Source organism: Neobacillus sp. NPDC093182, assembly GCF_044754045.1.
Map to the genome: position 1 here is coordinate 1 of NZ_JBIVOI010000014.1, position 57,245 is coordinate 57,245.

Here is a 57,245-nt window from a genome sequence, read left to right on the forward strand (position 1 = left end):
CTTGCGGTACTAAATCATCAATAAAAACAAATTCAGCTTCGTTTTGAATTTCTCTATTTGGCTTGTACATTCTATACACCGTCCTGTTATTTATAAGAATATTATAACATATTAACGCGGTGAATCATTAAAGTTATTGTGAAAAATAATAGCTGTCGAGATTTTCTCGACAGCCTGACCGCTCATTTGAGCGGTTTTATTTACTCATCAGAAGATAATCGTAAATAATTTTCTATTTTCAAATGATGATCGATCCACACTTCAAACGGTAACTTGTTATATTCCTACATTAACTGCTTTAAACCCAAATCTGTGTGAGTTAAGGTGGGCTTTTAGTGGATGATACCTTAGGAAACGAAAAAAAGCGAGACGACTAAAGGATCAGATTAGAAGAAAGTATATTTTGTATAAATAGGGGATAACTAAATTAACATAGTCGTGAAGGTAGGACAAATGATGGGGTTGTTTGGAAACACACAACAAAATAACGAAGGTAAAACCAATTTAAATCTTTCTGCCGAAAATATGGATAAAAATATTGGAAAAAATATTCTAGAAAATGTGGAAACGTTTAAAAAGATATTTAATCGTAGTTCGGATATTATGTTTCGCGAAATTAAAATTCAAGGCAAAACGAAGCTTTTCTTGATTTATGTTGACGGGATGGTAAATACAGATATTGTTATTTCTAACATTTTAGAACCGTTGATGTACGCTGGCCTGCCGCAAGGTCTAGGGGCGGTTGATAGTGTTTCTGAGATGTTAGAGCAGGATAGATTCACTGTGTTACAAACGAAAAAGGTTTCGAGCGTAAATGATATATCTGAATCTATTTTAAAAGGGAATCTTGCTTTATTTATCGACGGGGAAAGTATTGCTTTACTAGCTGATGTTAAAAAAATTGAGGCCCGAAGTATACAAGAGTCTGCCTTAGAGCCAGCACTTCGCGGATCAAGAGAAAGTTTTACCGAGAATCTGCGAACGAATACGACGTTGATCCGCCGGATTATTGCATCCCCTAACCTGAAAGTTGAAGAATTAAAAATCGGAAAATTAACGAGAACCGATGTAGCTGTTGTCTATATTGAGGGAGTTGCTTCAATATCAGTCCTCGATAAAGTCCTTAATCGAATTAAAAAAATTCAAATGGATGGGGTACTTGAATCAGGAATTATCGAGGAATCCATTGAAGAAAACCATTTTTCTCCCTTTCCCCAAATCATGAACAGTGAGCGTCCAGACGTTGTCGCTGCTGGATTGCTTGAGGGTAGAGTGGCAATATTAACCAACGGAACCCCAGTGGCACTTATCGCTCCTATGACGTTTTGGGCTGGAGTTCAGGCACCAGACGATTACCATCAACGATTCTTGTTTGTAACGATGATTCGATGGGTTCGCTATATCTTTACCATCTTATCGGTTCTTTTTCCATCCTTGTATATTGCATTAACCAACTTTCATCCTGAAATGGTTCCGCCCAATCTAATGTTGAATATTGCTGCACTGCGGGAAAGAGCACCGTTTCCGACAGTGATTGAACTCTTATTAATGGAGTTCATGTTTGAAGGCTTACAGGAAGCCGGAATTCGTTTGCCAAAACAAATAGGTCCGCTTGTAAGCATAGTTGGGGCATTGGTCATAGGGGAAGCAGCTGTCAGTGCCGGAATCATTTCCGCACCTATTGTCATTGTCGTATCGGGAGCCGGAATTGCATCGTTTATTATTCCTCGATATAGCTTCGGTTTCCCCTTGCGTATGTTAAGATTCCCTTTACTCATCCTTTCTGGAATTTTTGGCCTTTTTGGAACAGCGGTTGGGATTTGTACGATTTTCATTCACCTGCTCCATCTTCATTCATTTGGAACTCCTTACCTTTCCCCGGTGGCTCCGCTTAACAAGCGTGGGCTTAAGGATGTGTTAATACGATGGCCACGAAGGCTTGCAAAAAATGAGAGGTATCAACCATGATGCGTGCTGCTAAACTTTGTTTACTATTTCTCTTACTTCTTTGCATCACAACCGGCTGCTGGAACCTTAAGGAACCGGATCAACTCTCATTTGTCTCTGGAAATGGGCTAGATTTGACAGAAGACGGGAAATTGGAAGCGAGTACACTTGTAGTTGTACCAACGGGGATTGCGGGTGGCGGACAAATCAGTGGGGGAGAAAAGAAAGAAAGCTTTCAAGTGATAAGTGCTACTGGTACTAACGTTTCAGAGGCGATTGTGAACATTCAGGCAAAACTATCGCGAGTTGTTTTCCAAGGGCAACGAGAAATCGTCCTTGTCGGACAAAGATTGGCAGAACAGGGAATGGGTGAAACATTCGATCCGTTCCTTCGAAATGCCCAATCACATATAGCGTCATTAATATTTGTGGTAAAAAATGGGAGCCCAAAAGACGTTTTTTCAAATGAGCCAATGTTTGAGCCATACATTTCAATAGCACTTGAGAAGGAGCAAAAAGCATTAGGTTTCAAACCGTATCTATCTCGTGAGTTTGTTGCGGATGTAATGAGTGATGGAATACAGCCTCTATTACCGACAGTTAGTTTAACTTCCACAAAACACTTTAGCTATTCTGGGTCTGCCATTCTAAACAAAGACAATGGTGTTAAATTGGTGGGATTCTTGAATAGAAAAGATACATATTATGCAAGTTGGATGACTGACAGACTAACAAGTCTCACACTCACTTCATTTATTCCCAAAGGGGATGGAAACCTTAGTTTAAGGTTAGAAAAATTGGGCCGGCGGATTCGGGTGAAAAAAGTCGATGAGCGAATTCAAATTGACGTCCATCTCATAGGAGAAGGAACCATTATCGAAAACAATACAAACCTAGACCCATCTAAACGAAAGGATCTTTTGCTCATACAAGATGAACTTAGTCATAAGACACAGAAATCTGTACAACTACTTGTCAAAAAAGTTCAAAAGAAATACAAAATGGACATCTTCGGGTTTGGTGAAAGTGTACATCAACAATATCCTCAAAAGTGGAAAACGTTAAAGAAAAATTGGACCAAGATATTTCCTACTGTTGATGTTTCGGTCAAAGTAGACCTTCAAATCAATGATCCGGGTATAACCAATTCGTCTTTGAATAGGCCATAAATTTCCATCAGGCTGCTAGTTGTTGATTTTCTAAAAGGAGTGGGCAAAAAATCTATGAAGCTTTCAGGAACGCAACTGGTTTGGATCATGGTGACGACTGAAATCGCGGTAATGCTCGGAGTAAGAATTACACCAGCAATCCAAGTAGCGAAACAGGATGCATGGCTTTCTATGATAGTTGGGGGCATTATAGGTGTAGCTTTAACCTTTTTGGTTGTTCATCTATGTATTCTCCACCCCAACCAAACATTGTTTCAATTTAGCCAAGCACTGTTAGGTAAATGGTTAGGAAGATTAATTGTCCTTCCGTATTTGGTTTCCTGGTATATTCTAACTGCTATGTTACTGCGTGCCTTTGCAGATTTTATCCATCTTATCCTTCTTAACAAAACTCCACTGTGGATAATCATACTGCTTTTAATAGGTTTAGTGACTTATTTGTCCTATTCCTCAGGCATAACGGGAATTGGGCGATTTTGTGAACTGGTAGGGCCCATAATTATTTTAACGATGATTGTTAGTTTCATTTTAATTGTACAAAACTTAGAATTACATTATCTATTACCTTTCTATGCTGATTCCGAATGGATGAACATATTAAAGGGATCGATTGCTCCTGCTTATTGGTTCTCAGGTCCGTTCGTCTTATTGGTTATCGTTTCTTTTGTACAAAACACCAAAAAAGTGCTTTCAAAATCTATCTTAGGCGTAGGAATTACCATTTTCATGATCTTAATTGCCACCCTTATTGTCCTGTTGGTCTTCGGGCCGAATTTTTCAGCTAAATTAAGATTTCCTTATTTTTCAGCTGTTAGAACGATTGATATTTTAAATTTTATTCAAAATGCAGATATCATTTTGATGGTTGTTTTGGTCTTTGGAGTAATTGCCCAAGCTTCCCTTTATTTTTTTATTGCAAGCTATGAAATGGCAAATTGGATTAATGTGAAAGATTGGCGAAAAATTATATGGTTCGGTGCGCCGGTGATCGCTATTATCACTATTTTGATTCCTGGTGTATCAGCATTTACTTTATTCGACGAATTTTGGACAGCTGTGGTATTCCCTGTTTGTGGTATTGGTATCCCTCTTTTCTTATGGACGGTTTCAACGGTCAAAAGGAAAGCATACGAAAGGAAGGTTTGAAGAAGCTTATTTCATTGAGCTTCTTTTTGGTTTTGTATGTAAAAATAACTATCTAATTCTCATTGACTGCTTGTCACAGAATGGGACACTTATTCGTTATATATTTGAAGGCAAATGAAGGTGAAGATGACAGCGGATAAGGTACTTTTCATTCGGGAATAATCTTTACTGTTTGATCTTCTAGTTGTGTATTTACAATTACATGTTTATACATTGATTACAATTAATAAGGAAAAGAGAGGTATACGAATTATGACTGAACGTATTAATTATATGAAAGAATCACCAGAATTTTTTAAAAAGTTGATGGAACTTAGCATGCAAGAGAAGGAAAGTTCAATTGAAGAATCAACCCGTCATTTAGTTCACATCAGAGCTTCACAAATGAATGGATGTGGCTTTTGCTTAGATATGCACGTTAAAGAAGCTAAAATCCATGGTGAGAGAGAGCTTCGTCTCTACCACATCCCAATTTGGCGTGAATCAACACTTTTTAGTCCACGTGAGCGTGCGGCACTAGCATGGACAGAGATTTTGACAAAGATGCCTGAGCATGGTGTACCCGATGACATTTATGACCGTGTTCGTGGTCAGTTTTCAGAAAAAGAGCTATCAGATCTTACCTTCTCAGTTATGACAATTAATGCTTGGAACCGTATTAATGTTGCTTTCCAAACGGTACCAGGATCAGCTGACAAAGCGTATGGATTAACCAAAGCTGGCCTAAGCTAAGAGTTATAGGATCATTGTGATATGGACCATGAGGTAGTGGCATCACCGACTTCTCTAGGTGTCAACTCGATTTTCTGATGAGGGGTTAAACTAAGAGATTTTCATAAATCAATAAAACAGGAAAACCGCTATCTTTAGGAATATCGGTTTTTCTGTTTTCTAATATTTGCTCCGGATTTTGGGAGTATAGCCGCTTCCTTAAGGTTGGAAACTCGGACCTATTAGTCCCAAAGAAAGGTTTCCCCCTTTCCGGCATAACCGGAAACTAAGCTGTATAAACTAAGGTTGTCAATGTGCAGAATTTCAATCCGACCATTCCCCGCTATGTAACAACCAGTGCTTAATAATCCGCAAGCTGAGATCCGCATAGTAATCAGGGCGTACGATGACGGTGTGCTTGTTCATCCTTAGCTTCGGGTTATCCGAGTTGACTGGCTTCAAGAATTGGAAGCTTATAGTTTGTCTAATGATTTCATTTCAAATTTAGAATTCACTTCGTTTTATCTTCTTAGAAAATTGGTCAATATACTTCAGTAAAGAGAGGTACAGTTATGACACAACGTGTAAATTTCGCTCAACAATCACCAGAACTATTCAAAAAGTTCTTGGCTTTCACCAACGCCTTAAGTGAAAGCTCAATTGAAGAGAAAACAATCGATCTGGTATCAATCAGGGCTTCACAAATGAATGGGTGCGGATTTTGCGTAGATATGCACGTCAAGCAGGCCAAGATCCATGGCGAGAGCGAGCTTCGCATCTCTCACATCTCAACTTGGCGGGAATCGACTCTGTTTACTCCTCGGGAAAGGGCCGCTCTGACATGGACCGAAATCCTGACCAATCTATCTAATCAAGGCGTGCCTGACGACGTTTATGACAGTGTTTGTGCTCAGTTATCTGAAAAAGAAATCTCGGACCTTAGTTTCTTGGTCGTTTCAGTCAATGGATGGGACCGCATAAACATCGGCTTCAAGACTGAAACGGGACGTCAGAAGCGGCATTTGAATTAAAGAATATTAGTTTTTGTTATTCAACTATAGGGAATGGTTAGTGGAAGAAGGCTTAGATAACGAGCCTTCTTTAGTTCTCCTATTAGTTATTAATGGCACCATTAACATTAATTATTTAATCAGCATTCTTATATTCGACTTTCTTGAACAGTCTTCTATTTACCTAGGAAGTGGAGGATGAAATATTATCCATAACAAAATTATATTTAAAATAGATGAAAGCCATGCTACCCATGGTTTCCATTTATGAACGGCTAATACTGAAAAGGTAACTAAGTTGAAAATAAAAGACCAGGCAAGTGTCCATCCGTGATGATAAATTATACTTTTATTTAGATAAGCTATTACTTCAATACCTTGGAAAATCAAAGCCCATAAAACAATCCAACATATTTTATTAAAACTTGATTCAGGGAATCTTCCTAAGAAAACAACAATGACAGATGGATAAACTAAAAATGCTATTGAAGTAGCAATTATCGTATGGGTAGGAAGAATAAAGTGGTCAATCCAAGCAGGATGAAATTCCCATACCCTAAAATCGTGAAGTATCGAAGCGTAAAGCAGGTCACCTATAATCCAAAATAATAAAGTTGAGTAAAATTCATTTAAGCGTCTCCAAACACCAAAGAATAAACCAATTATGATAAAAAAAACAGCAAACATTGTATGCATAGAATCCTCTAAATAAATGTATTTTGTTAATTATTATTTCCTTTTTACTAATAAAAATTATACATACTTCTTATTAAGCTCATATGAACGAAACTGTTAGCCCACCATACCCAATTGTTTTTATCCTCATATGGAGGGTTTCCAGATTGCAGCTTAAATTTCTCTTGATTGAAATTATTTAGTAGGTTAATTGTTTTAAACCTATAAGTTGTTGCTCCCTATAATGGGAATCGTAATAGTGAATATTAACTAAGAATGTAGTAGGAATGTTGGTTCAAATTTTAAGGTGTTAATTTGTCACAAAATTGCTCTTCAACCCGTTTTATTTGTTGACCCTCTTCGAGTTAACCTCTTAGAGAAGAATGGGAGTGGAAAAATTGCAAGACTAGACAAACAATATAAAGGAACAAGATGGAGGATTTTCTCTTCAGGTTGAAAAGTATCTTTAGCCATTTTCCATTAAAAAGGAGTGTTAGAAATGAGTAAAAAAACAATGGGTATTCACCATATTACGGCGATTGTTGGACAGCCGCAAGAGAACGTAGATTTTTACGCAGGAGTTTTAGGTTTACGTTTAGTCAAGCAAACTGTCAATTTTGATGATCCAAATACTTATCACCTATATTTTGGTAATGAAGGTGGTAAACCAGGAACCATAATTACTTTCTTTCCATGGGCAGGAGCTCGCCCGGGACTCATTGGTGATGGTCAGGTAGGAGTAACATCTTATGTTGTGCCAAAAGGTGCTATGGAATTTTGGAAAAAAAGACTAGAAAAGTTCAATGTGCCATTTACAATCATGGAACGATTTGGAGAGCAGTATTTGGAATTTGATGATTCTCACGGTCTTCACTTAGAAATTGTTGAAAGAGAAGATGGGGCAATCAATACTTGGACCTTCGGTGAGGTAACACCTGAAGTGGCTATCAAAGGTTTTGGCGGAGCTACTCTATTATCGGCCCAGCCAGACAAAACGGCTGAGCTGTTAAAAAAAGTAATGGGGCTTGAATTAGTTGGTAAAGAAGGAGATTTCGCTCGTTATCGTTCCAGTGCAGAAATCGGAAATATTATCGACCTTAAATTAGCTCCTATTGGACGAGGGCAAATGGGTGTTGGCACTGTTCACCACATTGCATGGCGGGCAATAGACGACGAAGATCAATTGGATTGGCAAAAATACGTGGCATCCAAAGGATATGGAGTTACTCCTGTTCAAGATAGGAACTACTTTAATGCCATTTACTTCAGAGAACATGGAGAGATACTGTTTGAAATTGCAACTGATCCACCAGGGTTCGCACATGATGAATCATATGAGACAATGGGTGAAAAATTGATGTTGCCATCACAGTATGAACCTCATAGAGAACAAATTGAACGTGCGTTATTACCGTTTGAAGTAAGAGAACTAGACTGATTTCACGAGAAGGGAAGATTTCGTTGCTTTCAATTGATCCAGCATCATTGTCTGAGAGAGAAAATTATAAATTTCTAATAGGTAGTATCATACCTAGACCGATTGCTTTTGTCACAACGAATTCAAAAGACGGCGTTTTAAATGGGGCTCCATTTAGCTATTTTAATATTGTTTCATCTAATCCCCCGATGATTTCATTATCTATCCAACGTCGATCGGGGAGACAAAAGGATACAGCGAGAAACATCATCGAGTCCAAAGAATTTGTGGTTCATATTGTCGATGAACAAAATGTTGAAAAGATAAATAAAACTGCTGCAAACCTTTCACCTGAAGAAAGTGAGATAGAGTTAGCTAGATTAACTCCAACAGTAAGTGTGAAAATTTCAGTTCCAGGTGTTAAGGAAGCGAAGATTCGAATGGAATGTTCATTAGAGCATTCCATTGAATTGGGAGGCACGGAGACTGGAGGATGTGATTTTATTATAGGAAAAGTGGTACAATTTCATATCGCAGAAGACATTTATGAGAATAGAAGAATTAATCCTAAAGGTTTAGCTGCTGTAAGTCGGTTAGCAGGTAATTATTACGCGAAAATCGGTGAGATTTTTGAAATCGACAGACCTCAATAATTCGTTATTAAATCTTATTGTTGAAATGGAGAGGAAGAAGTGCAAAAAACAGCAGGTATCCATCATATCACAGCCATGGTTAACGGTGCTCAAAGAAATATAGATTTTTATGCCGGTGTCCTTGGGCTAAGACTTGTAAAAAAAACCATAAATTTTGACCGACCAGAGGTGTACCATCTTTATTTTGGGAATGAAACGGGGCAGCCAGGTACTGTCATTACTTTTTTTCCTTGGGCAAAACAGTTAAAAGGGCGAATTGGGCTAGGCCAAGTTGGTGTGACCAGCTATATTATTCCGAAGGGTTCAGCTCCATTTTGGGAGAATCGATTTCGGAAATTTGGGGTTGAGTTTACTTCAACCATACGCTTTGGTGAAAAATACTTAATATTTAACGATCCTGACGGACTCCAACTTGAACTGACAGAGCGCGATGAAGGAATAACAAATACTTGGAACTTCGGTGGAGTTCATGCAGAAAACGCGATTAAAGGATTTGGCGGAGCTGTTTTGTATTCTGCACAACCACATAAAACCACTGACGTTCTAGAAAATATATTAGGGTTAGATTGCATTGGTCAAGAAAATGAATTCCTAAGATTTAAATCTGAATCAAATATTGGAAACACTATTGATATTCACTTAAATCCTTCCGTTCGAGGGCTGATGGGAGCAGGAACGGTTCACCATATAGCATGGAGAGCTAAGGATGAAGAAGCTCTTCTCAAATGGCGTTCACTTCTCCAAGATCAGGGCTATTATCCAACTGAAGTTCGTGATCGTAACTACTTTAAAGCCGTGTATTTTCATGAAGAAGGGGGTATCCTCTTCGAAATAGCGACAGACCCACCAGGGTTTTCAGTGGATGAACCTGTCGATGAACTAGGAAAAAAACTCATGCTGCCATCTTGGTTAGAGTCACAACGAGAAGAATTAGAAGAAACCTTACCTCCTGTGGTGGTGCGTGTTCTGGAGGGAGATAAAGAATGAAACATATATTCAATAAAGGACAAGATCAAGATTAACCTTGTGTAGTATAGGGGTAGGAATTTCATATAGGCCAAATTAGGTTTAATGGGGAAAGTTTTATTCTGATGAATGCCGAAGCATTAGGAACTGGAAGGGGCAACACATTGAAAAAGTTGATTATGAAAATGATCTTCATTTTGATTACATTATTACTAATTAATGGTTGTTCAAATAATAATACGGATAAACAAAAAGAGATGAATAACAACCAAACTGAAGATACCCCAAAGAACACTAAACCACCTAAGAAAGATCCCATTCAAGAACAACTAAAAAAGATGGCTTTAACTGAGAAAATCGGGCAAATGATAATCGCAGGATTTGATGGTATAACTGTTAACACAAATACGCAAACGCTTATTAATGAATACAAGCTGGGCGGGTTAATCCTATATCAAACGAATGTTAAGGATGCTGCTCAATTAGTAAACTTAACAAATGAAATTAAAACTACAAACACCAAGAATAAGATACCATTATTTATATCCGTCGACCAGGAAGGCGGGAGGGTAAACCGAATGCCAACATCAATCATAAACACACCAAGTGCAAGAATCATTGGAAATAAAAATGATGAAAAATATGCATATAGTATCGGCAGGGTGATCGCCAATGAATTGAAGGCTTTTGGATTTAACACAGATTTCGCTCCCGTTCTAGACATCCAAAGTAATCCTAATAATGCAGTTATTGGGGACCGTTCATTTGGATCTGATTCCAGTGTTGTTTCAAAACTGGGAGTTAGCATGATGAAGGGTATTAGTTCAGGGAATATCATTCCGGTTGTAAAACATTTCCCTGGTCACGGTGACACTTCCGTTGATTCTCATTTAGAACTTCCATTAGTTCAGAATGATCTTACAAGACTAAAAAAGGTTGAATTAGTTCCTTTTGACAACGCTTTCAAAAATCACGCCGATATGGTGATGGTTGCTCATATATTAGTTCAAAAAATTGATCCTAATTTTCCGGCATCTATGTCCAAAACCATTATTACAGATCTATTGCGTAATCAATATGGATTTGGGGGGGTTGTCATTTCAGATGATATAACAATGGGCGCGATTGCAAAGCATTACAAATTGAAAGACGCAGCCGTAAGGGCAATAAACGCGGGGAGCGACATTATTTTAGTTGGTCATGGTATGGATAATGTGGCTACAGTCTACAACAGTATTTATTCAGCAGTGACAAATCATACTATTTCAGAAGAAACTATAAATAAGAGTGTATACAGGATTTTAACTTTGAAACATAAATATCATTTAAATAATAATAAAATTTCACCTGTAAATGTAAGTAATTTAAATAATCAAATAACAAAAACGATATCAAATGCTCCCGTGCCTACGGCAGATAATCCAAAGTATAAATTACTATTAAATATAGCGACTAAAGCAAAAGAAGGTTCCATTATAAACTCTGATTTTCATCTAAAAAGCACTACGATTGATGAAGTAAGAGAAAGCTGGGGAAAGGAAGATAAAAGAGAGTATGTTGATGCTGCTAAAGGTACCTATTGCACATATAGTAAAAAAAATGTAGTTGTGGCTTATAACGAAGGGCAGCAGTTGTTTGAGATTCGATCCTACGATCCTAATTTAAAGGTCTTAACCATTGACGATATAAAGAATTATTTTGGTTCCCCCAAAGCAGATGTTAAAACAAGTAACAAGGAAGAAATTATCAGTTATACAGTTGGAACCAATACCTTAAAGTTTGTGTTTCCTTTAGGGACTCAAAACTTGTATCTTGATCATTACTCTATATATAAAGAATAATTGCAAGGTAAATAAAAGACCATTTCTTCTGCAGCTAGTTAATTTGCAATTTCCTCTAATTTTTATCTATTAAAAAAAGCCTCCAAACTCGAGGCTTTTATCTATGACTTGATTTCATTTTATCTATAGTCTCATTTGTAGACCATGAGGCACTAGCAATCATACGAAAATTTATTTTTGCGGCCATGTCTCCATCTAAATTATTTACTATTGCGGACCCTGTTGCGTCGTGAACCACTGACACTTCAAATCCTTGTTCAATTAGTTCACGCATATGGGATTCAACGCACAGGTTCCCAGACATACCTGCAAGTATGATGTGGGTAATTCCTTGTTTTCGCAGTTGCAAACCCAAGTCATTGGCCTCGGGTCCATAAATTTTGTGCGGACTTGTGATTATGGTTTTCCCATCTTCAATATATGGCTTATATCTATCAAGAAAGTCCGCACCAGAACCTTTAAAGCCTTCAAGCGATAAAGGCCCTTTACGTTGATACATATTAAGTTCGTGCATTGCATGTTCCAAAACTCCCCCAAACTTCCATTTTTGGTCATATGGATAATAGTAATGAGGGGAAACAAACACTTTGAAATTATTTGCCTTTGCTGTTTTTAATAATGATTCAATGTTCTCAATCGTATGATTTTTAGCAACACTTTCTTTTACTAAATTCCATGCTACACCATTTGGACTTAAAAAGTCATTTTGTGGATCTGTAAGCACCAAAGCAGTATTCTTTGGATCTACCTTCATTCCAGGTGCTGGAAGGGGTTTAGTTTGTGCTGCAATTACGTTTTGATTAAAACCATAAAGATTGAGATTGACAATAAAAGAAAGCAGGAAGAACCATTGTAGAAATTTTCTCATCGAAATTCTCCTTTAATAAATAAATATCTGTAGATTTATTCTGTGATTTTTAATCTGGTAAAATTCATGTTGATAAAGATTCTTTTCTTTTTAAGAGATCTCCTCAATATAGCTAATGCAAAGTGTACAGATTTAGTTTGCATACTAAGTTGAAAGTTATTTTCGTTTTCTTTTGTAATAAAAGTTGTGATAGTTGGTTAAGTTCTTTTACATAGGATTTCATCCATCCACCCTTCTATCTGGATTGGAGAAATATTATAAAATTGGATGGTCCGTAAAAATTTGTTTTTTCTTATAATCACATTAGGAGGTTTAGGAGTGCGAATTACGAATTATTAGAATCAAATTTAAATTAAATTTTTTATAAAATTCTAGGAGGTATATTAATGGAGTTAACTATTACAAATAGCGCCAAAGATGCACTTAAGCAGGTAAGTAATGATAAAATGGTTCAATTATCATTTGATAAAGGTAGTTGTGATATAGTCAATACTATTTATGAAATCCTTGTGATTCCAAGAAGAACTGTTTCTCCTGGAGAAAAAACTATTAAGGTAAATAATATTGATTTTTTATTTGATGAAAGCTTTGAGGAAGTATATGACCATCAGTTGGTAATTGACTATGTAGGAGGATTTTTTGTATTTAAAAACAAAAATCAAACTTTCAATAATAGAATTGGAATAAAATTCGTATAAGCTTTTAATTCAGACATTAAATCATTCAATGAGTTTATATGTAGGTGTAAGCTCTGAGATTACTAACTATTATAAAGAATGTCTTACATAAGATTTGCAAAGTCATACATTTCTAATTTTGAACATTTTTTCAGTAGGATATAGACAAAAAGCACCTGAAGTTGAACATTTCAAGTGCTTTTTTCATATTTTTTCAAGTGTTATCTAGGAAGTTTCCATTATAAGTATTATAAATAGCCCCAAATCATGCAAAGTAATGTACCAAAGATAGTTACAAGGGCGATGATTAGTGCGTAATAAATATTTGTATAAATGGCCTCTTTATCCTCTGTTTCCCTTGCGTGCATAAATACTATTAACTGAAGACCCGCCTGTACAAACGCTGTAATAAGTAGAATAGTCATTGCAACGGAGAATGGCAAGTGAAATAAGTAAACGCAAAGTGCCATTAACGTTAGAACTATAGAAAATATAAAGCCCATCACTTGTTCAAGAGGGAATAAAGCTTTCATATTAGATCATTCCTTTCAAGTAGATGAAGCTAAAGATAAAAATCCAAACGACGTCCAGAAAGTGCCAATATAGAGAGAAAATGAATGACTTGTTAGCTGTTTCTGGTGTTAACCCGCGAGTTTTAAGTTGGAAAATGATAAAGAATCCCCAGAAAATACCAAATGTAACATGCGCTCCATGTGTTCCTAATGTAGTTAATAGGGCAGCTGTAAATGCACTAGTTTGTAGTCCAGCACCAATATGAACATAGTGTATAAACTCATAGACTTCAAGACTCAAGAATCCAAGACCGAGAAGAAGAGTAATTGCGAAAAAGACCTGCATAGCTTTTTGGTTACCTAATCGCATTGCGTGAATTCCTAGCCCAATCGTAAAGCTGCTTGTTAAGAGTATCATTGTTTCAAGTAACACAGGAGTAATTTCGAAAATTTCTGTACCAGTCGGGCCGTTACCAGTGCGATTAACCAAGGTAAAATATCCTGCAAAAAGCGTAGCAAAAAGCATAATTTCGGCCCCAAGAAAAATCCAAAAACCTAAAATATTTATTTGATTTTGATGTGTACGATACTCGAGTGGCAGCGTGTGATTGATTTTCATGATTAAGCACCTCGCAATTTCGTTTCAGTTTCTTCAATTTCTTTAACCGAGATGTAATGTCCGTGATCCTTTTCTAATGAACGGTGCCCCATACAGACAAAGATTCCAATGGTTGTAATAATTGCGGGAATCCACATACCAAATACGAATGAAAAACCCCATGCAAAGAAAATGCATCCCAGGATAAACGGAATACCGCTATTATTTGGCATATGAATATTTTCATATTTGCCAGGGAATAAAATATGATTATTATACTTAGCTTCCCAAAGCGCATCAACTGACTTAACATTTGGCACTATTGCAAAATTATATTCCGGGACGGGACTAGGAGTGGCCCATTCAAGTGAACGTGCATCCCATGGGTCCGAACTAATATCCCTAGATGCATAACGTGTACTGTAGTAAACGTTGTAGACAATCAAAATAAATCCAATTGCTAAACCAATCGCTCCAATAAACGAAAGCATATTCCAAATACCAAACCCAGTAGATTCAGAATATGTGTACATTCGGCGGGCTTGGCCGTCCAAACCAGAGAAAAACATTGGCATGAATGCTAATAAAGTGCTCATAGAGATAATCCAAGCAGTCCATTTTCCGATTTTTTCATTAAGAATGAAACCAAACATCTTTGGCCAATAGTAATGGAAACCAGCAAGCATTGCGAATACCACACCTGGAATAATAACCATGTGGAAATGAGCTACTAGAAACATAGTATTATGATATTGGTAGTCCGCAGCCGACATACCAAGCATTACCCCAGTAACTCCCCCGATTGTAAAAATTGGAATGAAGAGCAAGGAATAAAGCATTGGCGTAGTAATGATAATTTTTCCTTCCCAAAGCGTAAATAGCCAATTAAAAATCTTAACTCCGGTCGGCACTGCAATTGCCATTGTGGTAATCGAGAAGATACTGTTAGTTAGCGCTCCTTGTCCCATTGTAAAGAAATGGTGTGTCCATACCAGGAATGAAAGGAGAGAGATGATCACCATGGAGCCAACCATAGATTTATATCCGTATAGGTTTCTGCCAGAAAAGGTAGAGATAATTTCACTATAAATTCCAAAGGCTGGTAACACTAAGATATATACTTCAGGGTGTCCCCAAACCCAGAAGAAATTAGCCCAAAGCATATCCATACCGCCATTTGTTGACGTGAAAAAATTAGTTGCAAAAAGTCGGTCCATTGTTCCCATAATAAGTGCCACTGTTAATACTGGAAAAGCAAAAACAATGATAATATTAGCTACTAGGGAAGACCAAGTAAACATTGGCATTTTCATTAAAGTCATACCTGGTGCTCTCATTTTAAGTATGGTAGTAATCATGTTAATGCCAGTCATTAAAGTACCCATACCTGAAATCTGGAGAGCAAACATATAATAATTCGTTCCTACAGATTCACTAAATTCGTTATTGGCAAGAGGGAAATAAGAAGTCCATCCTGCATCTGGAGATCCACCTATAACAAAAGAGATATTGAGTAACATAGCCCCCATAAAGAAAAGCCAAAAGCTTAGTGCATTTAATCGTGGAAAGGCAACATCACGGGCTCCAATTTGCAATGGAACGATATAGTTCATAAACGCCATGATAAAAGGCATTGCCATAAATATAATCATAACCGTCCCATGAGTGGTGAAAATTTCGTTATAATGCTGGGCATCCAACATCTTGCTTTCGGGTATAGCCAGTTGGGCACGCATCATAATCGCGTCTGCTCCACCACGGAAAAGCATGAGGAGCGCAGATATTAAATACATGATTCCAATACGTTTATGGTCTACAGTGGTTAACCATTCACGCCAGAGATAACCCCACTTTTTAAAATAAGTTAAGCCGGCAATAATCGCGATAACGGTTAGGCCGATTGCAACCATTGATGCATAAATAGCAGGACTTGGATGAGGGACTGCAAAACGTTCAAAGATATCCATCTATTATGACTCCTTTCGAGTTTGTTTAATATATATAACAATCAATTTTTCCGACCAGCTTAATGGCTGTTATGGGCAGAATGACTATCTTCAGAGCTAGAATGTACCTCAGAAGAGTGGTTGTCAGAATCATCAGATTGAGAAGACCCATGTTGGTGCCCGCCATTTTCACCTTCCGGTGGCGGCAGGAAAGTCAAATGTGTTCCAGTGTAGGTGGACTGACCAACATGCCCATGTTCCAACAATTTATCAAATTTTGGCTCAGTTAATGGTTCTGCTGTATCTTTCACTTCATTTACCCATTCATCAAATTCTTCTTGGGATATCGCTGTGACATTGAATGTATTCTCAGCGAACCCTTTACCATTAAAATTTGCATTCCGCCCCATAAATTCACCAGGAACGTCAGCAGCTAAGTGCAACGTATTAACCATGTCCGCCATTGCGTATTTTTGCCCTCCAAGTTGTGGAATCCAAAAACTTGTGATTGGTCCGTATGAATACAATTTAAACTCAATTGGACGTTCAACTGGTATATATAAGTAGTTAACCGTTTCAATATTTTCTTCTGGATAGCTAAAATGCCACTTCCAATTTGAAGTAGAAGCGTAAATTATTAGTGGTTCTTTATCTTTGTATATCGCCGGTGCTGATTCTACCTTATAGTTGCTTTGAACAGAAACAATTGACAGAAATACAACAATAATAACCGGAATTCCGACACAAATGGCCTCGACCAGAATGCTGCCCTCAATGTTCGGCGGACGATAATCTGGCTCTTGTTTTGAAGCTCGATATTTGATTAACATATAAGCCAATATTCCGAAAACAATGATCACGATGAAAGACATAATCCAAATGGATAGAATGATATCCTTGGCTTGTGTTTGAGCCTGTGGGCCTTTTGGATCCAAAACTAAAAAAGATTCACACCCTGTTAACATTGTGGCAATAGCAAAAATCGCTGTCAAAATAGCCCATTTTTTTTTCATAGATAAACCCCTTTCTATTTAAAAGATTCATAGGGAAATATTCAGTTTAATTATGTTGCTTGATTCACAATTGGTTATTATATTAGAGGCGGAATATTAAAAAATCAAGAAAATGTGAAGTATGTCACAAAGTGTTCAAAAACGAAAAACTAAATTTTCGATGATAAATTTGTATTATTATTTGACTAAAACCCGTGATATTTAAGGGTTTATAATCGGAGGAAGAGTTCGAAAAAGAAAAGTGGATGGTTGGATTTATTTTCAATTGGATGATTAATTACTTATTCAAAATAGAATATAATTAAGAAATTTGGAGGATTTACCTATTGAGGTAGGAATCATGCTTTTCATCATGGTTCTTTCTTACATTGAGTAATAATGGATGGTAAAAAAAGAATAAGATTGGATGGTTATAAAATTGCTAAATCCTATATTATGGAGTAGTGGATTGTATGAAATGGTCCACTCAGAAAATTTATAGGGAATTAAGATTCATTAATGTGTGAATTGATTCACAATTATTCTACATGCATTAACTGAACAATCACAGGAGTAAAACACAAGTTACGTGTGATTTAAGAGTGTAGTTATTATTTAATAGTCCTTAGAGAAACACTCCCAAAGCATTATCTCTAAATTAATAAAATTATATAGGAGAAAAAGGATATGAAAAAAAGAATATTTGTGGCCAGTATTCTGGGATTAATCTTGGTTATGGCTGGATATAATAAAAAAAACTCAAAGGAGGTTAAGAAAAATCCTCAAGAAGTGCAGGGTTTGGGTTGAGAACATGACAATCCAGCATCTAGATAGCGGAGGAAATAATTGAGGGTATAAAGGATGACCGTGCACCTCTGTTTTACCACGAACAGAATTTAGGAAAATTGAACACTCATCTTTATTATAAGAATAGAGAGCATTTGACTTATAAAATTTTATTATTGCTCAAAAATATAACTTCTAAGGTGGCGAACTTATTTGGACTATTCTAACTTAATTGACCATACATTACTTTCAGCTGACACTAAAGAAAAAGATATCATTAATTTATGCCAAGAAGCAAAACAATATGGCTTTGCATCAGCAGTTGTAAATCCTGCATGGGTAAGCTTATCAGCAGAACTTTTGCGCGATTCCGATGTAAATGTCTGTACGGTTATAGGATTTCCATTAGGTGCGAACACGCCTGAAACAAAGGCGTTTGAAACTATTAATGCCATTGAAAATGGGGCTACAGAAGTAGATACAGTTATTAATATAGGGGCATTAAAAGATAAGAACGATGAACTCGTTGAAAAAGATATACGTTCTGTTGTGGAGGCTGCAAAAGGAAAGGCTTTAGTAAAAGTTATCATTGAGTCATGCCTATTGACAGATGAAGAAAAAGTACGTGCATGCCAAATTTCTGTACAAGCAGGTGCAGATTATGTGAAGACTTCAACGGGATTTTCTAAATACGGAGCGACAGTTGAAGATGTAGCGATCATGAGAAAAGCAGTTGGACCAAATATTGGGGTTAAGGCATCAGGGGGGGTCCGCAATATAGAAGATATTCAAGCAATGATAGATGCCGGAGCAACAAGAATTGGGACCAGCTCTGCTATAAAAATACTAGGATAATGGAATGATAAAATCTTCTGCATAAAATTAGCTATCAAATTTCATAAATCATAATCAAAACCCGGTTCCACTAGTGGAACCGGGTTTTTGTCAGGATTTAGTCAGGAAATGACCATACTATGGTGCGAACTGAAAATAGATTGCTACTTATTTTTTTTCTTATAATAAACACGATTTTATCGTAGTTCTTTTTTATTTTGAAGTAAAACTGGATGGTTAAAAAATTGTTAAATTGGCGGGTAATAAAATTTATAAATCCTTTATTATGAGAAGTAGATTTTCAGAATGTTAGAACTTGAATAGTAAAATAATGTAAAAAGTGTTTTGTGAATGGATTAACCATTATCTATTCATCTTTAATAGCTTACATGTTAATAACTAATGATCGCTTGGAGGAAAGGGCTGTGAATAAAATCAATCATATTAAGCATCGAAAAGCATTAGATCTTGTTAAACCTTATTTACCAGGAAAACCCTTGTGGGAAGTACAAAAGGAATTACGATTGGCGAGAGTGATAAAATTAGCCTCAAATGAGAATCCCATCGGAGCGTCACCTAATGCCCTTGAGGTAATTTCTAATAGTCTTACCACGCTAAATCGTTATCCTGATGCACATGCAGTTGAGTTGAAGGCGGCTATTGCTTCCAGCCTATCACTGACCAATGAGCAATTGATTATTACAAATGGAGCAGATGAATTAATTACCTTAATTTCAGAAACCTATCTTGAAGCAGAAGATGAAATTATCGTCCCTTCCCCATCTTTTAGTGAATATGATTTCGGTGCCCATTTGATGGGGGCAAAAGTTGTACCTGTTCCTCTGGACAATGAGTACCAATTTAATATTGATTTGATTTTATCGGCGGTAACAGATCATACCAAATTGGTATATATCTGTTCTCCCAATAATCCCACTGGCACTTATTTACCTAAATCAAAGTTAGAAGAACTGCTTCAATCTCTGCCTAATCATATTTTAGTAGTTTTTGATAGTGCATATAGTCATTTTGCAACCAATGAAGATTACACAAATGGCCTGGAATATGTTCGTTCTGGTTATCCAATTATTGTTTTACAAACTTTTTCTAAAATTTTTGGACTTGCTGGTTTAAGGGTAGGATTTGGTGTAGCACCAGAAAATATTATTCAAAGCATCGTTCGTGTAAAAGAGCCTTTTAATGTCAATAGTTTGGCACAGGTCGCTGCAGCTGCAGCAATCATGGACGAGGAACATGTGGAAAAATCAAAACAGGTTAATACCGCAGGACGTGAACAATTATATAAAGCCTTTCGAGAATTAGGATTAGAATTTATAGTGAGCATGAGTAATTTCATTCTGGTTAAATTTGGGTCTAATGCAAATCAAATCTATCAACATCTTCTATCTCAAGGAGTAATTGTCCGTTATGGCGATACATGGGGAATGCCCCAGCATCTCCGAATATCTGTTGGAACAGCGGATGAGAATACTATATTAATAGAAGAAATAGGTTCAATCATGAAACGCCAGCTAGTTCACTTTAAAGGTGAGATAAAATGAACGAACTTGCATTGAATTTAAACGAGATGATTAAGAAAAATAATCCACATGTATTTAACTTATTATCTAATTTGGGTAAGGAGTTATATTACCCAAAAGGAATCTTAAGTCAAAGTGCTGAAGCAGCCAAAAAAGCTACCCGTTTTAATGCAACAATTGGAATTGCTACTGAAAAAGAGGTTCCAATGCATTTTGAACATATACAGGAAACATTATCCGAGTATTCCCCGGATGATGTCTATCCATATGCACCGCCCTCTGGGAAATTAACGTTACGGAATGAATGGAAACGAAAATTATTGCGGGATAATCCATCCTTACATGAAAGCTGGATGGGGCTCCCGATTACAACAAATGCTCTTACCCACGGATTAAGTCTCGCTGCAGATCTTTTTGTCGATGAAAATGATACCATCATTCTACCAGATAAATATTGGGGGAACTATCAAACCATATTTCATGTACGTAGAGGCGGTAATCTTAAGACTTTTAGGCTTTTTGATGACAGTGACGCATTTAATGTTCCCTTATTCAGAAAATGCTTACTACAGCAAAAGGATGAAGGTAAGGCAATCGTCTTGCTTAACTTCCCGAACAACCCGACGGGCTACACGCCAAAGGAAAGTGAAGTCCAAGGAATTATCTCAGTCTTAATGGAAGCGGCAGAAGCTGGTATTAATCTAGCTGTAATTCTTGACGATGCCTATTTCGGCTTGTTTTTTGAAGACTCTGTAAAAGAGTCATTGTTTGGCAGGTTGGCAGGAATCCATCCAAGGATTTTACCGATTAAGGTGGATGGGGCAACAAAAGAAAATTATGTTTGGGGACTTAGAGTAGGTTTTTTAACCTTTGGGGTTGATAGTCCTATTATATTGGATGCTCTTGAACAAAAAACAAACGGCCTTATTAGAGGAACGATTTCTAGCAGTTCCCATTTGTCTCAGACGGTTATTTTACGTTCCTTGCAATCTAGCAAGTTTGAAGAGGAAAAATGTAAAAAACATAATATAATGAAGCGGCGGGCGACGAGGGTAAAGGAGATTATTACTCGAGAAAAATATAAGGAAGCTTGGGGTTATTATCCTTTTAATTCTGGATATTTTATGTGCTTAAAGCTTAATCGGGTTGATGCAGAGGAATTGAGAGTTCATTTATTAAATGAATATGGAGTAGGAACTATAGCCATAAATTCATCTGACTTACGAATCGCCTTTTCGTGTGTCGAAGAAGAAGATTTAGAAGAACTTTTTGAACTCATTTACTGTGGTATCAATGATTTAGTATCAAAGGGAGTAAGCATTGATGTTCAAAAAACACTTTAATCATCTAGTACAACTATGATTATGACTTCAATAGGCAGATGAGAAAGTTGTGTAAAAATTGGTATATAGGGGGGAAATTGAAATGAAAAAATCACTATTCGTTATTAGTATTTTCGGATTAATTTTGCTGATGGCTGGATGTAATAAAGAGAACTTAAAAGCGGATACCCAAAAAGAAGAACAACCAAAAGAAGTACAGGGGTTGGGTTGGGAACATGACGATCCCGCTTCTCCTGCAGCAGGTGAATGGAAACCAGTTGATTTACCAGATGGAAGGAAGTATACATTAGACCCACCACCAGCGAATAACTCTGATATAACGAAAGCCGATTTGGAAGAATTACGAAAATTGGCAGAAAATCGAACAGAAGAAGAAATTAAAATCATTCAACGGTGGGCAAGTGAAATTAATGGTCCAAATACGAGGTGGATGGCAATAACAGAAGAAATGTTAAAGAAATATAATCTATCACCACCGGAAGCTGCCAGGGTTCACCAAATTGTTAGTGGTACGATTTATACAGCTTCAGTTGCTGCCTTTCATGAGAAATATCGTTATCTGCGACCAAGACCAACACATCTTGATCCTAGCATAACATTAATTGATAATTTTGAAGTTCCTGCACATCCTGCCTATCCTTCCGCTCATGCGACAACAGGTTCGGCGGCCAGTACGGTTCTTTCCTATATCTTTCCTAATGACAAAGAAATATTCATTGAAATGTCAAAAGAATCCGACCTTTCGAGGAAGCTCGCAGGTGTACATTATGAAAGTGATAATATAGCTGGCAGGAAACTAGGTACACAAATTGCTGAGGATATAATTGAGGGTTTAAAGGATGACCGGGCACCACTATTTTACGACGAACAGCATTCAGGAAATTCTGGACACTAATCATTTTTTTAGATTAGAGAGCTGTTAAAAATATTTATTATTGAATGCCAAAATTACTAGGATAATAGAATGTTGAATCCTTATATAAAAATTTTACCTGTAATATAATTGGAGGAGATCCAGGTGTATACAAATCAGAATGTCAGGGTGGCTGTTATTCAAGCTGCCTCCGTTATTATGGATCGCGATGCGTCGATTGAAAAAGCAGTTAGCTTAATAAAACAATCGGGAGAAAAGGGTGCTAAAATTGTTGTTTTTCCGGAGGCTTTTATTCCTGCCTATCCTAGAGGGTTATCCTTTGGAACCATCATTGGAAGCCGAACGGAAGATGGAAGAAAGGATTGGTACAGGTATTGGGAAAACTCGATTCCTGTTCCTGGTGAAGCAACAGAACAACTCGGGGCAGCCGCACGTGAAGCTGGCGTTTATGTTGTTATAGGCGTAATCGAGCGAGATAGTGAATTTAGTGGTGGTACTCTGTACTGTTCTGTTATTTTTATCGGACCTGATGGCTCCCTTTTAGGAAAACATCGCAAATTAAAACCAACTGCAGCTGAACGAATCGTTTGGGGGGAGGGTGATGGCAGTACGTTACCAGTATTTGAAACTTCATACGGGAAAATTGGAGCACTGATTTGCTGGGAGAACTATATGCCTCTAGCTAGGGCAGCAATGTATGCACAAGGTGTCCAACTGTATATTGCACCTACTGCAGATGCGAGGGAATCCTGGCAGTCGACCATTCGTCACATCGCAATGGAAGGTAGATGCTTTGTATTGTCCTCTAATCAATATGTAACCAAAGATATGTACCCTAAGGATTTAGCTAGTTATGATGACCTTGTTTCATCTCCAGATGTGATGAGTAACGGTGGAAGTGCCATCGTTGGACCACTTGGTGATTATGTTGCGGAGCCTGTATGGGGTAAAGAAGATATCCTCATTGCAGATCTGGATTTGAAACAGATAGCCTATAGCCAATTTGACTTTGATTCTGTTGGTCATTATTCAAGACCGGATGTTTTTAAATTGTTAGTAAACAAAGAAAGGCAGGAAAGTACAATTTGGATGTAATGACAAAATTTTTATCTGATATTAGGCCGTTTTCTATATAAAGGAATTCGGCTTTTTTACATATTGAATTCAGGTGTTAAACTAATGTAGAAATTAGTATTTTTTCTCTTTATTTTACTAACCAGCTGCCAGGAAGGAGTAAGAGATACACTAAATTGGCAGTTAGAGTATTAAATCAATTTATTAAGCTAGCTAACAATGTTTAATTAATTATCCTATAAATAGAAAGAGGGTAGCGGAATGTCAAAAGGATTAACGGGAAAACGGGTTGCTATCGGTGCATCCCGGAAAACAGATGAGATAAGTGTACTTATTGAAAAACAGGGCGGGATTCCAATTGTCCGGTCGCTGCAAGGGACTGTATTCTTGGCGGAAGAAGAGGTCGGACCGAATCTGAATAAAATCGTAAAGGAGGGTACAGATTGGGCTATTTTCACAACCGGAATAGGTATGGAAACGATGTTGGATATAGCTGAGAAACTAGGGATTAAACAGCAGTTTATAAACATAATTCAACAAGCCAAGATTGCTTCGAGAGGATATAAAACACTTTCGGCTATAAAAAAACTTGGGATTAATCCGGAAGCAGTAGATGAAGATGGTACAACCAGTAGTTTAATAAGATCCATGGAGAAATTTGACTTTACCGGAAAAAGAGTCATGGTTCAGCTTCATGGTGAAAAAGCGCCGTCCTTAATTAAATTCCTTGAAGAAAAAGGTGCAGATGTAACATTGATTCTCCCATACCAGCACATTCCCCCAGCAACAGAAACTGTTGCAACACTATGTGAAGAGCTGTTGGAGGAAAAGTTAGACGCAATTTGTTTTACTACTGCCATTCAAGTCCGTTCCCTTTTTAATTTTGCAAGGGATAAGGATTGTGTAGAAAGACTTTTAACTTCTTTTTATAGGCATATACTTGCGGTTGCAGTCGGAAAAGTTACAGCGGAGGCTTTAAGAGAAGAGGGAGTTGAGAAAATGCTTGTCCCTAAACAGGAAAGAATGGGAGCAATGATTATGGAGCTATCCCGATACTATCGTAATCATTAGGAATTGAGGTTCTTTAGAATGACAGCTTGGATTTTTAGTTTACAACCAAAATAAAAGCCAAAAAAACGCAAGGGCATAAGCTCTTGCGTTTTTTTAAAATTATTCTTTATTATTGCCATCTTGCAGATTTTGCTAATTCAGTTATCGCCAGTATAAGGTGAAACATAAACATGGATATACAAATGGGTATAAAGATTAATAGATTTTTACCGTACCGTTCTTTTAACATTCCTGCAAAATACCCACAAAAAAATAAAACGACCATAGCAGCAACTAGTACTAGCATGAGGACTAACTTCATGTTTATCACCCTTAAGTGAAAAATATAAAAATATAAAAATATATAAAGATATATTTATACAAACAAATCATTACGAGTTTCTGGAAGAAGCAAAGGTTAATTATTGTATATCAAGCTTGTCTTATATTACATCTTTCGTCGTTACCTTGGCAGATAAGGTGAGTTTTTGTAGATGATCAGACCTAAGATCATAAGCTACTACTTTCTTATTTGACTGCTTGACTACATAAACGTAATCAGCAAAACAATAAACAAAGATCTTACTATCTTTTTTCCCTCTTTTTACGTTAATAACAAATGGAGTAACATTTGTCTCTGGATGTAGAAATAATTTTTCTTTGCCTGGAAAGATATCATATTGTTTTAAAAAAGTCGCTTCATTGAAATAGTCAATCAATCGAATTTTTTCTTCCTCTTCTAAGTGCTTTCCAATATAAGTTACAGTAACCTCTTTTGAATTAAGTTTTGGATGCAGTGCAAATTTACTAAAAATCCATTCCACAACCGCACTTGGAGGACTCGTTATCATTTTAATCACAATTCCAAGCAATACCGTAAGTGCAATAGTCCATGTCATATCTGATCCACTCCTTTAGTCATAATCTCTGGGTACGAATTTAGCTGTAGGTCCTCGTTTTAATCTTTTACATTTAGATTACCACAACTATCATAAGGTAATTTCTCATGTAACGAACCATCCAATTCTTGTGAGTTTTAGTCAACCACTTAGTTTGTAGATACATCTCCCTTTCCCTTCCGACAATAACCACACAAACTTCCTACTTCCAAGTTAAACGGGTGTTTCTGTCAATACACGGAGGAATAAAATAGCTAGTATACGATACGTGGACAAAAAGAAAAAGAAAAAGAAAAAGAAAAAGAAAAAGAAAAACAACAACAAGAAGATCTTTACCCAAATATAGAGAAAAATCCAGATTAGTAGAAGAAGTTGTCGTATCTTTCACACAAGGGTTCCAGAGCTTAAAAGAGCAGTCATAGGAACCTAATAATGTACTGTCACAAACTATTCACATCTAGATGAAAATCACCCTGTCCGTTTTCTTCCTTTTTCTATATATAAAGGGTGAAAGTACTCTTAAGTGAAGAAAGGTTAGTGATCGAAGATGGCAAAGTATAGAATGGTACGTACTGATTTTTGGAAGAATCCGATTGTTCTGGAAGAGATGACCCCGGAGGACAAGTATTTTTACCTTTATCTCCTTACGAATTCAAATACGACTCAAATTGGAATCTATAAGATTACCAAAAAACAAATTGCATTTGATCTAGGCTATTCGATTGAGGGTGTTAATTCGTTAATGGAACGATTCATCCACCATCACAAGGTGATTCGTTACAATCCAGAGACAAGAGAACTCGCGATTAAAAACTGGGGGAAAGATAACCTGCAAAAAGCAGGAAAACCAGTCATGGATTGTATCTTTAGTGAATTAAAGGAAGTCGAGGATACCTCACTGATTCAATATGTGTCGGAACCGATTCAGAAACAGGAAATTCGTAGTTTGTATATATCTTTTTGTGAGCAAGTAACAATGGTTATCGACCAGGAAGATATCGATCAAGAGGAAGACCATACATATTTGGACACTGATTCTGAAGAGCTTGAAGATGTAATTCCTACTGGGCACTTAGAAAACCAACATCAAAAGGCTCTTTATCTAGATATAGAGAATCATTCAGACATGGGGAATCCCTTACAGAAAAATCAAAAAGATGTGAAAGAAATTATCGAGTTTTGGGATGCGAATGGATTTGGTTTTACGAACGTGAATGCGAAACAGCAGCTATTATCTTGGTTGGATGATTCTAGTTTTTTACAGCCGAAAGAGATGATTTTAAAAGCCATGAATATTGCGTGTGCCAATAACAAGCGAAGGCTGACCTATGTGGTTGGGATTCTGAAAAACTGGGAAAATGAATCTTTACTGACTATTGAAGAAATTGAATCCTACCATGAGAACCAAAGGCCCGTTCTAAAACATAAGCAATCAACACAAACATTTCCTGCAGGAAGAGCGATACCAGCTGGATTTGAGCTTGATCTTACGGCGGGTGAAGAGTGATGAGTATAGCAGAAAAAGCATTTTTAGGAAGCTTGATGAAGGCGGAATATTTGCTTAAGGATACGGTAATCCAGCCTGAACAGCTAGAGAGTACACGGCATAAAGAAATCATGCGAAGAATGCTAGAGTTAACCCATGCCGGTAAAAATATTGATTTGATCACGTTTACCACTTTACCCGACCTTAATTCATTAGGTGGAATGTCTTACCTTTCGGAGCTGTTATCGTATGCAGATCTGGAGAAATTTGACGGGATGGAGAAGCTCATTCTTGATCTGTGGAAGGAACGGGAAAAGAGAAATATATTAACTCTTGCAGCCATGAATGATTGGGAGATTGCTAAGGTTATTGGTGAATTGGATAAAATTAACCAAGCAAAGATGGATGATCACACGTCCTTAAAGGAGGCGTTATCAGATATCTATGAGGCACCATGGGAGGATCAACTAACGCTGAGAAGTGCAACAACCGGCATTAAAAAGCTCGACGAAGTGACAGGGGGCTTTCAGGATGGGGAAGTGACAATTTTAGCAGCTAGACCTTCAATGGGAAAAACCGACGTCATGCTTCATTTTGCAAAAATGTCGGGTTGGGCGGGTTATTTGCCACTTGTATTCTCCCTGGAAATGCCTGAAAAGCTGATAACCTTCCGATTAATTGCTTCGACAGGGGGATTTAACCGTGGAAAAATGCGGGATCCAAAAAGAATGCTGAATGAAAAGCAAAAGAATAAATGGTCGGATGTGATTGGAGATCTCAATGAAACGCATATGCAAATTTTTGATGGGTCTGGACAAACAATAGCGGAAATGAGAGCGAAAACGAGAAAAATGATGAATCAATTTCCACAGAAGAAACCAATCCTTTTTATCGATTACCTAACACTAATCCATTCTGGTCAATTTTACGGAGGGAATTCCCATCTACAAGTAACAGAAATATCCAAATCTCTTAAAGCAATGGCGAAGGATTTTGATTGCCCTGTTATTTGTTTGGCGCAGCTGAATCGATCGGTTGAATCAAGAGCTAATAAACGACCGATGATGTCTGATATTCGGGAATCGGGCAGTGTAGAACAGGATGCAGATGTCATCTTGTTCTTGTATCGAGAATCGTATTATGAAAAGGAAGCTCAGAATCATAGCCTTGAAATCATTGTTTCGAAAAACCGAAATGGTCCAGTCGGAACCATCGCTGTAAATTACAACGAGCATACGGGAAGGATTGAGGACCACAAGGAATAGAGTCATCCCCTAGGAAACTTTCAATAGCCATTAAAAAATCAATTACCGAGGTGTATCCACATGATTGTAAAAGACGCTTACCTTGATAGTTTACGTTTTGAAGAAACTGCATTGGCCCATTACATCCATCACTTACTCTTAGAGAAGAAGATTTCATTGGATGACGATATGTCCAAAATAGACTTAGAACAGGCGAATCATCTGAAAGTAAGGGAAATGATACAAAACAATGTATTAGGGATACATAAAATTCGCATCTACTCTTTGAAAATGAACCAGAAGGATTTTGTTTTTATCTATGCAGCCAGCCAGCAAGAGGCCATCCAGTTCTATACCAAAGCATTTCATCAAACCCCATTGAACTGTCACGAATATCCACTAGATTTTCAGTTTGCTAGAGGGAATGAAGTAATTTCGTTTCGGGATATGAGGAAGGAATGCAAGTCTATTCCTGCTATAGCGGGGTTTTATGTCAAGCCATATGCTAGGTAGTAACTTGAAAGGGCAAGGGGGAAGATTTATGAGGAAACGAACGGGAGCTATCGCCATGATCGCAGCAACTACCTCTATAGCATTCTATTCCATGCCATCGCAGATAGAAGAAATTGCACAAGAGATCACTCTTCAGGTGACTGAAAATCAAGCAAGTGATGTACCTGTTACGTTAGTATATATCATCGATGGCGATACCATTAAAGTGAATGTAAACGGAAAAATGGAAACGGTTCGCTATTTGTTGATGGATACACCAGAGTCAAAAAATCCAAAAACATGTGTCCAACTCTATGCAAAGGAAGCATTTTTACGGAATAGCGAGCTCGTAAAAAGCGGAACGTTAACCTTGGAGTTTGAACAGGGAAACACAAGAGATGCCTACGGACGACTGTTAGCCTATGTTTTTATCGATGGAAAATTGATTCAAGGAACGCTGCTAAGAGAGGGGTACGCACGAGTGGCGTATATCATGAATCCACCCTATAAATACCTCGAAACATTTAGGAAGGAGGAAAATCTAGCAAAAAGGGAGAAGATTAACATTTGGACCAGGTTGCATTATGTGACAAACTGGGGATTTAATGGGTGCTTGCATGACAAATAAATAATGGGTAGATTTTTAGATTGAATTTATAATAGAGAATGAATGTTTTAGCAAGGCAATTTCAGATGTTCATAAAGCAGTATCTTTAAAAATACCTTTCCCAATCATGCCAGGTATAGATTAGTGCAATTAAAAAAAGCTCTCTTTTATAGGACTTATCCCTTATAATTAAATATGTTAATAAATTTTGACAAAGGATATCAAATATGGACTTCATTTATATTAATCAAAATGTTCTAGATAACTTGTTTTACATTTTAGTAAGTATTTTTGTTTTCTTCGTTTTAATTGATAATTTTAAAACGCTTAAAAATTATCAAAAAACCCTTATTACAGCATGCATGAGTTTACCAAGTATTTTATGTATGAAATTTCCTATTTATATTGATGAATATTGTGTACATGACTTAAGGCAAATTCCTTTTTTAATTGGTATACTTTATGGCGGATGGCCTGTCGGGGCTGCCTTGTTGATAATTTCGTTGGCGATTAGATTTTTTATTTATGGATTCAATTCTCTAACTCTTATTGTTTATATCGTGATCTTTATTATAACGGCACTTTTCTCAAAAAAGTTCATCATGTTCAATAGAAAAAATAAGCTTATTTTCTCAGTTCTGTTATCTTTGTGTCTTGGAATACTAACAACTTCTATAGCTGTTATCATATCTGATTCATTTAGGGTGACTGAAGCGTATATGTTTTATTTTATTTTCCTTCCTCCAGTAGTCATGTTTTTCGTTGTATATATAATAGAAATATTAAGTGACGCAATTAGTATAAAGTCAAAAATAGCAAAGCTAGAAAAGATGGAAGTTGTTAGCCAGTTAGCAGCGAGTATTTCCCACGAAGTTAGAAATCCTTTAACAGTTGTAAAGGGGTTTATTGATCTCCTAAAAGCCCCTAACCTTTCTCAAGAAGTTAGAGAACAGTACTTTCAACATGTGGTTAGAGAGCTTAATTCTGCAGAGACAATTATTAGTGATTATTTAGCATATGCAAAACCTGCAACCGAAGATATAGGTATTATTTTAATAGATCGTGAAATAAGAAGTATTATTGAAATGACGAAACCATTGGCCAATATGAATTCGGTGAAGATATCAGAAGAGTTAGTGCCAGGATTTACACGCGGAAATATTCAACATTTCAAGCAATGTTTTTTAAACCTGATTAAAAATAGTATAGAGGCTATGCCAAACGGTGGGGAGCTTAGTTTAGTTACACTCGTGAGTAAATTCGATATCATTATCGAGATAAGCGATAACGGTGTTGGAATGAGCAAAGAACAAATAAACCGTTTTGGCGAACCTTATTACAGCACCAAAGAAAAGGGGACTGGATTAGGTTCAATGGTTGTTGTAAAAACAATAGAGACAATGAATGGGAAAATTAAGATAAATAGTGTTTTAAATAAAGGAACAACGATAAGAATAACACTTCCTATTTATACTTCATGAACAAGGTGCTAGGTGCCATCCACATATTGGATGGATTCTAGCACCTTTAATATCATAACGCTTAACACAAATCAGCTATTAAAGGGTATTGATAGAGCTTGTCTTTTTGCAGGTGAGGGGAAAATAATAATGTAAAATTAGAAATTAAGGATACAAAAATAAAAATTTCCTCTCAGGCTTCTGAAATAGGGAAAATAGAAGAAACCCAAATGATAAAGGAGATTACAGGAGAGAGTGAACTAAGTATTTCACTTGATGGAAGATATTTAATGGATGCCTTAAAAGTAATAAAAGAAGAAGAGATAAAATTAAGTTTTGGCGGTCCAATGAGACCAGTCTTAATTGAACCTATAGACAATTCTTCTTATCTTCATCTTATTTCACCAGTGCGTACATAGCTGGTCTTTAATTTAAATTCACTATTAAAAATACTCGAAATCTTCAATAATTTTATTTTGTGAAAAGAAAAAGTCCTTTATAATGGATAAGTCAGGTGGTAACCCGTCCAAATCCACTAATAAAGGACCAATCTCATGGATAAAGCCAGCCCTTGATAAGCAAAATGTCGTCGTTGCATGTATTGGCAACTAGATGGAGAATGGAAGTGAAATTTATGCTTGAAATAATGAAGAATCAATATACAGAATTTCCTTTGGAAAAACAGATAGAATGGTGGAAGGCTATTGTCCATTCAATTAATGATGGAGTCCTAGTCATCGATCATGAGGGTTTTGTAAGACTTATCAACCCTGAGTATACACAAATTACAGGTGTGACCCCTAATATCATTGGAAAAAAGTTGAGAGAATATAGACCAGGTGCACAGCTACCTGAGATATTAATAGATAGAAAGTGCAGGGTGGGAGTTTATCGGAAAACTGATAAACGGGAATATATTGTTGATATGGCGCCAATTATTATAAACGATAAAGTCATAGGAGCTGTATCAGTCTGCAAAAGTCTGACTGAAGTACATAAACTATCCATAGAGTTGAAGAAAAACAGGGAAAAAATAAATCAACTAAAAAATAAAATAGATTCTCTTTATCAAGCAAAGTACACACTTAACCAAATTATTGGAAGAAATGGTGGTCTAAAAGAAGCCGTTTATGTGGCAGAAAGGGTAGCGAGTTCGATTTTGCCCATCCTCATAACAGGTGAAAGTGGTACTGGAAAGGAGTTATTTGCTCAAGCTATTCATAATGAAAGTAGCAGGAAAAATCGACCTTTTATCCCTGTCAATTGTGCTGCGATACCATCGGCTCTTTTAGAGAGCGAGCTATTCGGTTATGGGGACGGGGCATTCACCAATGCTAAAAAGGGCGGTAAAATCGGGCTATTTGAGATGGCGAATAACGGAACTATTTTTCTCGATGAAATAGGTGATATGTCCTATGATCTTCAGGCAAAACTGTTAAGGGTACTGCAAGAAAGAAAAATTCGTAGAGTGGGAGAAACAAATGAAAGGAGCATAGATGTAAGGATTATCGCTGCAACCCATCGTGACTTGCAGCAGTTGGTCAAAAAGACTCACTTCAGAGAAGACTTATTCTACAGACTAAATGTTATCACTCTCCAAATACCTCCTTTACGGGAGCGTAAGGAAGATATATCTGACCTTATCCATTCGATGCTTCGTTCATCCCAAGAGAACCTATCAATCGAAAACTCCCCAAATGAGTATACCATTAGCAGAGAAACCATGAATTTCTTGGAAAAGTATGAATGGCCGGGGAATGTACGCGAATTAAAAAATGTTATTGATTATGCCTCCTGTATGGCAGAGGGAACGGAGATAAAGATTGAACACCTGCCTGAACGTATTACAAAAAAGCATTTCAACATATATGATTCAAAGAATAGTTCGACTATACAATCATTAAAAGAAGCAATGGAGGAAACGGAAAGAAATTTTATTATTGAAACATTAAAGAGATTTGGCAGCGACATTGAGGAAAAGAAAAAGGCAGCAAAATCGTTAGGGATTTCACTCGCTACCTTATACAACAAACTCAAACGATATAAGATAGATTTCTAATGTTTTAGAATCTTGTTCATTCTAATTCTAAAATATTAGAAATCAGGAATATTACTGTAACAGTGGATAACAAGTTAAATCAGTTATTGATATTCTTTTCTAAAAATTTAGAAATTTCAATAAGATACAAAGTGAGAGAGTGCCTAGTTTGATAGCGCTCTCTATTTTTTATTTTTTTACCTATCAAGTAAAACGCGTAAAAATAAGGGGATTTTGAATATATAATGGCACATTAAGTGATATAATCACATTTTTTGGCACGCTAATTGCAAGTATTAAAGATAAGTAGCTTAATAGTTTTTGAAAAGGGGGTATCATTAGGAGGTTTATTATTAGCAGGAGTTTTGGACAAAGGGGTAGGTCAGTAATCAAAAGGAAATTGGGGGGGATTTGATGTTAGCTTTATTAGGCTTTCTAACGATTGGGACATTTCTTTTCTTAATTATGACGAAGCGGATGTCTGTCATTATAGCTCTTGTACTTGTACCGATTGTTTTTGGTCTGATTAGTGGATTTGGTGCCGAACTTGGACCTATGATGCTTGAAGGAATTCAAAAAGTTGCACCTACGGGAATTATGGTAGCATTTGCTGTTTTGTATTTTGGACTGATGATGGATGCAGGACTTTTTGATCCAATTATTTCTCGAATGATTCGTATTGTTAAAGGAGATCCACTGAAGATTGTCATAGGTACAGCCATTGTTACCATGCTTGTTGCATTGGATGGCGATGGTGCATCTACATTTATGATAACCATTACGGCATTTCTTCCCCTTTATAAGAGGCTAAATATGAATCCTCTCGTATTATCTGGTGTCGTCGCGTTAGGGGCAGGTGTTATGAATATTGCACCATGGGGTGGTCCTACGGCACGAGCAATGTCAATGCTTAATACAGATTCTGCACATTTATTTAATCCTGTCCTTCCTGCGATGATTGGAGGCATTGTATGGGTATTGTTTTCAGCGTTTTGGCTTGGGAAAAAAGAGCGTGCGAGGCTCGGAATTAGTGATACAAAGGGCAATTATGAGGATTTTATGTCCGAACATGCCGCTGCAATTGAAGGCAGGAAACCACAACTATTTTGGTTCAATTTAATGTTAACCATTTTACTTCTTGTTGCTTTGGTAATGGCATGGCTACCGATGCCTGTCCTATTTATTGTTGCATTTGTTATTGCATTACTTATAAACTACCCAAAGTTAGAAGAACAGCAAGAACGACTGTCTAACCATGCAGGTAGTGTTGTAATGGTTTCAACAATGATTTTTGCTGCAGGTATTTTCACGGGTATCTTTACAGGAACGAAAATGATTGATGCAATGGCATCGTCGATGGTTTCCGTTATACCTGAACAAATTGCAGGGTTTTTACCGTTAATTGTAGCAATTACGAGTATGCCTCTCAGTCTTGTATTTACTCCAGATGCTTATTATTTTGGTGTTCTGCCAGTCATTAGTGAAGCGGCTATTAGTTTTGGAATTGACCCTATTGAAATTGGACGGGCAGCGATACTTGGCCAAATGACAACAGGATTTCCATTAAGCCCTCTAACTGCGTCCACTTTTATTCTTGTTGGATTATCAGGAGTGAATTTAGGAGAGCATCAGCGTTTTATATTTAAATGGGCTTTTGCAACAACAATCGTAATGACAATAATTGCTCTATTAACTGGAGCTATATCTATTTGAGGTGATATGTATGATAAGAATCGGTTCTGGAGCAGGATTTTCAGGAGATCGATTGGAACCGGCAGTTGTTTTAGCAGAAAACGGAGAGCTAGATTATCTAGTATTGGAATGTCTAGCTGAACGAACCATTGCTTTGGCCCAAAAACGGAAACTTCAAAATCCTTCGTTGGGGTATGATCCCTTATTGGAAAAGAGAATGGAGCTCCTTTTGCCTGTCATCAGTAAAAATAAAGTTCGTCTTATAACGAATATGGGGGCAGCCAATCCTATTGGGGCAGCTGAAAAGATTGTAGAATTGGCAAGAAAACTCGGAGTTTCAGTCAAAGTGGCGGCAGTTACAGGAGATGATGTCTTCCACTCTATTAATCTCGAGGAAAACGCACTAGAAGTCGATAAACCATTATCTTCATTTGGACCGCTAATTTCGGCAAACGCATACCTGGGTGTTAAGGCGATATTGCCTGCTTTGGAATCAGGTGCAGATGTCATCATCACAGGACGAGTTGCCGACCCTTCTTTATTTGTCGCACCAATGCTTCATTATTATGGTTGGTCTTTGGATGATGCAAATCGTATTGCACAAGGGACAGTAGTGGGTCACTTGTTAGAATGTGGCAGTCAAATTTGTGGAGGATATTTTGCTGATCCTGGGAAAAAAGACGTTCCAAACTTTGCTCATATAGGATTTCCGTATGCTGATGTTGATTGTGATGGAACCGCTATCATCAGTAAAGTACAGGGAACTGGAGGAATCATCTCGTTAGCGACCGCTAAAGAACAACTCCTTTATGAAGTAACGAATCCGAATGAATATATGACACCAGATGTAATTGCAGATTTTACAACGGTCCGTTTGAGAGAGATAGCTCCTGACACCATAGAGGTTTCTGGTTGTACTGGTAAAAAGAAATCGGACACTCTGAAGGTTAGTGTGGGTTACCATGCCGGATACATCGGGGAGGGTGAAATTTCTTACGCTGGAATGAATGCGTTGGGTAGAGCAAAACTGGCCGGTGAGGTTATGTATGAAAGACTAAAGGATGATTTTTCTGATCTTCGAATTGATTACATAGGAAGTACTTCAGTTCATCGAACATCGTTTAGTCATAATGTAGTTCCTTATGAGATAAGGCTAAGAGTCGCCGGGAAAGCCCAAACGATAGAAAATGTGGCAAAAATTGGGGAAGAAGTTGAAGCACTCTATACGAACGGACCTGCAGGGGGAGGAGGGGCAAGTAAGTATACGAATGAGGTAATTGGCATTGTGTCTACTTTGATCTCACGTGACAAAATAAATACGTCTGTTGTTATTAGGGAGAGTGTAAAGAATGAAGAAAAAATTGTATGAAGTAGCTCACAGCCGTGCTGGGGACAAAGGAAATACTTTAATGTTGTCGCTTATTCCTTATAATGAACAAGATTATCAAGCACTGTGTGAAAAAGTTACCGCCGAAAAAGTGAAAGAGCATTTAAGGGAAATTGTTGAAGGAAATGTAATCCGTTATGAGGTTCCAAATATTGCTGCACTACAATTCGTATGTCATCAGGCTTTACTGGGAGGAGTAACGACTTCATTAAGCGCGGATACTCATGGGAAAAGCTTAAGTTATGCTTTATTGGAGATGGAAATAGAATTTTAAATTCTAAAGCTGGTTCCCAAAAAACGTAATAGGAGGAAATGATTCGATGAGTAAAATTCAACTGAAAAAAATAATAGGTGCTGTTCTGCTTGCTTTTCTGATTCTACCTGGATTATCGATAACAGCCTTTGCAAAAGACACTAAAAGCAAGGGAGAAGTTGCTCCACCAGTTTCTTCTTTAGCAGAAGGTTCTTATTTTATGGAGCAAAAAGTAGAACTAAGTTCTTCCACACCGGGTGTAAGCATTTACTATAACTCGATGGAAGTATGCCTACAAAAGAAAGTATTCTATTCACTAAGCCTATTACAATAAAAAATGATACAACGATTAAAGCGATTGCAATTAGAGGAGATATTAGCAGTCAAGCTTTAGAAGTTAGTAATGGGAATACGAAAAGTGATATAGCTACGTTCTCATATACCTTTGTGACAAGAGAAGCACTTGCTTCTAAATTTTTGAGTTTTGAATACGAGTCTATGCCTTATCGTCTTTATGTGCCAGAGAATTATAATCCAACTAAATCTTATCCACTTGTATTATTCCTACATGGTGGGGGAGAACGTGGTGATGATAATATTAGGCACATAACAGCTAATGATGGTGCGGTCGTTTGGGCAGCACCTGAGAACCAAGCAAAGCATCCAGCATTTGTACTGGCACCTCAAGCAAGGAATGTTCCTGATGGTGGATTTACGGTTACGCGGGATTCTAATAATATCGTAAACTTAAGCCGGGTTTTTGAGTTTTCAAGTGATTTGCATAAGGCGTACGAAATACTCCAGAAGATTAGAGATAATTATAATATTGATAGCAACCGCCTATACTCAACAGGTTTATCTCAAGGTGGATTTGGTACCTTTAATCTGAATATCGCTTATCCTGATTTATTTGCTGCAATGGTCCCAATTGCTGGGGGTGCGGATCCAAATAAGGTACATTCCATTACAAATAAACCGATTTGGGCTTTTCACGCAGAAGATGATGCAGTAATCCCTGTTTCCTTCTCACGAAATGCAATAGAAGCTTTGAGGAATACCGGAGGAAACCCGATTTACACTGAGTATCCTTCTGAGCTGAATTATAACCATGCATCCTGGATTCCTGCATATGAAAATAAAGAAATGATTGAATGGGTATATAAACAATCTAAGTCTTCTAATTAATTCTCAAAGAGACGTACAAAGGTTAACCTATGGCAAGAAGGTCTAGCGTGCGAAAAAGTTTTGCAGAAGTCGAAAAAGTGTACCGCAAGAAGGTCACATGAACCAAAAATCTTCGTAGAAGTCAAAAAGATGGTTAGCAAGAAAAATGGACAAAGCTATCATGAAGGCTTTGTCCGCAACTCTATATGATCCTTTTCTATCAGGATTAAACTTTTTAAAATGATGTTTTAGTCGTAATTTCTAAAGACTTGGAAACTCATCAATATCAAGTCGAGAAAAGTAATTGAGATATCGATAAAAATATAGTACTTGTATTATTTGTACGTAATGGAAAATTTGAGTTTATTTGAAGCAGATGCTTTGAAAAAAACTCAAATTGAGGTTGAAGCTGGTAAATTAGTAGATAACTTTCAAATTTTAAAGGACTTATTTCAAGCAGCAATTATGCATGATGTAGAGTATTTGTGTATTGCAGTTAGAACTTATTATCGTAAACAAAAGGATTTTGAGAAAGTTTGGCAATTTTTAATACAAATTAAGCAAGTAGTAGATTAAAATCACCTTTTAATGGAATTCTTATTATTGATAATTAAAAGGGGGGATAGTTTATATTGAAATAATAAAAGATGGTCAAACATTAGGAAATATTCTACATTATGAAAACTCATATGATTGTACTAAGAGGTTGATTGGTGCCGCAACCTATTAGAGGAAAAGGTGGAGAATAAGACTCCACCTTTTTTGTCCTCTAATTTTCCTGTGCTCCAACACTTTAAAGGTCTATGCTGATTTCTTAATCATCGTACATTTGCTGTAAGGCATGATTGCTTGGTTGTTCGTTTATAAAACTTTCTAAACACGACATTATTATGAGATAAAAACCTACGGTGAAATTTCCATTAATACTGGTAAATGTAGTAACTCCGTTGGCGGACTCAGGACGAAAACGGTAATCATGCCCCCCAGTGGTAAATAGAGCACTTTTTTGCACAACCGGTGTATCTTTCTCCATACTACTGCTAGGAAAGATAAAAGTGGTATAGGTTATCGCAAAAGCATTCCCCCAAAGTGTTCGTTGCCACGTCATTTTCCCGCTTCCTGCAGCGATAATTCTTGAAGCAAGTATGGAACCAATCACCAGAATAGCTATTGAAACAACCTTCCCCATTGTGGATTTCTTTTTATAAAAAACAAAATCAAATAAGCTGCCAATCCAGAGGAATTGAAATAAAAAAGATGATCGCAAGCGAAGCGTTAAGGGATTGCAGCGGTTGGTAGTAAAATCCCCCGGTGGCTGAAAACCTAAATTACATATAAATACTGATCCTCTTATTTCCAAAACGTTGTAAGAAATTTATGACCAATAAACTCTTCAGCATAGGTAGAATAATGATTCCTCTGATTATATTTTTTTCGAATCATTTCCATTAATCTGAGTGGAATGGGTTTCCCCTCAATTAAATGGTAATACTGATCATATGCATTTTTTAAATGCTCCCATCTTAAATCATTTCCGGGTTGAACATATTCGGAAACATCAATTATTTTTGCTCTCCCATTTTGTAGAAAAACATTTTTCAAATGAATGTCACGAGGATTTAATCCTTTTTGAAGCGCATACTCCCTTGCATGGTCAACATCTTTAATAATCTGTTTTGGAATCGGTATACCTTGAAGTAAACAATCATATAAAGTGATGCCTTCCTCGAAATTTAGAACAAGGTAATTATCTTTGAAACCAAAACATGTTGAAAAATAGGGAGAGTCACCTAATATTTCATAGACTTTCTTTTCTAATTGAATTTTAGCGATTTTATCATCCGCATACATTTTAAATGCATAGTTTTGATTTTCAAGGGATTGAAATACAGCTGCATCTGTCCCTATACCAATACATCTTAAATGATCAGAGGATCCATGGATCGAAACAGGCTCGTTGTTTGGGTTTGATGAAATCGAGATTTTTGATAAATCTTTATCCGCAATTATCCAATCCTCTTTCATGATTATTCACTCCTTTGAAGGTTTATCGATACTTGCTAGTGGAGCCTATCTACCACTTCAAATGCTTATATAATCGATAGTCTATATACCTTGTGTACTCCACTACGTTTTCCTGCTGCCTAGATGGCGCCAAAACCTTTTACAATCAATATCGTTCATTTCATCCGTTATCTAATTGAGATAGTTCCGTTTTCTCATTTATTCCTTTGGTAAGTTTATGTCTGTTTTGTTTATATAAATAGATGATTTCTAGTAAAGAAATACATACTACCAGCCAAACACTTCCAGCTATAAATCCTGCCAGCACATCAGAAGGATAATGCACTCCCAGGTAAATTCGACTGATACCAATTAGTAAAATAACGAGACAGAGAAAAATTCCCAAGCCTAACTTAGAAAGAGGCTTTCGTTTGCTTCGCAAAACTAAATAGCCTAAAAACCCGTAATAAGTCATACTGCCCATGGAATGCCCGCTTGGAAAACTGAATCCATCCGCCTCGATGATTCGATTGATGTTGGGACGTTCTCTCTTAAAAAAGTTCTTTAACAAAAGATTTAATAGACCTCCGCCTGCTACAGTAATGAAGTACAATCGCATTCCCCAAATATCTTTACGTTTCACGAATAGCCAAATCATACTAATTACGAGAAGAAGACCAAGCATAAACTTGGAGCCCATTTCCGTCATAGACAGCATGAATCCATCCATTGCTGGTGAAGAATAAGAGCTAATCGTATCAATAACGTGCTGATCAAATAGGAATGGCTTCTTTTCTATAAAATCAGTTGATAAACTACTAAACATGTATAAACAAATAGTAGAAAATAACAGGCCAGTAATTGCCCACATAGCTACATAGGGGGGGGAAGACATAGCCTCTTTACGTTTTTGAAACAATATACTTCACTCCTATCTATGAATATGTTTTTTTAAAATATAAATGAATAACGTTCCCGAAAGTGAAAAAACCTTTACTGTTGTAGTAAAGGTCTAAAAATAAAAAGAGACCTTTACCAACTATACTGGTAAAGGTCTCGCTAGCAATTGACATTGCCAACAAAGCCGGGGACTCTCATCCCGGAATGACGACTTTGTTATTAAAGCTACTCCCCTTTGGAGAATCACGTTCATTTAAATTATAACTATTGTAACGTTAAAACAGTTGAAAGTCAAAAGATCTGTATTAACTCCTAATTACCGACGAAGCAGAAATTCCGTAAAAAAGGCTTTTTTTACGATTAAATACCGCAAAAAAATACCAATTTATAAGGTAGATTCTCTTTCCAAATACAATGACTTTATTTTAGTTTTTTAAATATCCTCAGATTTCCCGCTTTCATTCCACCTAATATTAAAACAACTCCAAGCCATTGGCAATGAAAAACCTTCCCCAGAGTAATAGTTCTATCCGAAGACGCTCCTTATTATTATTCTTTACTTTTTCTCTCGAATATTTTTAGGATAGCTGGGTCAAAATACCATATGTTATTAATTTTGATGGAATGAGGACAGATAATGAAGCAAATTTTACAGCAAGTGAAAGAGGAATTAGAAAAGGCATATGATAATCCACAATCCAACAATTTAGATCAATGCCTCCTGCAGCTTCAGGCTGCTAGAGAACAGTATGGTGATAAAGGTAATATGATTGAGAACTGTATTACAGCAGTAACGCAGGCAAGAAATTCGATTGTGGCCTTGGAAAATGCAGGAGATGTTTCTTCTGCCGCATCCTTCGGTCAAGCTTACAATGCTCTTCAAAATGCGATAGAGTCTTACTCTGGTACAGATGATAATCAGTTTGAATGAGGATGTCCAAAAGCATTGCTTTTGGACATCCTTTTTTAGTTTTCTTGGCTTAATGAAAGAATATTTTAATTTGTATAACTAACAAAGACCCCGTGACTCTCCATTGGGTCATTTTTTTGACTTAAAAGGATTAGTTGGTTAATTTATTTAATATTAAAATTAACTTTTTAAATAAAAATATAAATTTTTATAAATATTATTAAGTTTTTTGTTTGAAAATTAAAAGTAATGTTGTATGATATGATTAAATAAAAGAAAGGAGAACAGTATGGCGTATCCTTTACTCACTAGTTGTCCTGTTTGCAGCAAGGCGCTTAAAATTACTAAGCTACAGTGTAATCATTGCCAGACAACGGTAGAAAATGAATTTGAAGTTTCAAGACTGGCAGCTCTCGGTCAGGAACAGCTGCAGTTTATTGAGATTTTTCTTAAATGCCGTGGAAATATCAAAGAGGTCGAGAAGGAGCTCGGCATTTCCTATCCGACTGTCAGAGGAAAATTAGATGAAATCATCTCTGCTCTGGGATATTCCTCTCAAAAGAAACCAGAAGTCGATAAGAAAAAAATTGTATCGTTATTGGAAAAAGGAGAAATTACGGCTGAGAAAGCCATTCAGTTATTAAAAGAGGGGGAAGAATCATGAAGGACGAAATTTCAAGAGTCTTAACGCTGGTCGAGGAAGGTAAGATTGATAAGGAAAAGGCAAGTGAATTAATTACAATCTTACAAGGTAAAGATCAACCAGGGCCAGTGACAATAAAGAAAGAAGCCCCATATGGAACTAAAATGCTAAAGATTCGTGTGACCTCTCAAGAAGGTGATAATGTAAATGTGAATTTACCGATTAATCTGGTAAAGGCTGTTCTAAAAGTGGGTACCAATATTGCAGAAAAGATACCTGAGGCTGAAAAATATGTAAAAGATATTAACGTTGACCTGCTCATTGAAGCCATTGAAAATGAATTGGACGGAGAGATTGTTAACATCACCTCTGCAAATGGGGATAAAGTTTTTGTGGTGATTGAGTAGATTATGTTAAAGGTCAAGGTGAAAGTAAAAGATAAACGATTCTCCATTCCCGTTCCCTATGGTGTTTTAAATTTGGTTAGTTTGATTATTACATCAAAAAAGATTAATCGCTTAATAAATAAAGCAATTGAAAAGGATGGCAGCAAATTCATCTTCCCGGAAATTGAAAGAAAAGATTTGAAGCCGGTGTTGCAGGAATTATCTAAGTACAGTGGAGTGGTCCTTGTTGAAACGATTTTAAAGGATGGAACTGAGGTAGAAGTAAAGCTTTAAATAAAACTTCAAATAAATTCTTTAATGGCGCTTTCACGAATAAGAAGGCGTCTTTTTCTAATCAATCAGATTCTGCGTGGGATTGTAGGCGTAACTGCAGGAAAAAGAAGTGTTCCAGTCTAGTAGAACACTTCAAATCGGTGCTGCTTAATATACATCGAATAAACTGTTGTAATAATCATTGATCTTGTTATAAGATTTCTTTTTTAAAGGATGTTTATTTTTGTACTGAGAAATTGGAAATGATGATAATATCAGAACAGAACTACATAAGAATAGTAAGCACAAAATACCTATTATAATGGACATCTTAGGACCCTCCTTTATTCATTACGAAATCAGTGTAAAGTATGAAACGCGTATCATAGCAAGAAAAAGTTTTTTAAGGAGTTATCACATTGGCAAATATTAAAGATATTGCAAAAGTAGCAGGAGTATCGGTTACAACCGTTTCTCGTGTATTAAATAATCATCCATATGTAAGTAAAGAAAAAAAGGAAGCGGTTCTTCGGGCTGTGGAGGAATACAATTACCAGCGAAATATAAATGCGGTTCATCTAAGCAAAGGACAGACTTTCCTTATAGGGGTTGTCATTCCATTTACCAATCATCCTTATTTTGGCTTGCTTGTTGAAGGGATTGCAAAAGAAGCTGTGAAAAACAATTACAAGTTGGTTCTATTTCAAACCAATTACGAAGAAAATAGAGAAATTGAAGCGTTAGAGATGTTACAGCATAAGCAAATAGATGCACTTATTATCTGTTCAAGAAGTTGCGGATGGGATGTTATAGATGCATATGTGGAATACGGTCCCATCATTTTTTGCGAAGATTCGAGAGGTAGAAATGTATCTTCAACATTCATTGACCATTATAAATGTTTTTTCCATGCATTAGAGTATCTGTATAATAAAGGTTATCAAAAAATTGGCTATTGTGTGGGAAGAAAATCAGGAACCAATAGTAAACAAAGGGAGAAGGCTTACAGAGATTTTTTGAATAAGGTCAACCTGTCATTTGACCCTGATTATATCTTTTATGAATGTCTCAAATTTGAAGATGGGGTAAAAGTGGTACAACAATTAACGAGAATGGACAACCCGCCAACAGCCCTGCTGGTTACCAGTGACATCGTTGCTGCTGGAATGATAACCTACTGCAAGGAAAAAGAAATATTAATACCTGATGACCTTGCTATAATGGGATTCGATAACCATCCGATTGCAAAAATTATGCATATCACAACACTCGAAATTCCTTTGGTTGAAATAGGGGAAAAATTATTTCTTCAAGCAATAGACAGCAGAAATAATTCTCACGAAGAGATAGATGTAAAATTAATTGAACGACAAACTGTATAATATTACTGGGGATTTAATGGTGACTATGATTATGAGTAATAAGCAAAATCCTTGTTGAGCTAGGGCAGTCTAATTAGATATCGTAAGAATAAATAAGAAGCTGAAATATACTTTTCCAGCTTCTTATTTATTCTTACATGATTTTTATACTAATTGGATAAAGGTAAGGTGTTTCAGGTTCATTGATTTTCTTCCAGCCTGTAATTTTAATAAGCGGCAGTTCAGTCCCGTTGTAGGTTGTCACATCTAACACACCTTCTGCTTCAATCCATGTATCATTATCAAGGGATGGAGCCTCAGAAAATTCGGAAAGGAATCCGATTATGCTGGCATCAGCAACACAATGGGTGATTAAAAACCTGGAAATGACAAGCTGGTTTTGGGATAATTCCTTTTCTTTATAAACGAATCCTTTTAATTTAATTTTTTTCCCTTTATATTTACCAACATCCATTCCTATCTCATCGTAAAAAGCGGCATAAACGTAATCGTTCATCTCGATCGTGTTTTTTAGTTCCAACTGTATAACCAGCTCATTATATTCTTCCTCTGAAATTATCCTTTCATCTTCCAAATTAATAGGATCTGAAGGACCATCATCTCCAGAGATTTCTTCCTGACTGTTTATATTTTTTTCGTCCATTTGTGGTGACGTTTCGCCGCCTACCGTGTTTTTTTGTTGTAGAGATGTTTGTTTTTGGTTAGACAAAATCAACATGGCCCCTTTTTTATCGGCTATCGAGGCGTCTAGCACCTTGGGAGAAAGGAAAAATCCGGTTGCCAAGGGGAACATGATGACTAAATAGGCGATTACTTTTTTTGTATTTAAAGGAGTGTCCCCGTGATCGTGGTGACAAGAATGGTCATCGTGATAACAATCATGGTGCCTTTTTTTCTGAGTGGACCATACTCTAGTAATTTGGATAAAAAATAAAATCAAAAAAATGATCGAAGCTATTTGGCTTAATACTTCATATTTTGGATTAATAAACTTGGAAATATCCCCGGTATGATGAAGTTTGAAGAGCAGGGTTGAAAAAGCTAGTAAAATAAATGCTCTAAACGCCTGCTGAAAATGCAATTGCATGCCTTGACCTCCTTAAATAAAGTTCTGTACCAGCATTAATGTAAAAAATACAGTTGAAATGATTAATGCCAACACAACCATAACAAATCTCATTCGAAATACGCTGAGCATCATAATCGTATTTTTTAAGTCCATCATTGGTCCGAAAATTAAAAAGCCAAGGATGGAGGTGAGGGGAAATATACTGCTGAATGAAGCACCTATAAAGGCGTCTGCCTCAGAACAAAGTGATAAAATATAAGCCAGCCCCATCATGACAAGTAATGAGGATGCGGGACCATTTCCGGTTTCTAATAAAGCTTTAGCCGGCATATAGGTTAAATGCTCCTATTACAAGATATTTTCCCATATCAAAAAATTCATCAATCGAATGTGTCAGCATGGACCAAAAACGGTTGGTGAAGGATTGATGTTTCGTTTGTGTAAGGGAGGAGTGTAACGCTATAGGTGCTTTTAGTTGGTTTCCTTTAAATAGCCCGCTTACGGCAAAAGCCACCAAAAGGGCTGTAAGAAAACCTAAACCCATTCGCAATCCAGCCATTTTCACACTGTTTCCAAATGCCATGTAGGTAGAGGCAATGACAACAGGGTTGATAAGGGGACCTGTTAACATAAAGCCAATAGCTGCATGAATCGGGACTCCTTTCGCGATAAGCCTTCGTACGATTGGAACGATTCCACATTCACAGGCAGGAAAAAGCGCCCCAACAATACAACTTACAATGACAGCCATTACTTTGTTTTTAGGAATCCATCTTTGGATATGATCCTCGGTAACAAAGATTTGAATAAAACCTGCAATGAGAACCCCTATTAATACAAAAGGAAGGGCTTCTATTAAAAGACTGAGAAATATGGTGTTTAGATTTAATAGGGACGATGGAAGAGTCAATGGAAGTTTAAATTGGGTACTGAAAGAAAGAAGTAATAGAGCAAGTCCAATCATGAAAAAACCTGTAATATCGATAATATTACTCCGAAGAATGCGAATCATGGTAACCTCCCGATTATATTTAAGTCATTTGTTTCTACATAAATATATTTCGCAGTTAATAGAGTATGAGTAAAATAAATAATAGTTTTTACTAGAAAATCCCTGCCGTAGGAAAGCAGGCAGGGATGTAAGTGGACAAAGGTGTAGTTGATTTTGTTATTGTTAATCGTTCAATGCAGTCTTGATGGTTGCTAAGTTTTGTCTCATAATGCTGAAGTAATCTTCTTTTTGCTTGATATCGTCCTCTGTTAAAGCCTCCAGATTATGAAGAGTAAGAGATTCTGCCCCTATTTCCTTTTGGATGACTTCTGCTACCTTTGGAGATACATTCTGCTCAAAAATGACATACCGAATGCCGTGTTCTGTTGACTCAGTAATGATTTCCTGCAATTCTTTTTGGGAAGGCTCCTGTGTTGGTGATAAGCCTGTTATAGGAATTTCTAGTATGCCATACCGCTTTTCCCAATAGCCATAGGCAGCATGAGCTACTAATATATGTTTCGTTTTCGAGCCCTCGACTGTTTGCTCAAATTCTTGATCCAATTTTTCGAGATCGCTTTTTAATTGATTGAAATTTGCTTCAAACTCTGATGCATGTTCAGGCATTACCTCACTCAATGAATTTTTAATGTTGTTTGCCAGGTCAATAGAAAGTAAGGGATCTAACCATACATGAGGATCCACGTCTCCATGTTCATGTTCTTCTTCCGTATGAGCAGGCTCGCCGGTTTCACCTTCGTCAGCATGTTCCTCCGTATGTGTACTTTCCTCTTCATGGTGTTCCTCTTCAGAATGAGTGGCTTCAATGAGGTCTATTCCTTCCGCCGCTTGAAGAATTTCAACATTTTCCTTTTTCAAGGCTTCAGCAGCTTCCTCTGTAAATCCTTCAATTCCAACTCCTGTATAGATAAATAAATCCGAATTGGCAAGTGCAACCATGTCTTTAGTAGAAGGCTCAAAGGAATGGGCGTCTACATTTGGAGGATAAATACTTTTTACTTTGACGTAACTTCCGCCAATTTTTTTAGTGAAATCTTCAAGCGGATAAATGGTTGTATAGACTGTTAGAGAGTTTTTTTCTTTATTTTCTTCAGTTGTTACAACTTCTTTGGATCCACAACCAGTTAACAAAAGGCTTAAAGTTAGAGCAGAGGTAGATATAAGTGAAGATATTTTCATAGAATTACTCCTTTAATATATTTAAATTTTTATAGAATGCAATAAAACGAAATTGTTACGTTTTACATTCTAAAATAAAACTATGCGTTTGTAAATGAATTTAGGAATCATTTCGATTTATTTTTTTGGGCAAGAAGTTATCGTTCTGCCGCTTGACATTAAAGCGAAATTGGGGTAAAGTGCAAATCGTAATCATTTTGATTTGAGGTTGAAAAATTAGGAGGAAAGTAAAATGCGTGTAAAAATTACTTTGCAATGTACAGAAACTGGCGACAGAAATTATATTACAACGAAGAACAAGCGGAATAATCCGGATAGACTCGAACTAAAGAAATATTCTCCTCGGTTGAAACGCTATACGATACATAGAGAAACAAAGTAAGAAAATGGCGTAGTATAAATGTCCTTTACTGCCTGAGTCATTTCAAGTTAATTAAAATATGTATAAAGTTTAAATCGTAATGATTATTGTTTGTGAATAACAGAAGGGAGATTGATCATGAAAGATACAAGAATTCCGGTAACTGTTTTAAGCGGCTATTTAGGAGCAGGGAAGACCACTTTACTAAATCATATTCTTCAGAACCGAGATGGATTAAGAGTTGCTGTAATTGTCAATGACATGAGTGAAATTAATGTGGATGCAGAATTGGTAAAACAGGGAGGGGGGTTAAACAGAACGGAAGAAAAGCTTGTGGAACTATCAAATGGATGTATATGCTGTACGTTAAGAGAAGACCTTTTAAAAGAAGTGGAAAGACTGGTCGAGATTGGAAATATAAGATTATATTGTGATTGAATCAACAGGTATAAGTGAACCAGTACCTGTTGCACAAACTTTTTCTTACATAGATGAAGAGTTGGGGATTGATCTTACAAAACATTGAAAACTCGATACAATGGTTACAATTGTTGACGCAAACAGGTTTTGGCATGACTTTGCCTCAGGAGATCTCCTTCTGGAAAGAAACCAGGCTGTAGGTGAAGAGGATGAAAGAAGTGTTGCGGACTTATTAATAGACCAAATTGAGTTTTGTGATGTCTTAATCCTTAATAAATGCGATTTGCTTGAAGAGGAACAATTAATTCAACTGGAGGTTTTTTTAAGAAAGTTACAGACTGCAGCGAAGTTTCATCGTTCCATTAGGGGGAATATTCATCCATCAGAGATTTTAAATACCGGTTTGTTTAATTTTCAAGCCGCAAGCGAATCTGCCGGCTGGGTTAAAGAATTGGAAGCGCCTGAGCATACTCCGGAAACGGAAGAGTATGGAATCAGCTCCTTCGTTTATAGAAGTTCGGTCCCATTTCATTCTGCAAGGTTCAATCGCTGGGTGGAAGAAATGCCAGAAGAAATTGTGCGGGCAAAAGGAATCGTATGGTGCGCAACCAAGGAATGACGTAGCTTTATTATTTTCCCAAGCAGGTCCATCGGTGCAATTAGATCCGGTAGCTTATTGGATCGCATCCTTGTCCCCAGAGCAACAAGCCCAATATTTTGAAGAAGACCCGACAGTGAAAGAAGATTGGGATGAAAAGTTTGGAGATCGGAAAAATGAAATCGTTGTGATCGGAATCCACATGGATAAAGAAGTTGTGAAAGCTTCTTTAGATCGCTGTTTATTGACAGAAGAAGAGATGTTACAAGATTGGAATAAAATGGGTGACCCCTTCGTATGGAATATTACTACAGCAGTTAAATAAAATGAACGAGCCTACAATATTTAAATGTAGGCTCATTGATTTTATTTTAGAGCCCGCCCTTTCCATTTTATTCTTGATAAAGAATGCCTACATCTAGCCAATCAAAACATCTCAGGGAGGGATCGAATTGTATAAAGTAAAATTAAGAAAAACTGGAGAATTATACATTCCTAAAACTCTTACTAAAATATTAAATATTAAAGTAGGTGACATGATCAATATATTTATAGATGGTGAAAAAATCGTATTAACAAGTAAAGCAGGGTTTGAAAAAGAAAATAAGTGTACTTATAATCAAAAAGGAACCATTCATATACCGGCAGAAATAAGAAGATTAAATAAAATCAACACAGATGTAGTTTTTACTTTTACAATCGATGAAAAGGAAAAACGGGTAAGCCTTATTCCTGATTTAACAGGTTAAATGAGATTGTAAAGAATGCAATTAAACTATAGGGTGCGAAAAAGTAAAATTTTAAAATCATTGAAATTGGGGGTACCTGAAAATGACTGGAATTGCAAAAACTCCTGAACCACCTTATTATGCAGTAATTTTTTCGTCACAGAGAACTAATGGTGATAACGGTTACGAAAAAATGGCGGAAAAAATGGTAGAGTTAGCTTCTCAGCAAAAAGGATTCTTAGGCGTGGAAAGTGCTCGTGATGAAGGGGTAGGAATTACAGTTTCATATTGGGATTCCTTGGATGCTATTAAGAATTGGAAGGAACACTCAGCCCATCAAATTGCCCAAGATAGAGGTAAAAATGAATGGTACAAGAGCTTCGCGCTAAGAGTTTGTAAGGTTGAAAGGGATAAGTATTACGAAATGTAATCATTCTGGTCTTATCCAACTAAAGTGCTTTTTAAGAAGGTGAAGCGCCCTTTTTTATTGAAGTTAAAGTAGGAATGGGCAGTAATAACCGAGATGAAAATACGGTAACTCACAAATTAAGGGAGACAAAGTATGAAAATCAAAATGATCATTTTTCTAACATCTTCAAAAGAATCAAAAGAAAATAATAGAGCTGGAATAGTAATGAAAACATTTGAATCAACGATTCGCCCTGTTAAAGGCGATATTATTGATGATCCCGGATTTGACTCTAGAATTCATAATGGATATGAGGTTGTAAAAGTTACGATAAATTATGAGAAAAATGAATGCTTTGTATCTCTACATCCACTTGCAATCGAATTAGAGGAAATTAGTATCAATGACTATATAGATAAACTTATAGGAAATGGATGGCGTATTGTTACAAAAGAAAAATTATTAACTTGCTAAATGAGAAAGATATACCGCATTTCAACTATACATATGCCAATGGGTGCGGTTCTAATCAACACAACAAATAGTAATAGTAAAATGATAATATTTATCATAAAACTATACATAAAATGCCATGAGTCTATCTACTTTTAAAAAGACCAGAATAGATTACTAAGAAAACTTGGGAGATGAAAATTGTAATGAAATTAAGTACATTTCCGGTCCTTGAAACAGATAGATTGATTTTAAGGCAAGTAAATACAGATGATGCGGAAAGTGTTTTGAAGTATTTATCTGATAAAGAAGTTATGGAGTACTATGGGTTAGAACCATTTGACTCAATCAATGAAGCTTTAGATGAAATTTCATGGTATAAATCAATATTTGAAAAGAATACAGGAATTCGATGGGGGATTACCATAAAAAATCAAAACGAGGTAATTGGCAGTTGTGGATTTCTTAATAGGGTTCCAAAGCATGATCGTTCTGAAATTGGCTTTGAACTGAGTAAGGATTATTGGGGACAAGGGATTGCAAGTGAGGGTCTTAAAGCTGTATACCAATACGGTTTTGAACAATTGAACTTACAACGGATAGAAGCATTAATTGAACCACCTAATCTATCATCACAGAGGTTGGTAGAAAAGCAAGGATTTGTGAGAGAAGGACTTTTAAGAAATTATGAGTTTACCTGTGGTAAATTTGATGATTTATATATGTATTCATTGTTAAGGAAAGAATTTGATTTAAAAGTAAATACTTAATACATCCTGGTTCGAAAAATATATGTAAATTAAAAAGGGAGGGGAGACCCGCAAAGGCATCTCCCCACCCCCGTAATACAATTCTTATAAGGTAGATTCCCTTTCCAAATAAGAAGACTTTATTTTCGTTTTAGATATCTTCAGATTACCCGCTATAATTCCGCCTAATATTAAAACAACTCCGAGCCATTGGGACATACTTACGTGTTCGGTTAAGACTAGCGCTGATAGAATAACAGCAATCGGAAGTTCAGCGGATGTTAAAATGGTCCCAAGACCTGGTCCGATATGTGGCATACCGATGGTAAATAGGATTGGTGGCAAGACCACCCCTAATAAACCAAGATAAAAACCGTACGGTGCAATTTCCATCAAGACCGATAATTGTAGTAACTCCGTTGGCGGACTTAGTAGGAAAACGGTAATCATGCCCCCAGTGGTAAATAGAGCACTTTTTTGCACAACCGGTGTATCTTTCTCCACACTACTGCTAAGAAAGATAAAAGTGGTATAGGTTAGTGCGGAAAGCATTCCCCACACCGTACCTTGCCATGTCATGCCTCCGCTGCCTTCGGCAATAATTCCTGAAGCAAATATGGAACCAATCACCAAAATAGCTATCGAAACAACCTTCCCCATGCTGGGTTTCCTTTTATAAAAAACCCATTCAAATACGCTGCCAATCCAGACAAATTGAAATAAAAAGATAATCGCAAGCGAAGCGTTAAGTGATTGTAGTGATTGATAATAAAATAGACTCGTTAAACCAAGCGGAATTCCCGATAAAAGTAATTTGCCTATTTTCGGCAGTGTCAGTTTTTTCTTTTTCGAAAAGAGAGCGACGATCCAGATTAAAAGAGTCCCCATTAAGAATTGACTTCCTGTTACCGCTGCGCTAGTAAAACCAGCAGAATAAGCTAACTTTACAAACGTGGATAATGCACCGTAACTGCATCCCCCGAGTAAAACAAGTAGTGCGTAATGCCAAGTTTTCATTTTTATACCCCTTTCATTCTATAAAACATAAAAAGCCACACAGCTATAGTAGCTGTGTGGCGAAAATAGAGATGTCTCTAGAAAAGTCCACTAACAAAAATTTTTTTGTTTTGATTCAATTTACTTTGTTTATTGTAAAATGATTCATCATGAATGTCAATCAATAACTTTTCATGGCAGGATTTCTTCCGTGAAATAATCCAGGACCATACATCCAGCACCCTGTGATACGATGTTGTAGGCAGCAGTTGATTTGATAATCTGAACATGACTTTTTGGATAGTGCATGAGTCGATTCTGTGCAGTTTCAGAGACCTCTTCGTAAAAAAGAGGTTTCGGCACCAGTGTTCCTCCACAGACAACAATATCCGGTCGCAAAAGGAAAATCAGGTTGCTAAGGCCGATGCCAAAATAATAAGCTGCATCCTTCACTACCTCAAGACAAAGAGGGTCTTCTTGCTCTAGAGCATGTAAAATATGATGAAAATCGATATCTTCCACATCATTAACCTTATCTTGAAGGTAGGAAACATGTCCACGCTTCAGCCGACGGACCACTTCGTTACGGATTGCTGGTAAGCTGCTATAAGCTTGTAGACAACCATACGATCCGCATGAGCAACGCCGTCCGTGTAGATCCACTACCATATGTCCCATGGCATCATCCATCTCCATGTTAGTACGAACCAATCTACCTTGTAAGATGGTACCGCAACGAATTCCCATATCACTTGAGACAAAAACTAAATTATCTGTTTGTTTCCAATAGTTTTTACGGTATTCAGCTAATGCTGCCAGATTTGTTCCGTTTTCTATGAATACATGTGTATGATTTTTTTGTTGTAAATAATCAACGATGTTAAGATTATCCCAGCCCCCTGCAGGAAAAAGGTTTGGCTTTCTGATAGCCCCAGTTACTATATCAATGGGATCAAGAACCCCAATTCCCATTCCCAGCAATTTCTCTCTTTGTATGTTGTGTTTAGATATTAGCTCCTCGGCACATCGGGATACAAAATTTAATGTGTACTCTCCTGTGCATTGTGAATCCATTCTTAATTTTTCTACGTCTACGATATCTAAGTTTAAATCCAGGAGCAGTACGGTGGTGTATAAGTTGGTGATTTCTACACCAATTACATAATAAGGGTCAGGCTTGATGACATACATCAGTGGTTTACGTCCTCCGCTAGATTCCCCAATACCACTATCGTAGATCAGTCCTCCCTGAACAAGCTCGTCCAGTAAACGTGTACATGTCACATGTTTGTATCCGGTTATTTCTGTCAGTGTATTAATCCTGACTGGTCCTAACTTACGAACTAGGCTATATAAAAGTTTTAGGCTTTTTATTTTAGGTGATGGTAAGCCTTCAAATTGCTTTAACATATACTTCCTCCAAAATGAATAAGGGTTATTTTATATTTTAGCTGATTCATTCATAAAGGAGAAGGTAATATAACGAACTTTCTTCTGTTTTTGAAAAAAAGAAGCCTAATAAAAAGTGATTAATAATTTATTAGAAGATAATTTTTATAACCTTTTTTTCAAAATGATTTTTAGTGATTTACATTTGTATCAAAATCTATTAAACTTTCTTTATAAATTGTTATGAAAAAAGGAGATTTTTCTTATGCATAAAATGCAAGATATATTAGAAGCTAGAGATTTCATCATGAGTAAGACTGGCAATCATCCAACAATTGGGATGATTTTAGGATCAGGATTAGGAAAGCTTGCAGATGAAATCACGAACCCTGTCACCATTCCTTATAGCGAGATTCCTCACTTTGCAAAATCTGAAGCAATCGGCCATGCAAACGAATTAGTAATTGGGGAATTAATGGGAAAAACCGTAGTGGCGATGAAGGGACGTTTTCATTATTATGAAGGATTTACGTTAGATGAAGTTACTTTTCCAGTACGGGTAATGAAGGCACTGGGTGTAGAGAATCTACTCATCACCAATGCATGTGGTGCAATCAATACAAGCTTCAACCCAGGAGATTTAATGTTAATCACGGATCATATCAATTTAGTCGGTACAAATCCATTGATTGGGCCAAATAATAATGAATTAGGAACCCGTTTCCCTGATGTTTCTCAAGTATATAATCGTGAATTACGAAATATTGCGGCTAATGTTGCAAAAGAACAAAACATCACCTTACAACAGGGAGTTTATGCTTGGTGGAGCGGACCAGCTTACGAAACTCCAGCTGAGATCCGTATGATTCGCACATTAGGAGCGGATGCTGTTGGGATGTCAACTGTCCCAGAGGCGATTGTAGCGATTCATGGAGGTATGAAAGTTCTTGGTATTTCCTGTTTAACCAATATGGCATGTGGGATTCTCGATCAACCATTAAGTCATGATGAAGTCATTGAAGTGGCTGCTATGGTAAGAGAGAAATTTATTAAACTAGTTAAGGAAACCATTATAAGAATGTAATAACATATATTTTCATGCTGACTTTTTATTATCATGATAAAAAGTCAGCTGAAGATATACACGATAGGTACTTGGTAAAAATCTATCAGGAATTTAAGCAACAAGTTTTAGCCCAATGGCTGCACCTAAAATTAAGGCAATACATCCAATCCTTCTCCAATCTTTTGATTCGCCGTAAATCAAAATTCCTAATAGTGCACCACCGGCTGAGCCAATTCCTGTCCATATTGCATAAGCCGTCCCCATTGGCAGAGTGTTCATTGCGTAGGCAAGAAAAAGAAAACTAGCTCCAAACCCGAGAATTAATAGTAATAAGGATTGCCAATTACGCCTGTTATTCAATTTATTTATTGTTACAACACCAAATGCTTCAAATAATCCTGCTAAGATTAATGATATCCACGCCATTAGGACTCAGCTCCTTCTTGAGTATCATCTTTTGTTAATAATTTCAATCCAAGAACACCGGCTAGTAAAAGTAAAATTAACATAATCTTTTCCACCTTGATGGATTCTCCAAAGAATATGATTTCTGACAGGACGGTTCCTGCTGTCCCCAATCCTACAAAAACGGCATATACCGTACCGACGGGAAGTTTCCGGCCAGCCATTATAATTAAATAGAAACTTACAATAATTGAGACCACGGTTCCTGTCCAAGACCAAAAGCCATTTGCATGTTTTAGACCAATCACCCAAAATACTTCAAAAAATGCCCCAATAAACACTTTCATCCAATTCGCATTCATTATCTATTACCTCCATTAATAATTAATTAAATACAAAAAAAGCCTGAGAGATCACTGTTAAACAGTATCTCCCAGGCTTTTATCCTTCCGTGACACAGCAGAGCTGTGAGTTTTCTCTCGGACCAGACCAGCCCAATGGCTGCGGAACCCTAGAAAACATTTACGTATATACAATTACCCTAGATTATATACATATTTAAATATTTTTCAAGCGTAAAATATGGAAGACGAGCGCATAGGCAGCGTGTTTCTGGTACTAAATGATTTATGTTTTCGGTAACAGAATATCCACAGACTTTAGAAAAATAATCCATTAAACTTAGGTAAAGTAATATCGTATAAAAATAAAACAGGGAGGGTTTTTATATGCATTTTAAAAACTTAGAAAATGCAGAAGTCTGTTCAGTGATTTTTATTAGAGATTATTTACAGTTTTATTTTGAAGGAGAACAGACCACTGGAACCCTAACTTTTTATACATTTCCACTTTTACAAGTCGATGGCAATGTCTATGAAAGTGAGACTGTAGGGTACAGAGATGCTTTGTGTTCTTTTATTAATCACCAAGTAAAAAAATTTAATGTAAACAGTGGCCAAAATATCATCCTTACATTTGATAACGATAATTCGTTAGAGATTTCATTAAAAAAGGAAAGCTTAAATGGACAAGAGGCTGCGATGCTTCGGATTGAAAACCAGATAAATGTTTGGTGAAAGAGGGTAACAAAGAGTCGGAACTGCGGCTCTTTTTTCCTTTTCACTACTAGGCAGGATGGTTTAACTGCAGTCTAAACGATGCTTTTAATAGAGCAAATAGTGGCGGACTTGCAGATTTAGCAGGCAGTTTAGGTTGGAAAGGTACGGGTATTCTGATTCTAGTAATCATAATTGGAGTGATAATTGCTTCAATCTTCTAAAAGTAGCGGATGTAAAAAAGCATCCTTTTCTTATTCGAATTACGGGCAAGTTAGTTTAAAAAAAGTACGAATAATCTTTTGTAAAAAGGAAAATCATTATGCTGGCAAATGTAGTGAGAACAAATGAGGAGCTGTTCTAAACTAGTGGGGTTATTTCGATTTATTTTTGTATGTGTGAGTTTTACGATTATTGGTTTTATTGCAGTTTTAATAGTAGGAATTACATTTTCTGTGTGGGGACTAACATTAAATTCGTTTGCAGAGTATTTATTACAATTTCTCATTTTGTTTTTTGGGATAAGTGAGTTCGGTGTGAAAAAAGGCTTCAAAAATATAAATAATGATTTTCCTAATTAAAACACCTTTATCTAAATCAAAAGGCATTATTTTATTATTGGGAAGTTTAGCTATTATTTTCCAATTAATAACGCTTGGGTTTAGATCCAAGCGTTGATAGGAAGTATTAATTTGTTATTTAGTATGCTATCTGTTTGCATAATATACTTACTGTTAAAGATTATCTGTATTGATTCTTGGGATATTCGATTCAAGTTCCGCTGCTGCCCTAGCATTATCATTATGTCGATCGTTTTCGTATTTATCTAATTTACTATCTGTTTCTATAGGTTTGGAAGTTTTCTTTTTGTCAGCCACCTTATCACCTCCTACGGATAATATGTCCAACTAAAAAAAGCTTACTCAAAGAGTAAGCTTAACCTCTATAAACACTATCACATGTTCCAGATATTGGTTCATAAAAACAATGTTCTTTAAATTGACCAGTATGAGGTTGATCGTACCATGTAGGAGGACACCCTGGCGCCGTTGGATTAAAATACCAAAGAGCATATTTCGCAGGATGATCTCTCCAACTATTTATATTTTGTTGTGCTAATCTTCTTTCAGAAGCTCTTGATCTTTGATAAAATACATTCCCTTTTTGCACTGCTTCAAAAGAATAATTTCCTCCTTGTATTTGAAATATTACATCATGAATAGTGGTTACATCTTTGAAATCTAAGCATTGTGCTACAACACGATTTATTATTACATTTCCAACATATAACATTCCTTGCTGTCCTTCGCCTTCTGCTTCCGCTCTCATCATTCTTGCCATTTCATCTACTTCATGACTTCTAGCCCTTACTCTTGGCATTTCATCACCTCCCCAAAATATAGTATGAAAAAAAGCCTACATTCATGTCATTGTTTATATAATAAGAATACTGCCAAAACAGACATCCAATTAATTGCCAGAAACACTATGGGTAAGATTCATCTT

The 57,245-nt window shown here is 36.6% G+C and carries 59 protein-coding genes, 4 pseudogenes and 1 riboswitch; of the genes and pseudogenes, 43 read left to right on the top strand and 20 right to left on the bottom strand.

Features of this window, described 5'->3' with window-relative positions:
• Positions 1–453 precede the first annotated feature (453 nt).
• The 5 genes from ACIQAA_RS22715 to ACIQAA_RS22735 all read left to right on the top strand — a co-directional run bounded on the left by ACIQAA_RS22715 (position 454) and on the right by ACIQAA_RS22735 (position 6,004).
• A complete protein-coding gene (locus ACIQAA_RS22715; protein ID WP_402624038.1) occupies positions 454–1,968 on the top strand; it encodes a spore germination protein in 1,515 nt (504 codons plus the stop codon).
• Positions 1,965–3,116, top strand: coding sequence for a Ger(x)C family spore germination protein (locus ACIQAA_RS22720; RefSeq protein ID WP_402624040.1), 1,152 nt, complete (start codon positions 1,965–1,967; stop codon positions 3,114–3,116). The genes ACIQAA_RS22715 and ACIQAA_RS22720 overlap by 4 nt, the downstream gene beginning before the upstream one ends.
• A 54-nt stretch (positions 3,117–3,170) precedes the next feature.
• The gene (locus tag ACIQAA_RS22725) at positions 3,171–4,262 is read left to right on the top strand and encodes a GerAB/ArcD/ProY family transporter (protein WP_402624043.1); all 1,092 of its coding nucleotides are present in this window, start codon (positions 3,171–3,173) and stop codon (positions 4,260–4,262) included.
• Positions 4,263–4,514: 252 nt separating this feature from the next.
• On the top strand, positions 4,515–4,994 hold the full coding sequence (locus ACIQAA_RS22730) for a carboxymuconolactone decarboxylase family protein (RefSeq protein ID WP_402624046.1): 480 nt from the start codon (positions 4,515–4,517) through the stop codon (positions 4,992–4,994).
• 551 nt (positions 4,995–5,545) lie between these two features.
• Positions 5,546–6,004, top strand: a complete 459-nt coding sequence (locus ACIQAA_RS22735; RefSeq protein WP_402624048.1) for a carboxymuconolactone decarboxylase family protein — start codon at positions 5,546–5,548, stop codon at positions 6,002–6,004.
• Positions 6,005–6,163: 159 nt separating this feature from the next.
• Here ACIQAA_RS22735 and ACIQAA_RS22740 read toward each other — a convergent pair whose 3' ends face one another.
• Positions 6,164–6,679: a CBO0543 family protein gene (locus ACIQAA_RS22740; RefSeq protein ID WP_402624051.1), complete on the bottom strand. Its 516-nt coding sequence runs from the start codon at positions 6,677–6,679 to the stop codon at positions 6,164–6,166.
• A gap of 478 nt (positions 6,680–7,157) precedes the next feature.
• On the opposite strand from ACIQAA_RS22740, the gene ACIQAA_RS22745 reads away from it, so the two are divergent.
• The 4 genes from ACIQAA_RS22745 (at position 7,158) to nagZ (ending at position 11,535) form a co-directional block, all read left to right on the top strand.
• The gene (locus ACIQAA_RS22745) at positions 7,158–8,096 is read left to right on the top strand and encodes a ring-cleaving dioxygenase (RefSeq protein ID WP_402624054.1); all 939 of its coding nucleotides are present in this window, start codon (positions 7,158–7,160) and stop codon (positions 8,094–8,096) included.
• Positions 8,097–8,119: 23 nt separating this feature from the next.
• Positions 8,120–8,728, top strand: a complete 609-nt coding sequence (locus ACIQAA_RS22750) for a flavin reductase family protein (protein ID WP_402624056.1) — start codon at positions 8,120–8,122, stop codon at positions 8,726–8,728.
• A 39-nt stretch (positions 8,729–8,767) separates the two neighbouring features.
• Positions 8,768–9,715: a ring-cleaving dioxygenase gene (locus tag ACIQAA_RS22755; RefSeq protein WP_402624059.1), complete on the top strand. Its 948-nt coding sequence runs from the start codon at positions 8,768–8,770 to the stop codon at positions 9,713–9,715.
• 143 nt (positions 9,716–9,858) lie between these two features.
• Positions 9,859–11,535, top strand: a complete 1,677-nt coding sequence (gene nagZ, locus ACIQAA_RS22760) for a beta-N-acetylhexosaminidase (protein ID WP_402624062.1) — start codon at positions 9,859–9,861, stop codon at positions 11,533–11,535.
• Between the two features lie 97 nt (positions 11,536–11,632).
• Here the strand turns inward: nagZ and ACIQAA_RS22765 are convergent, their stop codons facing one another.
• A complete protein-coding gene (locus ACIQAA_RS22765; RefSeq protein ID WP_402624064.1) occupies positions 11,633–12,403 on the bottom strand; it encodes a cysteine hydrolase family protein in 771 nt (256 codons plus the stop codon).
• A 386-nt stretch (positions 12,404–12,789) separates the two neighbouring features.
• On the opposite strand from ACIQAA_RS22765, the gene ACIQAA_RS22770 reads away from it, so the two are divergent.
• Positions 12,790–13,101: an iron-sulfur cluster biosynthesis family protein gene (locus ACIQAA_RS22770; protein ID WP_402624067.1), complete on the top strand. Its 312-nt coding sequence runs from the start codon at positions 12,790–12,792 to the stop codon at positions 13,099–13,101.
• A gap of 227 nt (positions 13,102–13,328) precedes the next feature.
• On the opposite strand, the gene qoxD is transcribed toward ACIQAA_RS22770, so the two are convergent.
• Genes qoxD through qoxA form a run of 4 tightly spaced genes read right to left on the bottom strand, consistent with a single transcriptional unit; the run spans position 13,329 to position 17,149 of the window.
• Positions 13,329–13,613 (bottom strand): cytochrome aa3 quinol oxidase subunit IV, encoded by a 285-nt coding sequence (qoxD, locus tag ACIQAA_RS22775; protein WP_402624069.1) that lies wholly within the window; start codon positions 13,611–13,613, stop codon positions 13,329–13,331.
• A 1-nt stretch (position 13,614) separates the two neighbouring features.
• Positions 13,615–14,211 (bottom strand): cytochrome aa3 quinol oxidase subunit III, encoded by a 597-nt coding sequence (qoxC, locus tag ACIQAA_RS22780; protein ID WP_402624072.1) that lies wholly within the window; start codon positions 14,209–14,211, stop codon positions 13,615–13,617.
• Positions 14,212–14,213: 2 nt separating this feature from the next.
• A complete protein-coding gene (gene qoxB / locus ACIQAA_RS22785) occupies positions 14,214–16,157 on the bottom strand; it encodes a cytochrome aa3 quinol oxidase subunit I (RefSeq protein ID WP_402624074.1) in 1,944 nt (647 codons plus the stop codon).
• Between the two features lie 59 nt (positions 16,158–16,216).
• The gene (gene qoxA / locus ACIQAA_RS22790) at positions 16,217–17,149 is read right to left on the bottom strand and encodes a cytochrome aa3 quinol oxidase subunit II (RefSeq protein WP_402624077.1); all 933 of its coding nucleotides are present in this window, start codon (positions 17,147–17,149) and stop codon (positions 16,217–16,219) included.
• A gap of 978 nt (positions 17,150–18,127) precedes the next feature.
• Between qoxA and deoC the strand changes: the two genes are divergently transcribed.
• From deoC to ACIQAA_RS22820, 6 genes are all read left to right on the top strand, one after another.
• Complete coding sequence (gene deoC, locus ACIQAA_RS22795) at positions 18,128–18,769, top strand: deoxyribose-phosphate aldolase (RefSeq protein WP_402624080.1); 642 nt, start codon at positions 18,128–18,130, stop codon at positions 18,767–18,769.
• Positions 18,770–19,173: 404 nt separating this feature from the next.
• The gene (gene hisC, locus ACIQAA_RS22800; RefSeq protein WP_402624083.1) at positions 19,174–20,310 is read left to right on the top strand and encodes a histidinol-phosphate transaminase; all 1,137 of its coding nucleotides are present in this window, start codon (positions 19,174–19,176) and stop codon (positions 20,308–20,310) included.
• Positions 20,307–21,632: an aminotransferase class I/II-fold pyridoxal phosphate-dependent enzyme gene (locus tag ACIQAA_RS22805; protein WP_402624085.1), complete on the top strand. Its 1,326-nt coding sequence runs from the start codon at positions 20,307–20,309 to the stop codon at positions 21,630–21,632. The genes hisC and ACIQAA_RS22805 overlap by 4 nt, the downstream gene beginning before the upstream one ends.
• Before the next feature lie 82 nt (positions 21,633–21,714).
• A complete protein-coding gene (locus ACIQAA_RS22810; protein ID WP_402624087.1) occupies positions 21,715–22,527 on the top strand; it encodes a phosphatase PAP2 family protein in 813 nt (270 codons plus the stop codon).
• A gap of 123 nt (positions 22,528–22,650) precedes the next feature.
• Complete coding sequence (locus ACIQAA_RS22815; protein WP_402624090.1) at positions 22,651–23,601, top strand: carbon-nitrogen hydrolase family protein; 951 nt, start codon at positions 22,651–22,653, stop codon at positions 23,599–23,601.
• A 240-nt stretch (positions 23,602–23,841) separates the two neighbouring features.
• Positions 23,842–24,651, top strand: a complete 810-nt coding sequence (locus tag ACIQAA_RS22820) for a uroporphyrinogen-III synthase (RefSeq protein WP_402624093.1) — start codon at positions 23,842–23,844, stop codon at positions 24,649–24,651.
• A gap of 109 nt (positions 24,652–24,760) precedes the next feature.
• Here ACIQAA_RS22820 and ACIQAA_RS22825 read toward each other — a convergent pair whose 3' ends face one another.
• Positions 24,761–24,952 (bottom strand): hypothetical protein, encoded by a 192-nt coding sequence (locus ACIQAA_RS22825; RefSeq protein WP_402624096.1) that lies wholly within the window; start codon positions 24,950–24,952, stop codon positions 24,761–24,763.
• Positions 24,953–25,073: 121 nt separating this feature from the next.
• Positions 25,074–25,529 carry a YfmQ family protein gene (locus ACIQAA_RS22830; protein ID WP_402624099.1) on the bottom strand — a complete coding sequence of 152 codons (456 nt, stop codon included), beginning with the start codon at positions 25,527–25,529 and terminating at the stop codon, positions 25,074–25,076.
• Between the two features lie 547 nt (positions 25,530–26,076).
• Between ACIQAA_RS22830 and ACIQAA_RS22835 the strand changes: the two genes are divergently transcribed.
• From ACIQAA_RS22835 to ACIQAA_RS22895, 13 genes and pseudogenes are all read left to right on the top strand, one after another.
• Positions 26,077–27,036: a DnaD domain protein gene (locus ACIQAA_RS22835; protein ID WP_402624101.1), complete on the top strand. Its 960-nt coding sequence runs from the start codon at positions 26,077–26,079 to the stop codon at positions 27,034–27,036.
• Complete coding sequence (locus ACIQAA_RS22840) at positions 27,036–28,280, top strand: replicative DNA helicase (protein WP_402624104.1); 1,245 nt, start codon at positions 27,036–27,038, stop codon at positions 28,278–28,280. The genes ACIQAA_RS22835 and ACIQAA_RS22840 overlap by 1 nt, the downstream gene beginning before the upstream one ends.
• 60 nt (positions 28,281–28,340) lie before the next feature.
• Entirely contained in the window at positions 28,341–28,772 is a 432-nt protein-coding gene (locus ACIQAA_RS22845; protein WP_402624105.1) for a hypothetical protein, read from the top strand.
• Between the two features lie 28 nt (positions 28,773–28,800).
• Positions 28,801–29,379, top strand: coding sequence for a thermonuclease family protein (locus ACIQAA_RS22850; RefSeq protein ID WP_402624108.1), 579 nt, complete (start codon positions 28,801–28,803; stop codon positions 29,377–29,379).
• A 206-nt stretch (positions 29,380–29,585) separates the two neighbouring features.
• Positions 29,586–30,839, top strand: coding sequence for an ATP-binding protein (locus ACIQAA_RS22855; RefSeq protein WP_402624110.1), 1,254 nt, complete (start codon positions 29,586–29,588; stop codon positions 30,837–30,839).
• Between the two features lie 78 nt (positions 30,840–30,917).
• Positions 30,918–31,237: pseudogene (locus ACIQAA_RS22860) on the top strand (DNA polymerase III subunit beta); the annotation flags it as partial.
• 215 nt (positions 31,238–31,452) lie between these two features.
• On the top strand, positions 31,453–32,877 hold the full coding sequence (locus tag ACIQAA_RS22865) for a sigma-54 interaction domain-containing protein (RefSeq protein WP_402624479.1): 1,425 nt from the start codon (positions 31,453–31,455) through the stop codon (positions 32,875–32,877).
• A gap of 393 nt (positions 32,878–33,270) precedes the next feature.
• Positions 33,271–34,569: a CitMHS family transporter gene (locus ACIQAA_RS22870; RefSeq protein WP_402624113.1), complete on the top strand. Its 1,299-nt coding sequence runs from the start codon at positions 33,271–33,273 to the stop codon at positions 34,567–34,569.
• A gap of 10 nt (positions 34,570–34,579) precedes the next feature.
• Positions 34,580–35,917 carry an acyclic terpene utilization AtuA family protein gene (locus ACIQAA_RS22875; protein ID WP_402624116.1) on the top strand — a complete coding sequence of 446 codons (1,338 nt, stop codon included), beginning with the start codon at positions 34,580–34,582 and terminating at the stop codon, positions 35,915–35,917.
• Positions 35,898–36,209, top strand: a complete 312-nt coding sequence (locus ACIQAA_RS22880; RefSeq protein ID WP_402624119.1) for an AtuA-related protein — start codon at positions 35,898–35,900, stop codon at positions 36,207–36,209. The genes ACIQAA_RS22875 and ACIQAA_RS22880 overlap by 20 nt, the downstream gene beginning before the upstream one ends.
• Positions 36,210–36,255: 46 nt before the next feature.
• Positions 36,256–36,522 carry a chitobiase/beta-hexosaminidase C-terminal domain-containing protein gene (locus ACIQAA_RS22885; protein WP_402624122.1) on the top strand — a complete coding sequence of 89 codons (267 nt, stop codon included), beginning with the start codon at positions 36,256–36,258 and terminating at the stop codon, positions 36,520–36,522.
• The gene (locus ACIQAA_RS22890) at positions 36,477–37,373 is read left to right on the top strand and encodes an alpha/beta hydrolase-fold protein (protein WP_402624124.1); all 897 of its coding nucleotides are present in this window, start codon (positions 36,477–36,479) and stop codon (positions 37,371–37,373) included. The genes ACIQAA_RS22885 and ACIQAA_RS22890 overlap by 46 nt, the downstream gene beginning before the upstream one ends.
• A gap of 360 nt (positions 37,374–37,733) precedes the next feature.
• A complete protein-coding gene (locus ACIQAA_RS22895) occupies positions 37,734–37,928 on the top strand; it encodes a hypothetical protein (protein WP_402624126.1) in 195 nt (64 codons plus the stop codon).
• Positions 37,929–38,166: 238 nt separating this feature from the next.
• On the opposite strand, the gene ACIQAA_RS22900 is transcribed toward ACIQAA_RS22895, so the two are convergent.
• The 3 genes from ACIQAA_RS22900 to ACIQAA_RS22910 form a co-directional block, all read right to left on the bottom strand.
• A complete protein-coding gene (locus tag ACIQAA_RS22900; protein WP_402624128.1) occupies positions 38,167–38,541 on the bottom strand; it encodes a hypothetical protein in 375 nt (124 codons plus the stop codon).
• Positions 38,542–38,702: 161 nt separating this feature from the next.
• On the bottom strand, positions 38,703–39,377 hold the full coding sequence (locus tag ACIQAA_RS22905) for a serine/threonine protein kinase (protein WP_402624131.1): 675 nt from the start codon (positions 39,375–39,377) through the stop codon (positions 38,703–38,705).
• Between the two features lie 160 nt (positions 39,378–39,537).
• Positions 39,538–40,275, bottom strand: a complete 738-nt coding sequence (locus tag ACIQAA_RS22910) for a phosphatase PAP2 family protein (RefSeq protein WP_402624134.1) — start codon at positions 40,273–40,275, stop codon at positions 39,538–39,540.
• 618 nt (positions 40,276–40,893) lie between these two features.
• Here ACIQAA_RS22910 and ACIQAA_RS22915 point away from each other — a divergent pair.
• The 5 genes from ACIQAA_RS22915 to ACIQAA_RS22935 all read left to right on the top strand — a co-directional run bounded on the left by ACIQAA_RS22915 (position 40,894) and on the right by ACIQAA_RS22935 (position 43,850).
• Entirely contained in the window at positions 40,894–41,187 is a 294-nt protein-coding gene (locus tag ACIQAA_RS22915) for a hypothetical protein (protein WP_402624136.1), read from the top strand.
• A gap of 268 nt (positions 41,188–41,455) precedes the next feature.
• Positions 41,456–41,830 carry a DUF2089 domain-containing protein gene (locus ACIQAA_RS22920; protein ID WP_402624138.1) on the top strand — a complete coding sequence of 125 codons (375 nt, stop codon included), beginning with the start codon at positions 41,456–41,458 and terminating at the stop codon, positions 41,828–41,830.
• Complete coding sequence (locus tag ACIQAA_RS22925; RefSeq protein WP_402624139.1) at positions 41,827–42,216, top strand: SHOCT-like domain-containing protein; 390 nt, start codon at positions 41,827–41,829, stop codon at positions 42,214–42,216. The genes ACIQAA_RS22920 and ACIQAA_RS22925 overlap by 4 nt, the downstream gene beginning before the upstream one ends.
• Before the next feature lie 3 nt (positions 42,217–42,219).
• Positions 42,220–42,489 (top strand): hypothetical protein, encoded by a 270-nt coding sequence (locus ACIQAA_RS22930; protein WP_402624142.1) that lies wholly within the window; start codon positions 42,220–42,222, stop codon positions 42,487–42,489.
• Positions 42,490–42,887: 398 nt separating this feature from the next.
• Positions 42,888–43,850 carry a LacI family DNA-binding transcriptional regulator gene (locus ACIQAA_RS22935; protein WP_402624144.1) on the top strand — a complete coding sequence of 321 codons (963 nt, stop codon included), beginning with the start codon at positions 42,888–42,890 and terminating at the stop codon, positions 43,848–43,850.
• A 133-nt stretch (positions 43,851–43,983) separates the two neighbouring features.
• On the opposite strand, the gene ACIQAA_RS22940 is transcribed toward ACIQAA_RS22935, so the two are convergent.
• The 3 genes and pseudogenes from ACIQAA_RS22940 to ACIQAA_RS22950 form a co-directional block, all read right to left on the bottom strand.
• Positions 43,984–44,937, bottom strand: a complete 954-nt coding sequence (locus tag ACIQAA_RS22940; protein ID WP_402624146.1) for a TIGR03943 family putative permease subunit — start codon at positions 44,935–44,937, stop codon at positions 43,984–43,986.
• A 12-nt stretch (positions 44,938–44,949) separates the two neighbouring features.
• Positions 44,950–45,931: pseudogene (locus ACIQAA_RS22945) on the bottom strand (permease).
• Between the two features lie 162 nt (positions 45,932–46,093).
• Positions 46,094–47,110, bottom strand: coding sequence for a metal ABC transporter solute-binding protein, Zn/Mn family (locus tag ACIQAA_RS22950; RefSeq protein ID WP_402624149.1), 1,017 nt, complete (start codon positions 47,108–47,110; stop codon positions 46,094–46,096).
• Positions 47,111–47,342: 232 nt separating this feature from the next.
• Between ACIQAA_RS22950 and rpmG the strand changes: the two genes are divergently transcribed.
• The 6 genes and pseudogenes from rpmG to ACIQAA_RS22980 all read left to right on the top strand — a co-directional run bounded on the left by rpmG (position 47,343) and on the right by ACIQAA_RS22980 (position 50,849).
• Positions 47,343–47,492 carry a 50S ribosomal protein L33 gene (rpmG, locus tag ACIQAA_RS22955; RefSeq protein WP_221831072.1) on the top strand — a complete coding sequence of 50 codons (150 nt, stop codon included), beginning with the start codon at positions 47,343–47,345 and terminating at the stop codon, positions 47,490–47,492.
• A 117-nt stretch (positions 47,493–47,609) separates the two neighbouring features.
• Positions 47,610–48,814: pseudogene (locus ACIQAA_RS22960) on the top strand (GTP-binding protein).
• 127 nt (positions 48,815–48,941) lie between these two features.
• Positions 48,942–49,238: an AbrB/MazE/SpoVT family DNA-binding domain-containing protein gene (locus ACIQAA_RS22965; RefSeq protein ID WP_402624152.1), complete on the top strand. Its 297-nt coding sequence runs from the start codon at positions 48,942–48,944 to the stop codon at positions 49,236–49,238.
• An 82-nt stretch (positions 49,239–49,320) separates the two neighbouring features.
• Positions 49,321–49,647, top strand: a complete 327-nt coding sequence (locus ACIQAA_RS22970; protein WP_402624155.1) for an antibiotic biosynthesis monooxygenase family protein — start codon at positions 49,321–49,323, stop codon at positions 49,645–49,647.
• Positions 49,648–49,779: 132 nt separating this feature from the next.
• Positions 49,780–50,100 (top strand): hypothetical protein, encoded by a 321-nt coding sequence (locus tag ACIQAA_RS22975; RefSeq protein ID WP_402624158.1) that lies wholly within the window; start codon positions 49,780–49,782, stop codon positions 50,098–50,100.
• 185 nt (positions 50,101–50,285) lie between these two features.
• Positions 50,286–50,849, top strand: a complete 564-nt coding sequence (locus tag ACIQAA_RS22980) for a GNAT family N-acetyltransferase (protein ID WP_402624160.1) — start codon at positions 50,286–50,288, stop codon at positions 50,847–50,849.
• An 84-nt stretch (positions 50,850–50,933) separates the two neighbouring features.
• On the opposite strand, the gene ACIQAA_RS22985 is transcribed toward ACIQAA_RS22980, so the two are convergent.
• Positions 50,934–51,845, bottom strand: a complete 912-nt coding sequence (locus tag ACIQAA_RS22985) for an EamA family transporter (RefSeq protein WP_402624162.1) — start codon at positions 51,843–51,845, stop codon at positions 50,934–50,936.
• A 171-nt stretch (positions 51,846–52,016) separates the two neighbouring features.
• On the bottom strand, positions 52,017–53,108 hold the full coding sequence (locus ACIQAA_RS22990; RefSeq protein ID WP_402624165.1) for an ROK family protein: 1,092 nt from the start codon (positions 53,106–53,108) through the stop codon (positions 52,017–52,019).
• A gap of 370 nt (positions 53,109–53,478) precedes the next feature.
• On the opposite strand from ACIQAA_RS22990, the gene ACIQAA_RS22995 reads away from it, so the two are divergent.
• A complete protein-coding gene (locus ACIQAA_RS22995; protein WP_402624168.1) occupies positions 53,479–54,297 on the top strand; it encodes a purine-nucleoside phosphorylase in 819 nt (272 codons plus the stop codon).
• Positions 54,298–54,390: 93 nt separating this feature from the next.
• On the opposite strand, the gene ACIQAA_RS23000 is transcribed toward ACIQAA_RS22995, so the two are convergent.
• Positions 54,391–54,705: a DMT family transporter gene (locus tag ACIQAA_RS23000; RefSeq protein ID WP_402624169.1), complete on the bottom strand. Its 315-nt coding sequence runs from the start codon at positions 54,703–54,705 to the stop codon at positions 54,391–54,393.
• Positions 54,705–55,046, bottom strand: coding sequence for a DMT family transporter (locus ACIQAA_RS23005; protein ID WP_402624172.1), 342 nt, complete (start codon positions 55,044–55,046; stop codon positions 54,705–54,707). Before ACIQAA_RS23005 ends, ACIQAA_RS23000 begins: the two co-directional genes overlap by 1 nt.
• Positions 55,047–55,112: 66 nt before the next feature.
• A riboswitch (guanidine-I (ykkC/yxkD leader) is annotated at positions 55,113–55,210 on the bottom strand.
• A gap of 202 nt (positions 55,211–55,412) precedes the next feature.
• On the opposite strand from ACIQAA_RS23005, the gene ACIQAA_RS23010 reads away from it, so the two are divergent.
• Entirely contained in the window at positions 55,413–55,760 is a 348-nt protein-coding gene (locus ACIQAA_RS23010; RefSeq protein WP_402624173.1) for a hypothetical protein, read from the top strand.
• Between the two features lie 71 nt (positions 55,761–55,831).
• Positions 55,832–55,963, top strand: a pseudogene (locus tag ACIQAA_RS23015) (DUF6366 family protein); the annotation flags it as partial.
• A gap of 510 nt (positions 55,964–56,473) precedes the next feature.
• Here the strand turns inward: ACIQAA_RS23015 and ACIQAA_RS23020 are convergent.
• Entirely contained in the window at positions 56,474–56,617 is a 144-nt protein-coding gene (locus ACIQAA_RS23020; protein ID WP_402624176.1) for a hypothetical protein, read from the bottom strand.
• A gap of 58 nt (positions 56,618–56,675) precedes the next feature.
• On the bottom strand, positions 56,676–57,119 hold the full coding sequence (locus ACIQAA_RS23025) for a cell wall hydrolase (protein WP_402624178.1): 444 nt from the start codon (positions 57,117–57,119) through the stop codon (positions 56,676–56,678).
• Between the last annotated feature and the right edge of the window lie 126 nt (positions 57,120–57,245).

What these genes read in the sequence shown, in the direction of transcription:
- ACIQAA_RS22765 (WP_402624064.1), bottom strand. Translation starts at nt 12,403, where the DNA reads ATGAGAAAATTTCTACAATGGTTCTTCCTGCTTTCTTTTATTGTCAAT.
- ACIQAA_RS22905 (WP_402624131.1), bottom strand. Translation starts at nt 39,377, where the DNA reads ATGAAAGAGGATTGGATAATTGCGGATAAAGATTTATCAAAAATCTCG.
- ACIQAA_RS22850 (WP_402624108.1), top strand. Translation starts at nt 28,801, where the DNA reads ATGAGGAAACGAACGGGAGCTATCGCCATGATCGCAGCAACTACCTCT.
- qoxB (WP_402624074.1), bottom strand. Translation starts at nt 16,157, where the DNA reads ATGGATATCTTTGAACGTTTTGCAGTCCCTCATCCAAGTCCTGCTATT.
- ACIQAA_RS22810 (WP_402624087.1), top strand. Translation starts at nt 21,715, where the DNA reads ATGAAAAAATCACTATTCGTTATTAGTATTTTCGGATTAATTTTGCTG.
- ACIQAA_RS22995 (WP_402624168.1), top strand. Translation starts at nt 53,479, where the DNA reads ATGCATAAAATGCAAGATATATTAGAAGCTAGAGATTTCATCATGAGT.
- ACIQAA_RS22835 (WP_402624101.1), top strand. Translation starts at nt 26,077, where the DNA reads ATGGCAAAGTATAGAATGGTACGTACTGATTTTTGGAAGAATCCGATT.
- ACIQAA_RS22880 (WP_402624119.1), top strand. Translation starts at nt 35,898, where the DNA reads ATGAAGAAAAAATTGTATGAAGTAGCTCACAGCCGTGCTGGGGACAAA.
- ACIQAA_RS22890 (WP_402624124.1), top strand. Translation starts at nt 36,477, where the DNA reads ATGCCTACAAAAGAAAGTATTCTATTCACTAAGCCTATTACAATAAAA.
- ACIQAA_RS23010 (WP_402624173.1), top strand. Translation starts at nt 55,413, where the DNA reads ATGCATTTTAAAAACTTAGAAAATGCAGAAGTCTGTTCAGTGATTTTT.
- ACIQAA_RS22825 (WP_402624096.1), bottom strand. Translation starts at nt 24,952, where the DNA reads ATGAAGTTAGTCCTCATGCTAGTACTAGTTGCTGCTATGGTCGTTTTA.
- ACIQAA_RS22845 (WP_402624105.1), top strand. Translation starts at nt 28,341, where the DNA reads ATGATTGTAAAAGACGCTTACCTTGATAGTTTACGTTTTGAAGAAACT.
- ACIQAA_RS23000 (WP_402624169.1), bottom strand. Translation starts at nt 54,705, where the DNA reads ATGGCGTGGATATCATTAATCTTAGCAGGATTATTTGAAGCATTTGGT.
- ACIQAA_RS22980 (WP_402624160.1), top strand. Translation starts at nt 50,286, where the DNA reads ATGAAATTAAGTACATTTCCGGTCCTTGAAACAGATAGATTGATTTTA.
- ACIQAA_RS22730 (WP_402624046.1), top strand. Translation starts at nt 4,515, where the DNA reads ATGACTGAACGTATTAATTATATGAAAGAATCACCAGAATTTTTTAAA.
- ACIQAA_RS22985 (WP_402624162.1), bottom strand. Translation starts at nt 51,845, where the DNA reads ATGAAAACTTGGCATTACGCACTACTTGTTTTACTCGGGGGATGCAGT.
- ACIQAA_RS22865 (WP_402624479.1), top strand. Translation starts at nt 31,453, where the DNA reads ATGCTTGAAATAATGAAGAATCAATATACAGAATTTCCTTTGGAAAAA.
- ACIQAA_RS22715 (WP_402624038.1), top strand. Translation starts at nt 454, where the DNA reads ATGATGGGGTTGTTTGGAAACACACAACAAAATAACGAAGGTAAAACC.
- ACIQAA_RS22720 (WP_402624040.1), top strand. Translation starts at nt 1,965, where the DNA reads ATGATGCGTGCTGCTAAACTTTGTTTACTATTTCTCTTACTTCTTTGC.
- ACIQAA_RS22820 (WP_402624093.1), top strand. Translation starts at nt 23,842, where the DNA reads ATGTCAAAAGGATTAACGGGAAAACGGGTTGCTATCGGTGCATCCCGG.
- ACIQAA_RS22745 (WP_402624054.1), top strand. Translation starts at nt 7,158, where the DNA reads ATGAGTAAAAAAACAATGGGTATTCACCATATTACGGCGATTGTTGGA.
- ACIQAA_RS22805 (WP_402624085.1), top strand. Translation starts at nt 20,307, where the DNA reads ATGAACGAACTTGCATTGAATTTAAACGAGATGATTAAGAAAAATAAT.
- ACIQAA_RS22930 (WP_402624142.1), top strand. Translation starts at nt 42,220, where the DNA reads ATGTTAAAGGTCAAGGTGAAAGTAAAAGATAAACGATTCTCCATTCCC.
- rpmG (WP_221831072.1), top strand. Translation starts at nt 47,343, where the DNA reads ATGCGTGTAAAAATTACTTTGCAATGTACAGAAACTGGCGACAGAAAT.
- ACIQAA_RS22855 (WP_402624110.1), top strand. Translation starts at nt 29,586, where the DNA reads ATGGACTTCATTTATATTAATCAAAATGTTCTAGATAACTTGTTTTAC.
- ACIQAA_RS22975 (WP_402624158.1), top strand. Translation starts at nt 49,780, where the DNA reads ATGAAAATCAAAATGATCATTTTTCTAACATCTTCAAAAGAATCAAAA.
- ACIQAA_RS22870 (WP_402624113.1), top strand. Translation starts at nt 33,271, where the DNA reads ATGTTAGCTTTATTAGGCTTTCTAACGATTGGGACATTTCTTTTCTTA.
- ACIQAA_RS22920 (WP_402624138.1), top strand. Translation starts at nt 41,456, where the DNA reads ATGGCGTATCCTTTACTCACTAGTTGTCCTGTTTGCAGCAAGGCGCTT.
- qoxD (WP_402624069.1), bottom strand. Translation starts at nt 13,613, where the DNA reads ATGAAAGCTTTATTCCCTCTTGAACAAGTGATGGGCTTTATATTTTCT.
- ACIQAA_RS22770 (WP_402624067.1), top strand. Translation starts at nt 12,790, where the DNA reads ATGGAGTTAACTATTACAAATAGCGCCAAAGATGCACTTAAGCAGGTA.
- ACIQAA_RS22950 (WP_402624149.1), bottom strand. Translation starts at nt 47,110, where the DNA reads ATGAAAATATCTTCACTTATATCTACCTCTGCTCTAACTTTAAGCCTT.
- ACIQAA_RS22740 (WP_402624051.1), bottom strand. Translation starts at nt 6,679, where the DNA reads ATGCATACAATGTTTGCTGTTTTTTTTATCATAATTGGTTTATTCTTT.
- ACIQAA_RS22900 (WP_402624128.1), bottom strand. Translation starts at nt 38,541, where the DNA reads ATGGGGAAGGTTGTTTCAATAGCTATTCTGGTGATTGGTTCCATACTT.
- ACIQAA_RS22970 (WP_402624155.1), top strand. Translation starts at nt 49,321, where the DNA reads ATGACTGGAATTGCAAAAACTCCTGAACCACCTTATTATGCAGTAATT.
- ACIQAA_RS22915 (WP_402624136.1), top strand. Translation starts at nt 40,894, where the DNA reads ATGAAGCAAATTTTACAGCAAGTGAAAGAGGAATTAGAAAAGGCATAT.
- ACIQAA_RS23025 (WP_402624178.1), bottom strand. Translation starts at nt 57,119, where the DNA reads ATGCCAAGAGTAAGGGCTAGAAGTCATGAAGTAGATGAAATGGCAAGA.
- ACIQAA_RS22875 (WP_402624116.1), top strand. Translation starts at nt 34,580, where the DNA reads ATGATAAGAATCGGTTCTGGAGCAGGATTTTCAGGAGATCGATTGGAA.
- ACIQAA_RS22885 (WP_402624122.1), top strand. Translation starts at nt 36,256, where the DNA reads ATGAGTAAAATTCAACTGAAAAAAATAATAGGTGCTGTTCTGCTTGCT.
- ACIQAA_RS22725 (WP_402624043.1), top strand. Translation starts at nt 3,171, where the DNA reads ATGAAGCTTTCAGGAACGCAACTGGTTTGGATCATGGTGACGACTGAA.
- ACIQAA_RS23005 (WP_402624172.1), bottom strand. Translation starts at nt 55,046, where the DNA reads ATGAATGCGAATTGGATGAAAGTGTTTATTGGGGCATTTTTTGAAGTA.
- ACIQAA_RS22830 (WP_402624099.1), bottom strand. Translation starts at nt 25,529, where the DNA reads ATGACATGGACTATTGCACTTACGGTATTGCTTGGAATTGTGATTAAA.
- qoxC (WP_402624072.1), bottom strand. Translation starts at nt 14,211, where the DNA reads ATGAAAATCAATCACACGCTGCCACTCGAGTATCGTACACATCAAAAT.
- ACIQAA_RS22925 (WP_402624139.1), top strand. Translation starts at nt 41,827, where the DNA reads ATGAAGGACGAAATTTCAAGAGTCTTAACGCTGGTCGAGGAAGGTAAG.
- ACIQAA_RS22940 (WP_402624146.1), bottom strand. Translation starts at nt 44,937, where the DNA reads ATGCAATTGCATTTTCAGCAGGCGTTTAGAGCATTTATTTTACTAGCT.
- ACIQAA_RS22735 (WP_402624048.1), top strand. Translation starts at nt 5,546, where the DNA reads ATGACACAACGTGTAAATTTCGCTCAACAATCACCAGAACTATTCAAA.
- ACIQAA_RS22840 (WP_402624104.1), top strand. Translation starts at nt 27,036, where the DNA reads ATGAGTATAGCAGAAAAAGCATTTTTAGGAAGCTTGATGAAGGCGGAA.
- qoxA (WP_402624077.1), bottom strand. Translation starts at nt 17,149, where the DNA reads ATGAAAAAAAAATGGGCTATTTTGACAGCGATTTTTGCTATTGCCACA.